This window comes from Sphingomonas ginsenosidivorax (assembly GCF_007995065.1).
GTDB classification, from domain to species: domain Bacteria; phylum Pseudomonadota; class Alphaproteobacteria; order Sphingomonadales; family Sphingomonadaceae; genus Sphingomonas; species Sphingomonas ginsenosidivorax.
This window is the reverse complement of sequence record NZ_VOQR01000001.1, coordinates 863,781-921,451: the sequence shown is the minus strand read 5'-3', so window position 1 is coordinate 921,451 and position 57,671 is coordinate 863,781. Positions and strand designations below refer to the sequence as shown.

49 protein-coding genes, 3 tRNA genes and 3 rRNA genes (1 of these 55 only partly in view) are annotated in these 57,671 nt (G+C 65.5%); 18 read left to right on the top strand and 37 right to left on the bottom strand.

Annotated elements, in window-relative coordinates:
• Positions 1 to 175, bottom strand: partial view of an acetate--CoA ligase gene (locus FSB78_RS04120; protein ID WP_147080210.1) — the start only. The gene continues 1,388 nt to the left of window position 1, outside the view; the window shows 175 of its 1,563 coding nt (coding positions 1–175); its start codon is at positions 173 to 175; its stop codon lies beyond the left edge, outside the window.
• Positions 176 to 326: 151 nt separating this feature from the next.
• Between FSB78_RS04120 and FSB78_RS04115 the strand changes: the two genes are divergently transcribed.
• The 9 genes from FSB78_RS04115 to FSB78_RS04075 all read left to right on the top strand — a co-directional run bounded on the left by FSB78_RS04115 (position 327) and on the right by FSB78_RS04075 (position 9,290).
• On the top strand, positions 327 to 1,109 hold the full coding sequence (locus tag FSB78_RS04115; protein ID WP_147080208.1) for an IclR family transcriptional regulator: 783 nt from the start codon (positions 327 to 329) through the stop codon (positions 1,107 to 1,109).
• Positions 1,110 to 1,312: 203 nt separating this feature from the next.
• Entirely contained in the window at positions 1,313 to 2,581 is a 1,269-nt protein-coding gene (locus tag FSB78_RS04110; protein WP_147080206.1) for an amidohydrolase family protein, read from the top strand.
• Positions 2,582 to 2,646: 65 nt separating this feature from the next.
• Positions 2,647 to 2,913 carry a hypothetical protein gene (locus FSB78_RS04105; RefSeq protein WP_147080204.1) on the top strand — a complete coding sequence of 89 codons (267 nt, stop codon included), beginning with the start codon at positions 2,647 to 2,649 and terminating at the stop codon, positions 2,911 to 2,913.
• Between the two features lie 28 nt (positions 2,914 to 2,941).
• Complete coding sequence (locus FSB78_RS04100) at positions 2,942 to 4,069, top strand: acyl-CoA dehydrogenase family protein (protein ID WP_147080202.1); 1,128 nt, start codon at positions 2,942 to 2,944, stop codon at positions 4,067 to 4,069.
• A 19-nt stretch (positions 4,070 to 4,088) separates the two neighbouring features.
• Entirely contained in the window at positions 4,089 to 5,279 is a 1,191-nt protein-coding gene (locus tag FSB78_RS04095) for an acetyl-CoA C-acyltransferase (RefSeq protein WP_147080200.1), read from the top strand.
• The gene (locus tag FSB78_RS04090) at positions 5,276 to 6,076 is read left to right on the top strand and encodes an enoyl-CoA hydratase/isomerase family protein (protein WP_147080197.1); all 801 of its coding nucleotides are present in this window, start codon (positions 5,276 to 5,278) and stop codon (positions 6,074 to 6,076) included. The genes FSB78_RS04095 and FSB78_RS04090 overlap by 4 nt, the downstream gene beginning before the upstream one ends.
• Positions 6,076 to 7,224, top strand: a complete 1,149-nt coding sequence (locus tag FSB78_RS04085) for an acetyl-CoA C-acetyltransferase (RefSeq protein ID WP_147080195.1) — start codon at positions 6,076 to 6,078, stop codon at positions 7,222 to 7,224. Before FSB78_RS04090 ends, FSB78_RS04085 begins: the two co-directional genes overlap by 1 nt.
• 18 nt (positions 7,225 to 7,242) lie before the next feature.
• Positions 7,243 to 8,217: an NAD(P)H-dependent flavin oxidoreductase gene (locus FSB78_RS04080; RefSeq protein WP_147080193.1), complete on the top strand. Its 975-nt coding sequence runs from the start codon at positions 7,243 to 7,245 to the stop codon at positions 8,215 to 8,217.
• On the top strand, positions 8,214 to 9,290 hold the full coding sequence (locus tag FSB78_RS04075; protein WP_147080191.1) for a CaiB/BaiF CoA transferase family protein: 1,077 nt from the start codon (positions 8,214 to 8,216) through the stop codon (positions 9,288 to 9,290). Before FSB78_RS04080 ends, FSB78_RS04075 begins: the two co-directional genes overlap by 4 nt.
• Before the next feature lie 201 nt (positions 9,291 to 9,491).
• Here the strand turns inward: FSB78_RS04075 and FSB78_RS04070 are convergent, their stop codons facing one another.
• The 6 genes from FSB78_RS04070 to FSB78_RS04045 all read right to left on the bottom strand — a co-directional run bounded on the left by FSB78_RS04070 (position 9,492) and on the right by FSB78_RS04045 (position 16,696).
• Positions 9,492 to 11,996: a TonB-dependent receptor gene (locus FSB78_RS04070; protein WP_242007987.1), complete on the bottom strand. Its 2,505-nt coding sequence runs from the start codon at positions 11,994 to 11,996 to the stop codon at positions 9,492 to 9,494.
• 281 nt (positions 11,997 to 12,277) lie between these two features.
• The gene (locus FSB78_RS04065) at positions 12,278 to 13,027 is read right to left on the bottom strand and encodes an SDR family NAD(P)-dependent oxidoreductase (protein WP_147080189.1); all 750 of its coding nucleotides are present in this window, start codon (positions 13,025 to 13,027) and stop codon (positions 12,278 to 12,280) included.
• Positions 13,028 to 13,162: 135 nt separating this feature from the next.
• Positions 13,163 to 14,239 carry an NAD(P)H-dependent amine dehydrogenase family protein gene (locus FSB78_RS04060; protein WP_242007985.1) on the bottom strand — a complete coding sequence of 359 codons (1,077 nt, stop codon included), beginning with the start codon at positions 14,237 to 14,239 and terminating at the stop codon, positions 13,163 to 13,165.
• 19 nt (positions 14,240 to 14,258) lie between these two features.
• A complete protein-coding gene (locus FSB78_RS04055; protein WP_147080187.1) occupies positions 14,259 to 15,854 on the bottom strand; it encodes a cytochrome P450 in 1,596 nt (531 codons plus the stop codon).
• 2 nt (positions 15,855 to 15,856) lie between these two features.
• Entirely contained in the window at positions 15,857 to 16,174 is a 318-nt protein-coding gene (locus FSB78_RS04050; protein WP_147080185.1) for a 2Fe-2S iron-sulfur cluster-binding protein, read from the bottom strand.
• Between the two features lie 321 nt (positions 16,175 to 16,495).
• Positions 16,496 to 16,696 carry a hypothetical protein gene (locus FSB78_RS04045; RefSeq protein ID WP_147080183.1) on the bottom strand — a complete coding sequence of 67 codons (201 nt, stop codon included), beginning with the start codon at positions 16,694 to 16,696 and terminating at the stop codon, positions 16,496 to 16,498.
• A gap of 142 nt (positions 16,697 to 16,838) precedes the next feature.
• Here FSB78_RS04045 and FSB78_RS04040 point away from each other — a divergent pair, with 142 nt between their 5' ends.
• Entirely contained in the window at positions 16,839 to 18,191 is a 1,353-nt protein-coding gene (locus FSB78_RS04040; RefSeq protein WP_158637966.1) for a SagB/ThcOx family dehydrogenase, read from the top strand.
• A 190-nt stretch (positions 18,192 to 18,381) separates the two neighbouring features.
• Here the strand turns inward: FSB78_RS04040 and FSB78_RS04035 are convergent, their stop codons facing one another.
• The 12 genes from FSB78_RS04035 to FSB78_RS03980 all read right to left on the bottom strand — a co-directional run bounded on the left by FSB78_RS04035 (position 18,382) and on the right by FSB78_RS03980 (position 32,546).
• Complete coding sequence (locus FSB78_RS04035; protein ID WP_147080180.1) at positions 18,382 to 18,795, bottom strand: VOC family protein; 414 nt, start codon at positions 18,793 to 18,795, stop codon at positions 18,382 to 18,384.
• A gap of 74 nt (positions 18,796 to 18,869) precedes the next feature.
• A complete protein-coding gene (locus FSB78_RS04030; RefSeq protein ID WP_147080178.1) occupies positions 18,870 to 19,103 on the bottom strand; it encodes a hypothetical protein in 234 nt (77 codons plus the stop codon).
• 63 nt (positions 19,104 to 19,166) lie between these two features.
• Positions 19,167 to 22,139 carry a TonB-dependent receptor domain-containing protein gene (locus FSB78_RS04025; protein ID WP_147080176.1) on the bottom strand — a complete coding sequence of 991 codons (2,973 nt, stop codon included), beginning with the start codon at positions 22,137 to 22,139 and terminating at the stop codon, positions 19,167 to 19,169.
• Positions 22,140 to 22,329: 190 nt separating this feature from the next.
• Complete coding sequence (locus FSB78_RS04020; protein WP_147080174.1) at positions 22,330 to 23,193, bottom strand: ABC transporter permease; 864 nt, start codon at positions 23,191 to 23,193, stop codon at positions 22,330 to 22,332.
• A complete protein-coding gene (locus FSB78_RS04015) occupies positions 23,186 to 24,139 on the bottom strand; it encodes an ABC transporter permease (protein ID WP_147080172.1) in 954 nt (317 codons plus the stop codon). The genes FSB78_RS04020 and FSB78_RS04015 overlap by 8 nt, the downstream gene beginning before the upstream one ends.
• The gene (locus tag FSB78_RS04010; protein ID WP_199743112.1) at positions 24,136 to 25,731 is read right to left on the bottom strand and encodes a peptide ABC transporter substrate-binding protein; all 1,596 of its coding nucleotides are present in this window, start codon (positions 25,729 to 25,731) and stop codon (positions 24,136 to 24,138) included. The genes FSB78_RS04015 and FSB78_RS04010 overlap by 4 nt, the downstream gene beginning before the upstream one ends.
• A 4-nt stretch (positions 25,732 to 25,735) precedes the next feature.
• Positions 25,736 to 26,662, bottom strand: coding sequence for a 2-hydroxyacid dehydrogenase (locus FSB78_RS04005; protein ID WP_158637965.1), 927 nt, complete (start codon positions 26,660 to 26,662; stop codon positions 25,736 to 25,738).
• Between the two features lie 14 nt (positions 26,663 to 26,676).
• On the bottom strand, positions 26,677 to 27,654 hold the full coding sequence (locus FSB78_RS04000; RefSeq protein ID WP_147080168.1) for an ABC transporter ATP-binding protein: 978 nt from the start codon (positions 27,652 to 27,654) through the stop codon (positions 26,677 to 26,679).
• Positions 27,651 to 28,640: an ABC transporter ATP-binding protein gene (locus tag FSB78_RS03995; RefSeq protein ID WP_147080166.1), complete on the bottom strand. Its 990-nt coding sequence runs from the start codon at positions 28,638 to 28,640 to the stop codon at positions 27,651 to 27,653. Before FSB78_RS03995 ends, FSB78_RS04000 begins: the two co-directional genes overlap by 4 nt.
• Positions 28,637 to 30,247 (bottom strand): DUF885 family protein, encoded by a 1,611-nt coding sequence (locus tag FSB78_RS03990; protein WP_199743111.1) that lies wholly within the window; start codon positions 30,245 to 30,247, stop codon positions 28,637 to 28,639. The genes FSB78_RS03995 and FSB78_RS03990 overlap by 4 nt, the downstream gene beginning before the upstream one ends.
• Positions 30,244 to 31,353, bottom strand: coding sequence for a Gfo/Idh/MocA family protein (locus FSB78_RS03985; protein ID WP_199743110.1), 1,110 nt, complete (start codon positions 31,351 to 31,353; stop codon positions 30,244 to 30,246). Before FSB78_RS03985 ends, FSB78_RS03990 begins: the two co-directional genes overlap by 4 nt.
• Positions 31,350 to 32,546, bottom strand: coding sequence for a hypothetical protein (locus FSB78_RS03980; protein ID WP_147080159.1), 1,197 nt, complete (start codon positions 32,544 to 32,546; stop codon positions 31,350 to 31,352). Before FSB78_RS03980 ends, FSB78_RS03985 begins: the two co-directional genes overlap by 4 nt.
• A gap of 153 nt (positions 32,547 to 32,699) precedes the next feature.
• Here FSB78_RS03980 and FSB78_RS03975 point away from each other — a divergent pair, with 153 nt between their 5' ends.
• Positions 32,700 to 34,385 carry a gamma-glutamyltransferase family protein gene (locus tag FSB78_RS03975; protein ID WP_147080157.1) on the top strand — a complete coding sequence of 562 codons (1,686 nt, stop codon included), beginning with the start codon at positions 32,700 to 32,702 and terminating at the stop codon, positions 34,383 to 34,385.
• A 37-nt stretch (positions 34,386 to 34,422) separates the two neighbouring features.
• Here FSB78_RS03975 and gcvA read toward each other — a convergent pair whose 3' ends face one another.
• Positions 34,423 to 35,337 carry a transcriptional regulator GcvA gene (gcvA, locus tag FSB78_RS03970; RefSeq protein ID WP_147080155.1) on the bottom strand — a complete coding sequence of 305 codons (915 nt, stop codon included), beginning with the start codon at positions 35,335 to 35,337 and terminating at the stop codon, positions 34,423 to 34,425.
• Between the two features lie 99 nt (positions 35,338 to 35,436).
• Between gcvA and FSB78_RS03965 the strand changes: the two genes are divergently transcribed.
• The gene (locus FSB78_RS03965) at positions 35,437 to 35,871 is read left to right on the top strand and encodes a VOC family protein (RefSeq protein ID WP_147080153.1); all 435 of its coding nucleotides are present in this window, start codon (positions 35,437 to 35,439) and stop codon (positions 35,869 to 35,871) included.
• The gene (locus FSB78_RS03960; RefSeq protein WP_147080151.1) at positions 35,868 to 36,947 is read left to right on the top strand and encodes a ketopantoate reductase family protein; all 1,080 of its coding nucleotides are present in this window, start codon (positions 35,868 to 35,870) and stop codon (positions 36,945 to 36,947) included. The genes FSB78_RS03965 and FSB78_RS03960 overlap by 4 nt, the downstream gene beginning before the upstream one ends.
• Positions 36,948 to 37,841: 894 nt before the next feature.
• On the opposite strand, the gene FSB78_RS03955 is transcribed toward FSB78_RS03960, so the two are convergent.
• The 5 genes from FSB78_RS03955 to FSB78_RS03940 form a co-directional block, all read right to left on the bottom strand.
• The gene (locus FSB78_RS03955) at positions 37,842 to 38,225 is read right to left on the bottom strand and encodes a hypothetical protein (RefSeq protein ID WP_147080149.1); all 384 of its coding nucleotides are present in this window, start codon (positions 38,223 to 38,225) and stop codon (positions 37,842 to 37,844) included.
• Between the two features lie 235 nt (positions 38,226 to 38,460).
• Positions 38,461 to 39,420, bottom strand: a complete 960-nt coding sequence (locus FSB78_RS03950; protein ID WP_158637964.1) for a lysozyme inhibitor LprI family protein — start codon at positions 39,418 to 39,420, stop codon at positions 38,461 to 38,463.
• A gap of 10 nt (positions 39,421 to 39,430) precedes the next feature.
• The gene (locus FSB78_RS19075; protein WP_158637963.1) at positions 39,431 to 40,189 is read right to left on the bottom strand and encodes a hypothetical protein; all 759 of its coding nucleotides are present in this window, start codon (positions 40,187 to 40,189) and stop codon (positions 39,431 to 39,433) included.
• Positions 40,186 to 41,082, bottom strand: a complete 897-nt coding sequence (locus tag FSB78_RS03945; RefSeq protein ID WP_147080145.1) for a CsgG/HfaB family protein — start codon at positions 41,080 to 41,082, stop codon at positions 40,186 to 40,188. Before FSB78_RS03945 ends, FSB78_RS19075 begins: the two co-directional genes overlap by 4 nt.
• 210 nt (positions 41,083 to 41,292) lie before the next feature.
• Positions 41,293 to 41,463, bottom strand: coding sequence for a hypothetical protein (locus FSB78_RS03940; RefSeq protein ID WP_158637962.1), 171 nt, complete (start codon positions 41,461 to 41,463; stop codon positions 41,293 to 41,295).
• A 149-nt stretch (positions 41,464 to 41,612) separates the two neighbouring features.
• Here FSB78_RS03940 and FSB78_RS03935 point away from each other — a divergent pair, with 149 nt between their 5' ends.
• The 4 genes from FSB78_RS03935 (at position 41,613) to FSB78_RS03920 (ending at position 46,182) form a co-directional block, all read left to right on the top strand.
• Positions 41,613 to 43,208 carry a sensor histidine kinase gene (locus tag FSB78_RS03935; protein WP_242007982.1) on the top strand — a complete coding sequence of 532 codons (1,596 nt, stop codon included), beginning with the start codon at positions 41,613 to 41,615 and terminating at the stop codon, positions 43,206 to 43,208.
• Positions 43,205 to 43,783, top strand: coding sequence for a response regulator transcription factor (locus tag FSB78_RS03930; RefSeq protein ID WP_147080142.1), 579 nt, complete (start codon positions 43,205 to 43,207; stop codon positions 43,781 to 43,783). Before FSB78_RS03935 ends, FSB78_RS03930 begins: the two co-directional genes overlap by 4 nt.
• Positions 43,784 to 44,710: 927 nt before the next feature.
• Complete coding sequence (locus FSB78_RS03925; protein WP_147080140.1) at positions 44,711 to 45,382, top strand: hydrolase; 672 nt, start codon at positions 44,711 to 44,713, stop codon at positions 45,380 to 45,382.
• Positions 45,383 to 45,441: 59 nt separating this feature from the next.
• Entirely contained in the window at positions 45,442 to 46,182 is a 741-nt protein-coding gene (locus tag FSB78_RS03920) for an SDR family NAD(P)-dependent oxidoreductase (protein WP_147080138.1), read from the top strand.
• 13 nt (positions 46,183 to 46,195) lie between these two features.
• Here the strand turns inward: FSB78_RS03920 and FSB78_RS03915 are convergent, their stop codons facing one another.
• On the bottom strand, positions 46,196 to 46,519 hold the full coding sequence (locus FSB78_RS03915) for a winged helix-turn-helix transcriptional regulator (protein ID WP_242007981.1): 324 nt from the start codon (positions 46,517 to 46,519) through the stop codon (positions 46,196 to 46,198).
• Between the two features lie 142 nt (positions 46,520 to 46,661).
• Here FSB78_RS03915 and FSB78_RS03910 point away from each other — a divergent pair, with 142 nt between their 5' ends.
• Complete coding sequence (locus FSB78_RS03910; RefSeq protein WP_147080135.1) at positions 46,662 to 47,774, top strand: NADH:flavin oxidoreductase; 1,113 nt, start codon at positions 46,662 to 46,664, stop codon at positions 47,772 to 47,774.
• Positions 47,775 to 47,820: 46 nt separating this feature from the next.
• Here the strand turns inward: FSB78_RS03910 and FSB78_RS19240 are convergent, their stop codons facing one another.
• The 11 genes from FSB78_RS19240 to FSB78_RS03860 all read right to left on the bottom strand — a co-directional run bounded on the left by FSB78_RS19240 (position 47,821) and on the right by FSB78_RS03860 (position 57,584).
• Entirely contained in the window at positions 47,821 to 47,964 is a 144-nt protein-coding gene (locus tag FSB78_RS19240; protein ID WP_199743109.1) for a hypothetical protein, read from the bottom strand.
• Between the two features lie 127 nt (positions 47,965 to 48,091).
• Positions 48,092 to 49,228 carry an aspartyl protease family protein gene (locus FSB78_RS03905; protein WP_147080133.1) on the bottom strand — a complete coding sequence of 379 codons (1,137 nt, stop codon included), beginning with the start codon at positions 49,226 to 49,228 and terminating at the stop codon, positions 48,092 to 48,094.
• Positions 49,229 to 49,271: 43 nt separating this feature from the next.
• Positions 49,272 to 50,471: an MFS transporter gene (locus FSB78_RS03900; RefSeq protein WP_147080131.1), complete on the bottom strand. Its 1,200-nt coding sequence runs from the start codon at positions 50,469 to 50,471 to the stop codon at positions 49,272 to 49,274.
• A gap of 62 nt (positions 50,472 to 50,533) precedes the next feature.
• On the bottom strand, positions 50,534 to 50,725 hold the full coding sequence (locus FSB78_RS03895; protein ID WP_147080129.1) for a hypothetical protein: 192 nt from the start codon (positions 50,723 to 50,725) through the stop codon (positions 50,534 to 50,536).
• A 226-nt stretch (positions 50,726 to 50,951) separates the two neighbouring features.
• Positions 50,952 to 51,028, bottom strand: a tRNA-Met gene (locus tag FSB78_RS03890).
• A gap of 80 nt (positions 51,029 to 51,108) precedes the next feature.
• Positions 51,109 to 51,223 (bottom strand): 5S ribosomal RNA (gene rrf, locus FSB78_RS03885).
• 250 nt (positions 51,224 to 51,473) lie between these two features.
• Positions 51,474 to 54,265, bottom strand: a 23S ribosomal RNA gene (locus tag FSB78_RS03880).
• Positions 54,266 to 54,745: 480 nt separating this feature from the next.
• Positions 54,746 to 54,821 (bottom strand) — tRNA-Ala (locus FSB78_RS03875).
• A 14-nt stretch (positions 54,822 to 54,835) separates the two neighbouring features.
• Positions 54,836 to 54,912 (bottom strand) — tRNA-Ile (locus tag FSB78_RS03870).
• 207 nt (positions 54,913 to 55,119) lie between these two features.
• Positions 55,120 to 56,608 (bottom strand): 16S ribosomal RNA (locus FSB78_RS03865).
• Together the 16S, 23S and 5S rRNA genes with 3 tRNA genes alongside form the textbook arrangement of a ribosomal RNA operon.
• A gap of 655 nt (positions 56,609 to 57,263) precedes the next feature.
• The gene (locus tag FSB78_RS03860; RefSeq protein ID WP_147080127.1) at positions 57,264 to 57,584 is read right to left on the bottom strand and encodes a PilZ domain-containing protein; all 321 of its coding nucleotides are present in this window, start codon (positions 57,582 to 57,584) and stop codon (positions 57,264 to 57,266) included.
• Positions 57,585 to 57,671: the final 87 nt, after the last annotated feature.

Sequence of the window (57,671 nt, the reverse complement as noted above, 5' to 3'; positions counted from 1 at the left end):
GACCATCGGCATGCGCGATGCGAACCGCGGCGCGACCGTCGCCGACGGCATGCCGGGTGATGCATTCGTGCGCGATGTTCAGATCGTCGCGATCCCCGTCGAACAGCGCCCAGGGTGCGTCCCGGTCGGCATGCGCCACGGCATCGGCATATCGCGTGAAATCGGTCAGCTTCATGGTCGCGCTCGCCACTCTCCGCCGCGGACGTCCTGCCATCGCGGTGACGAGCTTATGTCACGCCCGCAATTTTGTTGTATATATCGAACATTGTTCTCTATATTGAACGGCAGTGATATCGCATGGGCGATGCGGAACGGGACGGGCGGTCATGGGCACGGCAGACACGACGGCCAGCAGGGCGCCCGCGATCGCGCGTGCCGCGGCGATCCTGCGGCTGCTCGGCAAGAGCGACGCTCCGCTCGGCGTGCATGCGATCGCGCGGGAACTGACCCTGGTGCCGAGCACCTGCCTGTACGTGCTCCGCGCGCTGGTGGCCGAGGAGCTCGTCCTGTTCGACGCGGCGACCAAGCGTTACGCGCTCGACGCCGGCGTGCTGACGCTCGCGCGACAATGGCTGCGCCGCAGTCGCTTCGCCGATCTCGCGCAACCGATGCTCGACAGGCTCTGCGACCAGTTCGAGGTCACGATGATCGGCGTGCAGGTCGTCGGTCTCGACCATATGGTGGTCGTTGGCGTCGCGCAGTCCGGGCACAGTTTCCAGCTGAGCACCCAGGTGGGCAGCCGCTTTCCGGTGCTGATCAGCGCCACCGGCCGCTGCAACGCGGCATTCGCCGACTTTGCGCCAGCCGAGCTCGAACGCCGCTTCCACACGCTGCGCTGGGACGATCCGCCGCCGTTCGACCGCTGGCTGGCCGAGGTCGAGCAGACGCGCGTACGTGGCTATGCGATCGACGAGGGGAACTACATCGCGGGGGTCACGGTGGTCGCCGCGCCTGTGTGGCAGGCGCCCGGCGCGCCGACGCATGCGCTCGTCGCGACCGGTCTCGGCAACGCCCTGCACCGTCGCGGACTGCCGGCATTGTGCAACGCGGTTCTTGCCGGCGCGCGTGCGCTGACGCGCCAGTTGAGCGACGGCCCCGCGACCGACTGACGACCCCGTCGCGTCATCGCGTCGCAAGGCCCGCGACGCGGGTCCGGCGGCGTGGGTATCGCCGGGGCGGACTTTGCCCCTCGCCCCTCCGCCCGGGGTGGATACCCGCCGTTCAAACCGCGTATGCCGATCGCCGATGCATTGCCGTGACCGCGTGCCGAGGTGCCGCGGGAACCCGGGCAAGCGATTGGATGGAGGAAGCCATGGCGGACAACGATACCAAGGATCTCGCGAGCGATGCGCGGAAATACTGGTCGGCGGAAGGCTATACACGCGGCGGCGTGATCCGCCAGGTGGACTATGCGTCGCAGTCCGGCGGACTCGACGAAGCATTGGCCGGAATCAAGATCGTCGACACCGACACGCACCTGACCGAAGCGCCCGATCTGTTCACGTCGCAGGCGCCCGCGAAGTTCAAGGACCGGGTGCCGGTGGTGCGCCGCGTCAACGACGTCGACCGCTGGTTCGTCGGCGACCGCGACTTCGGTTCGATGGGCGGCAACGTCATCGGCAAGGACAACAACAAGCTGCTCGGCCGCCTCGCCTTCCCGACGCTGGATGAATCGCATCCCGGCGGCCACGAGGTGAAGCCGCGGCTGCAGGCGATGGACGACATGGGCGTCTATGCGCAGATCTGCTACCATAATTCGGGCGTGACCCAGGCCGGTTCGCTGATGTCGCTGGGCGACAACGAACTCGCCGTCGAGATCATCAAGATGTACAACGATGCCGCGGTCGAGCGGCAGCGTGTCTCGGGCGACCGCCTGTTCACGATGGCGCATCTGCCCCTGTGGGACAAGGACGCGCTCGACAAGGAAGCGCGCCGGTGCATCGACATGGGGCTGAAGGGCTTCGTGCTGCCCGACACGCCCGAGCGCGTCGGCGTGCCGTCGTACATGCGGAGCTACTGGGACGACTTCCTCGACCTGTGCAGCCAGACCAAGACGCCGATCAACTTCCATTTGAACGCTGCGATGGACCCGACGACGCTGACCTGGGACGGCTTCGCGTTCGAACAGACGCTGTCGGTGGTGGCGACGATGTTCTCGATCGGCAACGTCGCGACGCTCGGCAACTGGATGGTCAGCGGACGCCTCGACAAGCATCCCGGACTGAAGATCGGGCTGATCGAGAGCGGCATGGGCTGGATTCCGTTCGCCGTCGAAGCGCTCGAACACCAGTTCCAGGAGATGCTTCCCAACCGCGCCGGCGGCGTGCTGCAGAAGACTCCGTGGGAGTATTTCCACGATCACTTCTTCGGCACCTTCTGGTTCGAGACGATCGGCCCGAAGCTGCTGCTGGAAACGATCGGCTACGACAACATGATGTTCGAGACCGATTTTCCGCACCCGACCTCGCTCTATCCCGGCGTCCAGAAGCATATCGAGAAGTCGCTCGGCAGCTATAGCTACGACATCAAGAAGAAGGTGCTCGAGACCAACGCGGTGCGCATGTACAATTTGCCGTTCTGATCCACGACTATTCGGCGGGCGGTCCGTTCGTGCCGCCCGCCATACGGACTTGCGAAGGGACGACCATGACCGAAGCCACCGACGACACGTTGCGCGCCGTCACCGACCGCGTGATCGAGCTCGAGGAGGAACTCGAGGCATCGGGGGTCGCGACGATCGACGGCAGCGAACTCGAATGGAGCCGGGCGGCGCTGCACAAATGGGTCGACGAGATGATCGGCGTGGTCGTCTCGCCGGGCCTCGGCCGCGTGACCGTGGTCCATCCGGGCGGACGACGGTCGTCGATCGCCTCCTCCACCCTGCCCTACGCGATGAGCAGGCCGCTGCGCTGACGCGCCGCGCCGTGACGGAACCCCCACCATGCTGCTGACCGAAACCCAGAGCGCGATCCGCGACACCGTGCGCGCGTTCGCACAGGACCGGATCAGACCGCACAGCGCCGCGTTCGAGGCCGCCGCCGGCTTCCCCGACGGGCTGTTCGGCGAACTCGCCGGGCTGGGCCTGATGGGCATGACCGCGCCGGAAGCGGCAGGCGGGGCGGGCGCGGATTACGTGTCCTATGCGCTCGCGCTGATCGAACTCGCCGCGGCCGACGGCGCGCTGTCGACGATCGTGTCGATCCAGAACAGCCTGCTCGTCTCCGGCATCCTCCGCTACGGCAGCGACGTACAGAAAGCGCGCTTCCTTCCCGACCTGATCGCGGGTCGCATGATCGGCGCGTTCGCGCTGACCGAGACCGATGCAGGGTCGGATGCCGCCGCGATGCGCACGCGGGCGACGCGGGTCGATGGCGGCTGGGTGCTGAACGGTGCCAAGCAGTTCATCACCTCGGGCAATATCGCGGGCGTGGCGATGGTGTTCGCGGTAACCGATCCGGCGGCAGGCAAGCGCGGCATCTCGGGGTTCCTGGTGCCGACCGATCGTGCCGGCTATCGCGTCGACAAGGTCGAGCACAAGCTGGGCCAGGCGGCGTCCGACACCTGCGCGATCCGCTTCGACGATCTGTTCGTCGAGGACGCGTTGCTGTTCGGCGAGGAAGGTGCCGGCTACCGGCTGGCCCTGTCCAACCTGGAAGCCGGTCGGATCGGCATCGCGGCGCAGTGCGTCGGCATGGCGCAGGCCGCGCTGGAAATCGCGGTCGCCTACGCCAAGGATCGCAGCTCGATGGGCAAGCCGATCATCGAGCACCAGGCCGTCGGATTCCGCCTCGCCGACCTGGCCGCCAGGCTGGAGGCGAGCCGTCAGCTCGTCCTGCATGCCGCGAGCCTCAAGGACGGCGGCCTGCCCTGCCTGACCGAGGCATCGATGGCCAAGCTCGTCGCGTCGGAGATCGCCGAAACGGTGTGCTCGGGCGCGATCCAGACGCTCGGCGGCTATGGCTATCTCGAGGAATACGGGCTCGCCAAGATCTACCGCGATGTCCGCGTCTGCCAGATCTACGAGGGCACGTCCGACATCCAGCGGATGGTCATCGCCCGCGCGCTCTAACCGTCCCGAAGGACTCTTCATGACCGACGATCCCGTCATTATCGCCAGCTATGCCCGCACGCCGATGGGCGGCTTCCAGGGGGCGCTGTCCGGCGTCACCGCGGTGCAGCTGGGCGCCACCGCCGTCCGGGCCGCGGTCGAGCGTTCCGGGGTCGATCCGGCGATCATCGACCGCATCTACATGGGATGCGTGCTCCCTGCCGGGCTGGGTCAGGCGCCGGCACGACAGGCGGCACTCGGCGCCGGCCTCCCCATTTCGGTCGAGGCGACCACGGTCAACAAGATGTGCGGCTCCGGCATGCAGGCGACGATCATGGCGGCCGAGGCGCTGATGGCCGGGACCGTCGACGTCGTGGTCGCAGGGGGCATGGAAAGCATGACCAACGCGCCGTTCCTGCTCGCCAAGCATCGCGCGGGGGCGCGGATCGGCCATGACGTCGTGTCGGATTCGATGATGATGGACGGGCTCGAGGACGCCTATGACAAGGGCAAGCCGATGGGCGCCTTTGCCGAGGATACCGCGGGCGAGTACCAGTTCACGCGGGAGGACCAGGACGCCTTCGCGATCGAGAGCCTGACGCGCGCGAATGCCGCGGTGACGGGCGGCGGGTTTGCCGACGAGGTCGTGCCCGTGACCGTGACGACGCGCGGCGGCGACGTCATCGTCTCCGATGACGAACAGCCGGGGAAGGCCAGGCCCGGGAAGATTCCCGGCCTGAAACCCGCCTTCGCCAAGGACGGCACGATCACCGCGGCCACCTCGGCGTCGATCTCCGATGGCGCGGCAGCGCTGGTGCTGACCCGTGCGAGCGTGGCTTCGCGGCTGGGCCTCGCGCAGGAGGCGCGGATCGTCGCGACGGCGGCGCATGCGCACGAACCGGCGAAATTCACGACCGCGCCGGTCGCGGCGATCCGCAAGGTCCTCGACCGCGCCGGGTGGCGCGTCGACGACGTCGACCTGTTCGAGGTGAACGAGGCGTTCGCGACCGTCGCGATGATCGCGATGCGGGAGCTGGCCATCCCGCACGAGAAGCTGAACGTGAACGGGGGTGCGACCGCGCTCGGCCATCCGATCGGCGCGAGCGGCGCGCGGATCATCGCCACATTGGTCGCCGCGCTGAAGCGGCGCGGGCTTACCAGGGGCGTTGCCGCGCTGTGCATCGGCGGGGGAGAAGCGACCGCCGTCGCGGTCGAGCTGATCGGCGCATGACGGGCCTGCGCGTCGAGCGTAACGGCGCGGTCGCAGTCCTGACGCTGGACCGTCCGCAGGCAGCCAATGCGATCGACGTCACGCTGGCGCGCGCGCTGATGGAGGCGGCGATCCGGTGCGACGAGGATCCGGGGGTGCGCTGCGTGCTGCTGACCGGCAGCGGGCGGTTCTTCTGCGCCGGCGGTGACGTCGGTTCGTTCGGCGACGCGGGCGAGCGGCTGCCGGCGTTGCTCAAAGAGATCACCGCCTATCTCCACGCCGCGATCGCGCGCCTGGCGCGAATGGACAAGCCGCTGGTCACCGCGGTCAACGGTCCGGCCGCAGGCGCGGGGATCGGCCTTGCCCTGCTCGGCGACATCGCGCTTGCCGACCCGACGGCCCATTTCACCCTGGCCTATACCGCGATCGGCATGTCGCCCGATGGCGGGACGAGCTGGCTGTTGCCGCGCTTGATCGGCCTGCGCCGCGCGCAGGAGCTGTGCCTGCGCAACACCCGCGTCGGGGCAGACGAGGCGGCAACGATCGGGATGGTCACGCGCGTGACCGCGCCGGACGCGCTGGCGACCGAATCGATCGCCCTCGCGCATGCGCTCGTGGCCTCCGCGACCTCGGCGATCGGCGCGACGCGACGCTTGCTGCTCGACGCCCAGACGACGCCGTTCGAGGCGCACCTGGATGCCGAGGCGCGCAGCATCGCCACGCAGGCGCGCACCGCGGAGGGACGAGAGGGGATCGCCGCCTATCTCGCCAAGCGCAAACCCGATTTCCCCAACGCCAGTATTCCGGGAGCCCGCTGATGGCCGAAGCCTATATCGTCGAAGCCGTCCGAACCCCCGGCGGTCGTCGCAAGGGGGCGCTGGCCGGGGTCCACCCGGCCGATCTGGGTGCGACGATCCTCGATGCGCTGGTCACGCGAACCGGGATCGATCCGGCCGTGGTCGAAGACGTCATCGTCGGGTGCGTCAGCCAGGCGGGCGAACAGGCGTTCGCGTTCGGCCGGAACATGGTCCTCGCCTCGACGCTGCCGGACAGCGTGCCGGCGGTCACGATCGATCGACAGTGCGGATCGTCGCAGCAGGCGCTGCACTTTGCCGCGCAGGCGGTGATGTCGGGGACGCAGGATGTCGTCATCGCCGCCGGCGCGGAAAGCATGACCCGCGTCCCGATGGGCTCCAATTTCCGCCTCCATGCCGAGGCCGGACTGGGCGAAGGGCCGTGGAGCAAGGCGATCCTGAACCGTTACGACGTCGCCGAGTTCAGCCAGTTCGTCGGCGCGCAGATGGTGGCCGACAAATACGGCCTGACGCGCGACGCGATGGATGCCTATGCGCTCCAGAGCCACCAGCGCGCCGCCGCGGCAACGCAGGCGGGCGCGTTCGACGCGGAGATCGTCCCGGTCGGTACGCTCCGCCATGACGAGGGCATCCGCTACGACGCGACGCTCGAGAGCATCGGCGCGGTCAAGCCGATCACCGAAGGCGGCACGATCACTGCGGCCAATGCCAGCCAGATCACCGATGGCGCATCGGGTACGCTGATCGTCAGCGAAGCCGCACTCAAGACGTTCGGGCTCACCCCCCTCGCCCGTATTCACACGCTGACCGTGACGGCCGGGGACCCGGTCATCATGCTGGAGGAACCCATTCCTGCGACCGCCAGGGCGCTCGCGCGCGCGGGCCTGTCGATCGACGATATCGACCTGTTCGAGGTGAACGAGGCGTTCGCCTCAATCCCGATGGCGTGGCTGCAGGCGACGGGCGCCGATCCGGCGAAGCTCAACGTCCATGGCGGCGCGATCGCGCTCGGCCATCCGCTGGGCGCCAGCGGCACCAAGCTGATGACCACGCTGGTCCATGCGCTGAAGCGTCGCGGCGGACGCTACGGACTGCAGACGATGTGCGAGGGCGGCGGGATCGCCAACGTGACCATCGTCGAGATGCTTTGATTCGAGCGGGAGACTGGCGTGCCGATCACCAACCGATTCACCAGGCTGCTCGGGATCGAGCATCCCATCGTCCAGGGGGGGATGATGTGGGTCGGCCGCGCCGAACTCGCCGCCGCGGTGTCCGAGGCGGGCGGGCTCGGCATCCTGACAGCGCTGACGCAACCGACCCCCGACGACCTGCGCCGCGAGATCGACCGGTGCCGGACGATGACCGACAAGCCGTTCGGCGTGAACCTGACGATCCTGCCCTCGGTCAATCCGCCGCCCTATGCCGAATATCGCCGCGCCATCATCGATTCCGGCGTCCGGATCGTCGAGACCGCAGGGCACAAGCCGCAGGAGCATGTCGACGACTTCAAGGCGCACGGGGTCACCGTGCTCCACAAATGCACCGCAGTCCGCCACGCGCTGTCGGCGGAGCGGATGGGCGTCGACGTCATCTCGATCGACGGGTTCGAGTGCGCCGGGCATCCGGGCGAGGACGACATCCCCGGCCTGATCCTGATCCCCGCCGCGGTCGACCGCCTGACCATCCCGGTCATCGCCAGTGGCGGGTTCGCCGACGGCCGCGGACTGGTCGCTGCATTGGCGCTGGGCGCGGAGGGCATCAACATGGGCACCCGCTTCTGCGCGACGCGCGAGGCACCGATCCACGACCGCGTGAAGCAGTTCATCGTCGACAACGACGAACGCGCGACCAATCTGATCTTCCGCAGCCTGCACAATACCGCCCGGGTCGGCAAGACGAGCGTGTCCGACCGGGTGGTCGAGATCCTCCGGCGTCCCGGTGCGCAGTTCGGCGATGTCGCCGACATGGTGAAGGGCGCGCAGGGCCGGGTCGCGCTGGAGCAGGGCGACCTCGATGCCGGGCTCGTCTGGACCGGACAGGTGCAGGGCCTGATCCACGATATCCCGAGCGTCGCCGACCTGATCACGCGGATCATCGACGACGCCCATGCCATCGTCCGCGACCGGCTGGCGTTCGCGGCGTGACCGACGGCGCCACGCCGCTCTCCGGCCTGCGCGTCGTCGAGTTCGGCAGCATCGGCCCCGGTCCCCATGCCGCGATGCTGCTGTCCGACATGGGCGCGGAAATACTGCGGATCGAGCGCGAGGGTGGCAATGGCTGGCCCAACCCGGTGATGGACCGCGGCCGCGCCACGCTGTCGCTCGACATCCGCACCGCCGCCGGCCGCGAACGCGCCCTTACCATCATCGACGCGGCCGACGTGCTGATCGAGGGGTCGCGCCCGGGCGTGATGGAACGGCTGGGGCTCGGGCCGGACGTCGCGCTCGCGCGCAACCCGCGGCTGGTATACGGGCGCATGACCGGCTGGGGGCAGACCGGGCCGCTGGCCTGCGTCGCCGGCCACGACCTCAACTATATCGCGCTGACCGGCGCGCTGGCCGCGATCGGTCCGCCCGGGACACCGCCGCCGCCGCCGCTCAACCTGATCGGCGATTTCGGTGGCGGCTCGCTGTTCCTCGTTACCGGCATCCTCGCCGCGCTGCTCGAACGCGCACGGTCGGGCCTGGGACAGGTCGTCAACGCCGCGATCGTCGACGGCGTCCAGTCGATGATGGCGATGTTCGCCGGACTGGTGCCGTCGGGACAGGTGGATATCGCGCGCGACCGCAACATCCTGGGCGGCACTGCGCCCTTCTATCGCTGCTATGAATGCGCGGATGGCCGCTATGTCTCGGTCGGTTCGCTCGAGGCGAAATTCTACGCCGAACTGCTCGACCGCCTGGGCCTGCCGTCTACGCTCGCGGCCGAGCAGATGGACGTCGCGGGCTGGCCGGACATGGCGGCACGGTTCGCGGCGATCTTCGCGACGCGCCCACGCGACGCGTGGTGCGCAGTGCTGGAGGGCACCGACGTGTGCTTCGCGCCGGTCCTCGACCTCGACGAGGTCGCCACGCATCCGCATATGGCGGACCGCGGCGTCACGATCGACGGAGTCCGGCACGCGGCTCCTGCCCCGCGACTGTCGCGAACTCCGGGGCGTATCGGCGCAGACGTCGATCCTGCACGCCGCCTCGCCGACTGGGGCATCGCCTCCTGATCCCGTCGAGGCTCTACTGGGTTAGCGAGCGTCGCCGCTAGGTAGGGCATCCGGCTTGCGCTCGGTGGCGGATCGTCAGCGAACTGCTCGCCTGTTCTATCAAACGGTGCCGCCGTCTGCATCCCGCAATAGAAAGGGGGCCAGGCATCGCGCGATGCCCGGCCCCTTACTCGTCCCGCACGAGGATCCGATCTGCCGCGATCAATGCGATCCGAAGCGGAACTTCGCGTTCAGGCCGAACTCGCGCATCGGCGTCGTCGAGATGATGTTGTAGGTCCCCGTCTGCACCGCGCCGGTCGGCCCGGTCAGGATCGGGCCGGCCGGGCCGATGCCCCCGAACCCGAGCTGCTGGTACGACGTATCGACCGGGTTCGACCGGCTCAGGACCTTGATCGTATTGGTCAGGTTCTTGGCGAACGCCGTGAGTTCCCATTGCCCCTTCGGATCGCGGATGCCGACGAAGAGGTTGAGCGTGCCATAGGATTTCACGTCGTCGAACGCGTTCGAGGGATCGGTCTGCGACTTGCCGGCGAAGTTGGCGAGGCCGCGGAGGAAACCGTCGACCCCGTTGGTGATCGGCAGATGATATTCCGACTGCAACGTCACGCTGAGCGGCGGCAGGAACGCGGACCGCTGGTTGGTCGTGCACGCGCCCAGATTGTTGGCGCCGACCGCAGCCTGCAACTGCGCCAGCGTCGGCGTCGCGGTGACAGTGTCGGGCCGTCCGTCGCCGTTCAGGTCGTTGCAGGGGATGATCCCCTTCTTGATCTTGCCGAGCGCATAGCTCGCGACCAGTCCGACGTTCCACTGCGACGAGATGTCGCCGGCGAACTCGGCCTCGACGCCGTTCACTTCCAGAGGAACCGCCGCGACGAAGTTGAACTGGTTGACCTGCTGCGCCAGCGAGGTGACGGCACCCGCCGCGTTACGGACCGCCACGGTGTTGACGTAGAAGACGCCGCTGCCCGCCCGGTACGGGTAGTTCTTGAAGGTCTGGTGATAGGCGCTGACGTTGGCGCGAAGCCCGCCGAACAACGTGCTCTTGAACCCGACCTCGTACGATTTCGACGATTCGGACCCGAGATTGAGGAAGCTCAGTTCGCGTGGCGACGGCGTGATGTTGAAATCGCCGACGGTGTTGATCCCGGGCCGATACGAACTGCCGGTGCTGGCATAGACCATCAGGCTCGGCGAGAAGGAGTGCTTGATCGACCCGGTATAGATGAACTTGTTGTCGTCGGCCGTATTGACGGAGATGACGGCACCGTTGACCGACAGCGACCCGTTGTCCTTGAAGTTGATGTAGCGAAGCCCGCCGGAAATCTCGGTAGCCTCGCCGATATGCGCGGTGAGATTACCGAACAGCGATCGTTCGTGGGACCGTCCCCGCCGGCTGATCGGCGTCTGCACGACGGTGGCGACCCCACCGCCGAACGCCAGCGGCAACCGCACCACGGTCGGCGAGGTCAGGTTGGTCGGCGATACGTTGACGTTGTCGAACCCGCCGACGACGTAGTCGAACACGCCCAGGACGCGCTCCTGGTTCTGCAGTCGCACTTCGTGCGAGGTCGACCGGATCCGGGCAGCGGTGACCTGGGTCACCGGCGTGGTCGGAAACACCGCGGCGTAATCGAAGTTGAACTGGCTATCGATCTTCTGCGTATAATGCTGGAACTGATAGATCAGCTGCTGTCCGGCAAAGGTCGCTTCGGCGCGACCATTATAGATATCGAATATCTGCCGCGTGATATTGGGCCGCGGCAGGTTCGACTTATAGTCCTTCGCGCGGATCAGCGTGGGACTGGCCGGCGCCGAGCCGTTGACCTGGTTGAACGATCCGAGCTGCTCCCACTGCCGCGAATAGCGGTCGACGTGCTGATACATCCCCTCGAACCGAAGCCAGTCGATCGGTGCGACGACGGCGCTCACGCGACCGCTTCTCGTCTGCGAATACGGGTCGCGCAGGTCGCCCGTCGCGCTGATCGTACGGACGTTGTTGCCGTTGTCCTGGTTGATGACGCCGGCGACACGGACCGCCGCGATACCTTCGACGATCGGGAGATTGAACCCGGCCTGCGCGTTCTGCGTCCCGATGTCGTTGGCGGTCAGGTCGGCAAATCCGCCGACGCGGTAGAGATCGGGTTTCTTCGTCGTGATCGTGATGGCGCCCGAGGGCGATGCGCGGCCGCGCAGCGTGCCCTGCGGCCCGCGCAGCACTTCGATCTGGCCGATATCGTAGATCTGCTGGAGGATGACGCCCGCCGTGATCGGCGCGTCGTTGAGGTAGAATTCGACGGTCGGGTTGAACCCGCTCGCGTTGATGTTGAAGTTCACCCCGCGCAGCTGCGCGTTGCCGCCGATACCGTTCGCGCTGCTGGTGAGCTGAAGACCCGGGACGAGCGTCTGCACCTCGTTGAATTCGCGCAGGTTGAGCTTGGCGATGTCCGCCGAGGTCACCGCGTTCACGACCGCCGGGACGTCCTGCACGCTCTCGTCGCGGCGACGGGCGGTAACGACGATCTCGCTGTCGGCGCTGCTCCCTTCCTGCACGACGGTTGCCGGAGCGGCGGCAGGGGCAGCCGGGGTGACCGGAGCCGGGGCGGCCGGCCCTGGGGCGACCGGAGCAGTCTGGGCAAAGCCTTGCGCGGAGATCCCGATCGCAAGCAGGCTCGCGCCACGGAGTGCGAATTGCAGAGCAGATTTCACGCGTCTTCCTCCCCTAACAGCCCTGTGTCCACTTCGTTGCGAAGTGCCCCGGCTTGATCGTTACAGTGTCGCCTCACTCTTAATCGTGCGCATCCGTTCTAATAGACGGAATCGGCGCAATCCGTATCGCCATGGCGGTATCGCTACTCACGCGACCGTTACGCCTGACCTTGCCGACGTCGGCATTGATCAAGAACAAGTCGGCGACGATCCTGCATCATGCGCCGGTACGCGCCGAGCCTTGGCATCCGCCCCGAGCGCCCCCGGGACGGTACCCCGTCTCACATCCAGGAGCCGCCGTTGACGTTGAGTTCCTGTCCGGTGATGTAGCTCGCCTTGTCCGAGCACAGGAACTCGCAGGCATTGGCGATGTCCTCGGGCGTGCCGGGGCGCGCAATGGGGATGTGTTGCGCGATGATCTCGAGCGGCGGCACCTGCCCCGCCTCGACCGCCTTGCGCGCGAGCGGCGTATCGACCAGCGACGGCGGGATCGTGTTGACGGTGATACCGCGACCCGCGAACTCGCGCGCCAACGAGCGCGTCAGGCCGATCACGCCTCCCTTCGACGCACCGTAATGCGCACGATCCTGTGCGCCGGACTGCGCTGCCTGCGACGAGATGGTGACGACGCGTCCCCAACCCGCCGCGATCATATCGGGCAGCGCCTGCTGCACGGTGTGGAACACGCCGTTCAGGTTGACGTCGATCATCCGGTTCCAGGCTTCGACGCTGACCGTCAGGAAATCCTCGGGCGAGGAGATACCGGCATTGGCGATGACGATGCTGATCGGGCCCAGATCCCGGCGGATCGCATCATAGGCGGCGATGACCGCCGCTCGGTCGGTGACGTCGACCCGGCGCGCGAGCACCTTCGCGCCGGTGGCCGCGAGCGCGCGGCTCTCCTGCTCGAGCAGGGCCCCATCCATATCGAGCATCGCGACGGGATGGCCGTTGCCGGCGAACAGCGTGCTGATGGCGAGGCCCATGCCCGATGCACCACCCGTGACGACGACGACGCGATCCTTGCTCATGCGCTTCAACTCCCGTGATGATGGAACCGCGATCGGTTCCTGATGGTAAGCGACTAGCCGGTCGGTCGATGGCCACCCCGGCCCGACCTCCGGGTCTTGGGGGCGCATCGATCGCCGCCGCTGACGGCGTACGGGTCATGCGAGTCGCGCGATCACTTGCGGCAGGTCGGCGCTGGTGCGGATGCCCGGCGACGCTTCGCACACGACCGCGACGGCATTGACCGGGCGGTTTGCGGTCAGCCCGGGCGTCATTTCGGCATAGTCCTCTGGCGCGACCGGATAGGTGATCGAGACGTCGAGCGGACAATCGCCCTCGACCAGCAGCCGCCAGCCGGACTCCCGCAGGTCCCAATCCTCGCCGTCGCTCGTCTCGATGTCGCGCGAGACGTACCAGTTGAGCAGCATCCGCATCAGCGGCTTGCCGTCGCGCACGCCGGTGATCACCGCACGGGTCGCGGCGACCGTCCCGGCCGGGATCAGACCTGCGGCGATCCGAACGTCGTGCCGCGCGAAGCCGAGGCCGCCCGATATCTCGAGGCTGTCGAACCCGACGCCCATCGCATCGGCGACCACCGCCAGCGTGCCCCCGAACGTCTCGCGCAAATGGTGCAGCATGCCCGGATCGGCTGCGGCCCGCGGGGGCGAGCCGAAGCCCATTACCTGGAACAGCAGTTCGGGCGAATTGCGCGACGATACGTCCGCGAACTCGGAGATCGACAGACAGTCGAGCCGGCGCTGCAGCGACCCCAGCACGATCGGCAATGCCTCCGTGACGAAGCCCGGGCTGGATCCGGTACCGTGAAGCGAGCTGTTGCCCTGTACGCACGCCTGTTCGATCCGTGCCCTGAGTGCCGGATCGAGCCGCGCCGGGTTCTGGAACTCGGTCCGCGTGGTGACGACGTTGATGCCGGCCGCGAGCAACGCCGTCAGCTCGTCGTGGTTCGCCTGATGCGGCATGTAGAGCACGCAGTCGGGCGCGAGGGCGACGACCGCCTCGAGCGTCCCGACCGCCGCGATCCCGACCGGGTCGATGCCGCACAGCGTGCCGGCGTCGCGCCCGACCTTGTCAGGTGAATGCACCCACACCCCGGCAAGGTCGAGATAGGGGTGCTGGATCACGTTGCGAAGCGCGCGCGAACCGACATTGCCCGTCGCCCACTGCACGACTCTGTAGCGCTTCGGCACAGCGTGGCCGGTCGCGGGATCGCTCATGCCAGGTCTCCGCGCACGGTCAGCATTTGGGCAGTTTCGCGAACTCGGCATCAATCGCGTCGAGGCCCTCGTCCGTGAAATTGCCCGGCGCGATCTTCTGCATCATGCGCAGCGGCATCCCCTTGGCCATGCCGATCCGCTTGTCGGTCGTGACGCCGGGGAAATGCCGGTCGATGATCGTGCAGGCCGCGGGATCGCCCAGCAGCACGCCCATCTTGGTCTCCGCCGTGGTGTAGTGCCGGGGGGCCGCCGCAACCGGCGTGTCGCGGTGGAGGAACCCGAAGATGCCCTTCTTCTTCGGCGCGTCCGCCGCGGGTTCGGGCTTGGTTTCGGGGGGTACGAACCCTTCCGCCGGGGTGAGTTCCAGGTGGAGCTCGGCAAGTCCGCGGATGATGAAGCTGGGTTCGTATTCGAGCGTCCGCGCGCCCCTGGGACCATGCTTCGCCTCGACCAGGTCTATATGCGCGGTATGCTCCAGGAACTTCTCCAGCAGCACGCGGACCTCGGCCCGCGCGAGCGGCGCCCCGGCGCAGACGTGCCCGCCGCGTCCGAAGGCGAGATGCTCCTTGATCTTCGGCCGGTCGAGGATGAACGCCTCCGGCTCGGTCCAGCGCCGCGGATCGCGGTTGGCGGCGGCCAGCGCGAGCATGACCTTGGTCCCCGCCGGCACCGCCAGATCGCCGATCCGCGTATCCTTGCGCGCGAGCCTGGCGGTCATCTTGGTCGACCCTTCGAGCCGCAGCACCTCTTCCATCAGCGCAGGGATCAGCGACGGGTCGTCGCGCAGCTGTTGCTGCAGCCCCGGTTGCTCGACGATGAAGCGCATCGCGTTGCCGATCAGCTTCGCGCTGGTATCCTGGCCCGCGCCGAACAGGAACGTGGTCAGCCGGACGATCTCCATCGCGTCGGGCTTGCTGCCATCGGGGTAGAGGCCGTTGGCGAGTTCCGACAGAATGTCGTCGCGGGGGGTCTCGCGCCGGTCAGTCACGTAATTGATGAAATAGCCCGCCATCACCACCAGCGGCTGGTTCTGGTTCAGTTGGTCCTGCGCATCCAGGCTGCCCGGCGGCGGCCCGTTCTCGATCGCGTCCATGAACAACTGGCGATCGTCGGCCGGCACCCCGAGCAGGTCCGCGATCACCATCGTCACGAACGGCGTGGCGATCTCCTTGACCAGATCGCAGCTGCCCCTTGCGACCGCGGCACGGACCAGTTCGTCGGAATAGGCGGAAATGAACGCATCGTTCGCGCGCAATCGCGACGGCGTGAACAGCGGATTGAGCAGCGACCGCGAATATTTGTGCGGACGATCGTCGAGCGAGACCATCAGGTCGCCGCCGAGAAACTCGGTGCGATGCGCCTCGATCTGCGGCGTGATGTCCGGTCCCTCGGGAGTGAACGGCAACGCCATCGCCGGCCCCTGCGGCGCGATCACCGACGAGAAATCCTCGGTATTGCGGATCACGTCGAGGATCTGGTCGAACCCGGTGACCACCACGATCCCGTTGGCGAGGCGGTGGATCGGCCCCTTCGCGCGTACCGCCTCGAAATAGGCATACGGGTCCTTGAGGATCGAATGGTCGCTGAAATAATCGAGCTCGGCGAGATCGGTCATGATCAATCCTCCTGGGCAATGGTGACGGCAAGCCGCGGCAGGTCCGCGGTCGCGCGGATCTGGCATGACAGGCGCGACGTCGCATCGCGGTGCCCCGACGAGTCGAGCAGGTCGTCCTCGTTCGCGCTCATCGGCGGCAGTGCGTCGGCATGGGCGGGATCGACATGCACGTGGCAGGTCGCACACGACAACGCGCCGCCGCACAGCGCGAGCAGCTCGTCGATCCCGGCCTCGCGGATCGCCTCCATCACGCTCGCGCCGTCCGCCGCATCGATCGTGCGCACGTCGCCCTCTCTCGTCGTGACGATCAACTCGGTCATCCGCATTCACCCGCCCGGCTTCGATTTATGCTACGCAGTGTCGCATAGGTCGAAGATCTGCACTAGGCGGGGACGCACGGCATCGCCGGGGCGAAGACGGTGTTTGGCGTGTCGTGATCTGGAACGGGAGATCTCATCGGCACGCTCGACTAGCGTGCCATTCGCCGCCGCCTTGGTCCGCCACGGACAACAAAGCTCCGCCATCCTCGGCCGGTGAGATAACGCATGGCGCGGCGGACGCGGTGTGCGGCCACGCCCGGTCGATTACGCGTTCAACCGTGATGAACGGAATGTCTGAAGTCGGCAGAAGTCACGATCTGGTCAGCCATCGCCAATTCGGCCGGCCCCGCCGCGTTCGGCGAGCGCGCGACGCAGCATGGTCAAGGTTACGACAAGGGCCAGACGGCCGCCATACATCGCCTTCCAGATCAGCACTGCAGCGACCCCCTCCTGGCGCACACCGAATGTCTCGACTTCTACGAAATGAATCCCGACGCTCACCCCTGCGGCAAGCAATGCCACGAGAAGCGCCCGGACTGCCAAAGGCTGTTCGTTCCGCGGAAATGAACGTGTGACGCCCATTACCTTGCCAGTGCGCAGTCCTCGGCGGTAATCAGGGTCGGCACCAATGTGCTCATCATTCCGGTTGCCCCTCGACCGTAGGGTGGAGATACATGTCCATGATCCCGTCGCCGACCGAGCGCTTTTCTGGGACCTGCTCGGCCGCGCGCCGGTGAAAGCCGTGACTGTCGGCTTGGTTCGTGGGCGCCCGGCCGATGATCCTGCGCTTGGCGACACGTTGGACGATATCCGCGCAAAGCTGTCCGAGTCCCGCACGTCTACTCTCGCTCGGACCGCCCACGAACCGCGTGCGTGTGCTCCCGCCGCGCTTGCCGACGAACCCCGCTTCGTCATCGCTCCGCAGATAGCCATCACGTTACGCGACGGCGGCATAAAGGTGACGGGTGGCTCGACCAATATCGGCATCGATATTGAACCCGAGATCCTCCGCGTTCTCCGATGTTTTGTCCCACCCGCGCCGGTCAGCGCGCTTCTTGACGCCGACGATGCCGAAACCGGGGGCGATCCGTCATGGCTTGCTGCCGTGGTTCGTGACCTGTTGGCACTCGGCGTGATCGTAAAGGCTGACGCGGCCTGTGGCGCGCATGGGGCTGCGCTGTGGACGAAGTGGGACAGCGCACTGGACTTTTATCTGGCGACCCGCACGACGCACACGACACGTTTTGCATCGGCAGAAGAAACCAATGAGAAGTTGGTTGCGAAAGTCGGTGTTTCGCCCGCGCCGGCGGCGTTCAAGGACTACCCGGTCCATCCCTTTTACCCGCTTCCTGACCCTTTACGCGACGACCGGCAGCGGGTCGACGAGCGCGCGTATCTGGACGTCTTGTTGCGCCGGCGCTCGATGCGATCCTTCTCACCCGAGCCGGTCACAGGCGCGGAACTATCACAAATCCTGTATTATGTGTGGGGCGTAGTCGCCGCCTACCCCAATCCGATCGGGGATCCCTTCATTCGCAGGACCTCGCCAGGCGGCGGGTCGCTGCACGGTACTGAAGTGTACCCGATCCTGCGCAACGTCGAGGGGCTGCATTCCGGCGTGTATCATTATTCGGTGCGCCGCCACGGGCTCGAGTTGTTGTCGCGGGAAGACCCTGGCGAATGGATCGGCGACGCGTGCGGCGGGCAGGAGTGGGTCGCCGACGCCGCCGCCGTGTTCATCATGACCAACAAGATCGAGCGGCTCGCGTGGAAGTATGAGTTCAGCCGCGCGCTCCGCGTTGCGTTTCTCGATGCCGGTCACCTGGGGCAAAGCTTCGCGCTGACGAGCACCTGGCTCGGCCTCGCTCCATTCACGGTTGGCGCCGTCCACGATGCCATGCTCGAGGAAAAGCTCGGCCTCGATTACCTGACCGAGCCAATCATGCTGGCCACCGGTGTCGGCCGCCCGGCCAAGGTGCTCCTCATTCCAGATCGGCCGAATATGGGCCCGGCATAGCGGGAGCGGTGTGCGTGCTCCTTGGCAGGACATCCTCGCCCTTCGTCGCCCCAGGCCCTTGATAGACCATTCAGAAGCACCAACTCCGGCCAGAGCCCCCGCCGAAGCGGCCCGTACTGCTCGCGGGTCGCGCCTCCGCGCAGATTGCCCCCCGCCGAAAGACATCCCGCTTTATCGCTATGGCGATCTGTTACCAACTGCCGGTATTTGCCATCGAAGACCAGGGTTCCGCTGGATCCAGGCGGCCGTCCTGCAACAATTCGATCGAAATGCCATCCGGCGTTCGGACAAAGGCCATATAGCCATCGCGCGGCGGGCGGTTGATCGTGACACCGGCGTCCATCAACCGCTGGCACGTCTCGTAGATATTCTCGACGCGGTAGGCGAGGTGGCCGAAATTACGGCCGCCGGCATAGTCCTCCGGGTCCCAATTATGCGTCAGCTCGACCTCAACCTGCTCGTCGCCGGGCGCCGCGAGATAGATCAGCGTGAACAGCCCCTTCTCGCTCGTCATCCGCCGGGTTTCTTTGAGCCCGAGCAGTTCGAAGAAACGGATCGTCGCGTCGGGGTCGGTCACCCGGACCATGGCATGGAGATATTTCATGCGACTCTCCTAGGCCGGTCCGGCATCACGACGCACGACCAAAAAAGTCACGTGCCCATGCACAGGAAGGCCACTCAATTGTTGGCGGGCGGGGAGACGCCCGGCCGTTGCATCTCCGCCGTCGTGTCGCGACCATTGCCATCGATCCGCCGCCAGTCCTGCACGGTGTGGCAGACCTTGCGCACCCGCGCGAGCGTACCGGTCTCGACGCTGCGGCGGCATTTCGTCGCGGGGACCGGCACCGGGGCGGCGGCCTGCACCGGGGGCGACACCGCCTGCAGCATCATCGTCGCGATCGTCACGAGCATCGATACGCCTCCTGTTCCTACGCCGGGGAAAGCCGGGCGGCGCATCATAGCGCCGCCCTGCCCTCAGAACGTCAGTCGCGCCCCGAACGAGAAGCGGCGGCCGAGCGCATCATAAGTCGAAGGATAGGTGTTGCCGCTGTTGAACTGCACCACGCCGATGCTGCCGCCGACGAACGGGGGCTGCTTGTCGAACACGTTGTTCACGGTGACGGTGAACTCGAACTGCGGCTGGACGCGGAACCGGACCGAGGTGTCAAAATAATCATAGGCCGGGATCCTGCCATAGTTGCCGAACGCCTTGCCGTTGGCGATCACGTCGAGCGGCTCCTGCTTCACGTCGTCGAGATGCCGCCACTGTACCGACAGATCGGCCGCGCCCAGCGTCAGCGTCGTCCGCTGGTTCCAGTAGAATTCCGGCTGGATCGATCCGCTATACCCGCAATTGGCGCTGTAGAAGCCTACGCATTCGCGGTTCACCGAACTAGGCGTCGCCTGGAACAGCTGCGAATGCGTCCAGTTGCCCTGGAACGACAGGTTGAGCATCGCCGCGCCGATCGCATGGCGATAATTGACGCCCAGGTCGATGCCGTCGGTCTTGAGACGCCCGAGGTTCGACAGGCCGAGATACAGGCCGCCCGTCGTCCCCGCATCGCCGTCGAGCGCGCCGGTATCGGGGTTGCGCCGGATCTGCGTGCAGACCGGGCTTGCTGCACTGCTGCCGCTGAGGGCCGCGAAGCAGTTGTCGATCGCGTCCTGTGCGGTCGGCGACGTGATCGCGTCGCGGATCTTAATGTTGTAATAATCGACCGTGACCGTCAGCGACGGGATCATCGGCGGCTGCAGCACGACGCCCAGCGTATAGGTGGTCGCCTTCTCCGGCTGGAGCTGCAGATTGCCGCCCGTGGTGGTGTTCGGCTGGCCCGACGACGGATCTTGAATACTGCCGATGGTGAATGCGGGCGCCCCCTGCCCGACGCAGACCGCGGTCAGGGTTGCGTTGCCGACCGGCTTCCGTCCCGAACAGGGATCGATCGCGAGCGACCCCAGCCCGGTCGTGTTGGGCTGGAACAATTCGTTGATGTTCGGTGCGCGGATCGCCCTCTGATACACACCGCGCAGCTTGATCGCGTCGACGGGCGTCCAGCTGCCGCCGACCTTCCAGGAGGTCGTGTTGTACGACGGCTTGCCCGCCGCATCGATCGAGTAATGCGACTGGCGGATGCCGGTTTCCAGCGTCAGGTCCTGGAAGCCCGGCCGATTCTGGATCAGCGGCGCGATCAGCTCGCCAAAGCCTTCGATGACGCTGTAGCCGCCCTCGAACGGGGTGATTGCGCCACCCGCGCCACCCAATTCGCTCGGGTTCTGCGCAAGTGCATCGGCCTCCTGCGCCGCTTTGTACTTGCGATACTCCGCACCCGCCGCAAAGCTGACCGGCTTGGCTGCCATCGGGATGGCAAAGCCGAGATCGCCGTTGATCTGGCCGCGCGCCTGCGCCAGCGAGCTGGTAATGCGGCTGGTCGCGGGCACACGCAGATACGCCGCCTGCGCCTCACTGATCGCGCCGGCCGAGCCGAAGACGTTGAGTGGAACGCACCCGGTCGCGCCACTGATGCAGCTGTTGGGGTTGGTGGCGAGCAGAGCATCCCGAACGCGTGAAAGGCTGACGTAATTCTGCTGAGCGTGGTAATTCTCGCTCTCGCCATAGCTGCCGGCGACGTCGTAGCTCAGATGGTCGGTAAGATCGCCGCGTACCCCGCCGCGGAAGTCGAACACCTGCGTCTCGTAGCGGTCGATGCGGGGCCCGACATCGGTGGTGCGGATCCGCAGCTGCGTGGTAAAGGTACGATAGTTCGCGTCGCTCGGGCTGGTCGCGAGCGCCCCGGCGGCGCACTGTGCCGCGGTGATCGTCTGGATCCCCGCGACCGCCGCGTTGAAGTCGTTGTTGGCGCAGAAGCTGGCGCGCGCGGCGGCGGGCAGATACGGGTTGGACAACGGGATCGCCACATTCGCCGCGAACACGCCCGACGGGGCGACGATCGTCTGGACGACGTTCTTCGAATACATCGCGCGGCCATAGACCTCGATATCGTCGGCGACGTCGTAATGCGCCGCGGCATAGGCGTTGTAGCGCTCGAACGGCGTCTGGAAGATGTTGTACGGGTTATAGTTAAAGGGCTGATAGGGCGCGACGAGCGAGCCGGTGGTGGGCTGCAGTTGCCGCGTGCCGAGCGACCCGACGCTGAACGACGAAGGCAGCGACGTGCCTGAACCACCCTGTGCGCCGCTGTACGAATCGATCTGGGTGCTCGAAAAGTCGCGCGCGCCCTGGTAAACCGGGTCGGCCTTCTGATAGCCGAACGAGATCACGGCATTTCCCTTGTCGTCGGCGAAATTGCCGCCGAGGGTCACGTCACCGCGGAAATAGCGGCCGTCGCCGCGATCGTTAAGCTGGTAGGATGCTGCCGCTTCCAGTCCCGAAAAGTCGGAGCGCGTCACGAAGTTGACGACGCCGGTGATCGCATCGGCGCCATAGGTGGTCGATGCGCCCCCCGTGAGCGTGTCGACGCGCTCGATCAGCGCGAGCGGAATGTTGTTGAGATCGACCCGCCCGAGCAGATCGGCGGGCGCGATCCGGTTGCCGTCGAGCAGCACGACGTTGCGGAAGTTGCCGAGGCCTCGAAGGTCGACATAGAAGGATCCTGCGCCGCCGTTGTTGACCGCCGACCCGATGCTGGGGACCGCCCCGGGCAGCGTCCGCAGGACTTCTTCGGCGGTGTTGGCCTGCCGAAGCCGGATCTCATCCTTGCCAACGATCTGGACGGGTGCGGAACTGGCGATGCTGGGGTCGCGGATCAGCGTGCCCGTCACGACGATGTCGCCGGTGTTCGTGGGCTCGTTCGGCGTGCTTTCCGGCGCCTGTATCCCGGGTGCGGGCTCGGTGGTTACCGGCGCGGTCTGTGCCAGGACGGGCATGGTCGTCCCGATGAGGCCGACGAGGCTGGTGGCGAGTAGATGACGACGGATACGAGAAGACATGCGAACCCCCTTTGGTGGTTTTGCGAAGCAACGATCTCAGCTTGCCCTCCCGGGGCGGTCATCCGATCTCCGTCGGAATGTGACGTGAGCGTAACGTCAATGTACTGGATCTGGAAGGATTCACTCGGCATCGGCCGATCAAAAGAATCCGTGTATCATGACTTTTACGCACCAAACCTGATGCGGGTTCTTAGCCGCTCTGGCGTGCGCGGAGTCCTTCGCCGAGCAGGTTGACCGCGATCATCGTCAGGAAGATCAGGACGCCGGGCGGGATCGACATCCACGGTGCGCTGACCAGCCAGGGTGCGGCCTGGTTGAGCAGATTGCCCCAGGTCGGCATTGGCGGCTGGATTCCGAAGCCAAGGAACGACAGCGCGGATTCGAGCATGATAGCCCCGCCTACCGCAATCGTCGCCGACACCGCGATCGCGCCAACTGCATTCGGCAAGACATGGCGAACGATGATACGCGCGGGCCCGGCGCCCAGCGTCCGCGCCGCGGCGATGTAATCGGCGGTACGGATCGCCCGGACATGCCCGCGCACCAGCCGCGCGGCACTGGTCCAGATCAGCGTCGCGATCAGCAAGACGAGCAGGAGCGGGCTTGGCCGGATCAACCCCGCAACGACCAGGACCAGCGGCAGCGCCGGAATGGAGAGCATGACATCCGTGAAGCGCATCAGAACCTGATCGACCCATCCGCCGAAATAGCCTGACAGTGCGCCGAATAGCGTACCGATCCCGGTCGCAACCGCCGCGCCGGCCAGTCCGACCGCCAGCGAGATACGCCCGCCGAACAGCAACCGCGTCAACACGTCGCGCCCCAGTTCGTCCGTCCCCAGCCAATGCGCGAGCGACGGCGCGCGTGGTTCGCCGAGCAACGCCAGCGACTGTTCGTCATACGCATAAGGCGACAGCCACGGGCCGAGCACGACCGCCACGGCGATCAGCGCGAGCAGCACCAGCCCCGTCGCCAGCGCGCCCGGGCGGGCAAACCGCAGCCCCCTACGGGTTGCGCGCAACTCCTCAACGGCGAGAACCGCGCCCTCAACCATTGCGCAACCTCGGATCCAGCGCCGCCTGCAACAGATCGCCGACGATGTTGGCGAGGATCACTGCGGCGGATCCCATCATCAATACCCCCATCAGGACCGGATAATCGCGCCCGTCCATGCTTTGCACGAACAGGCTGCCGATGCCCGGCCACGCGAACACCGCCTCGGTGATCACCGCACCCGAAATCAGGCTGGCAAGATCGAGCGCGATGATGCTGATCGCGGGAACGATCGCGTTGCGCAGCGCGTGGCGGACCAGCACCTCGCGCTCGCTCAGCCCCTTGGCATAGGCGGTGCGGATATAGTCGCGCGACAGCACGTCGATCATCCCCGCGCGGATGTAGCGCGTCCACCCCGCGGTGGTGACGATCGCCAGCACCGTCGCCGGCATGACGAGATGCGCGAGGCTGTCGACGAACGAGGTTTCCCCGATCGTCTCCATCCCCGCCGACGGCAGCCAGCCGAGCCGCACCGAGAACAGATATTGCAGCACGAGCGCGAGCCAGAAGGCCGGCATCGACAGCCCGCTGAGCGTCGCTGCATCGACTACACGGTCGATCCAGCTGCCCGCGCGCGCCGCGGCAAGCGTGCCCAGCGCGAGCGACGCGACCAGCGCTACCGCCATCGCCGCCGCACCAAGCTGCAACGTCGGCCCGAGCCGCTCAACCAACTCGGTCAGCACCGGGCGACCGGTTCGGATCGAGAAACCCCAGTCGCCCGTCAGCATCGCCTTGAGCCATAGGCCATATTGCACCGGAAGCGGCTGATCGAGCCCGTACGCCGCGGAGAGCCTTTCGAGCGCGGCGGGCGTCACCGACGGGTTGTCGGCATAGACGTCGAGCGGCCCGCCCGGCGCCAGATGGACCACGAGGAACAGCAGCAGCGATATGCCGAGCAACAGCGGGATCGCCGAGGCGAGCCGGGTCAGCAGCACCCGCGCGCTCACGCCGACCACCGCCAGAACGCGCTACCGACGAACGGCGTCATGTTGGTCGGGTTGGGCGTGAAGCCGACCAGCGCGCTGCGCTTGGTCACGACCGCGACGTTGCTCGTCAGCGGTACGCTCGGCAGGTCGTGGAGCAATATCTTTTGCATCGCGAACGCCGCGCGGCGACGTTCGGCGGGGTCGAGCGTGCCCTCCATCTGCACCAGCACACGGTCGAGCAAGCGGTTGCTGTAGCCCTGCCCGTTGTTCGACCCCTTGGTCGCGTAGAACCGGCTGTAGATCGGATCCGCGCCCGTTACCCAGGTCGCGTAGTTGATGTCATATTGCCCGGTGTAGCGCGCCTGACGGTACGAAACGCCGGTCTTGTTGTCGGCATAGGCATCGATCCCGATCGCCTTCAGCTGCGCGATGATGACCTGCTGGGCGAGCTCGTCATTGCCCTTGCCGGCCTGCGCGAGGAAGCGGAAACGCAGCGGCTTTCCCGCGCGACGACGCACCCCCTTGCCGACATAACCCGCGGCATCGAGCAGCGCGCGCGCCTTGTCCGGATCATAGGCGATCGGCGGCAGATCGGGGTCGTAGAAATCGAACACCGGCACCACCGGCGACTTGATCGGCACGGGAAAATCGCCTTGCGCCCGCACCAGCGGTGCGCGGTCGATCGCATGCGCGATGGCGAGGCGCACCTGTCGGTCAGCCAGCATCGGATTGCGGAAATTGAAGTCCAGATGCTGCCACGAAAGCAACGGCGCACGCATCATCTCCACCCCCGCCAGCCCGCGCATCTGCTTAGCCTGGTCGTACGGCGTCTGCGTGACGAGATCGAGCTCGCCCGACCGGATCTGCGTCAGCAGCGTGTTGGAGTTGGGAATGATCTTGAAGATCAGCTTGTCGAGATAGGGCAGCCGCCGCCCGCTGGCATCATGCCGCCAATAGCCCGGGAACCGCTCGGTCAGGACATATTGCCCGCGCTTGAACGCGGTGACCATGAACGGCCCGGTGCCTATCGGCCGCTCGTTGTACGACGCGGTGTTGAGGTCGACGCCCTCCAGCAGATGCTGCGGCAGGATGCCGAAGGTGAAAAGCGTAGTCGCAAAGGTCGGGCTGACCGCGGCGTAGCGGCAGATCACGGTCAGCGGGTCGGGCGTCTCGATGGCAACAATCTCTTCGGTGCCGTCCTTCGACTCCGCAATGAACGCCGGGTTCTTGACCGCGCGCCAGGTGAAGGCGACGTCGGCCGAGGTGAAGGGATGGCCGTCATGCCACAGCACATCGGGCCTGAGCTTATAGGTGATCGTCATGCCCGCGCCGTCGCGGACGATCCCGCCATTCTCGAGCGTCGGCACTTCGGTCGCGAGCACGGGGACGTAGCGAGCATGCTCGTCGGGGGCGAGCAACCCCTCCACCACCGCGGCCTCCACGTCGCCCAGGAACCCGGTCGAATAGACGTTCAGCGTGTCGAGATCATAGGTGAGACCGACCACCAGTGTGTTCGAGGCGCGGCCGCTGCGCACCCGGCCACAGCCGGCGAGCGCCGAGGCCCCCGCCCCCGCCAGCAATGCTCGGCGCGTCCAGACAGCGGGGTCGCTCACGCGGTCAATAGCCCCGGTCGAGATCGACGACGTGCGCCGGGGTCTCGCCGCGCTCCCAGGCGCGAACGCTGTCGGCCATCACCGACACAGCGGTCGCGACATGCGTCGGTGCCGCGACGTGCGGCGACACCAGCACGTCGTCGCGCTGCCAATAGGGATCGTCCGCCGGCAGCGGCTCGGTGCGGAACACATCGAGCGCGGCACCGCTGAGTTGGCCATCGTCGAGCGCTGCGATCAGATCGGCATCGACGATCGCCGCCCCGCGCCCGCCATTGACCACGAACGCCCCGCGCGCGAGCCGGTCGAGCAGCGCGCGGTCGATTAGGTCGGTGGTTCCCGCGGTCGCGGGCAACAGGCTGACGAGCACGTCCGCACCCGTCACCGCTTTGACCAACGCATTGGTGCCGGCAAAGGTGGCAATACCGGGCAGATCGCGCGGCGTTCGGCTCCAGCCGCGCACGTTGAAACCGAGCGTCGCGAGCATCGTTGCCACCGGACCGCCCAACGCGCCCGCGCCGAGCACGGTGACGGTCCGCTCGTGCGCTAGCTTTTCCCCCGCCGGCTCCCAGGCTGTGCGCTGCTGCTTCTCGCGATAAGTGAACAGGTTGCGGTGCCAAGCAAGCACCTGCGCGGCGACCCATTCTACCATGCCGTCGACCAGGCCGGGATCGACCATGCGGACGATCGGCACGCCGGCGGGCACTTCGCCCGACGCGATCAGATGCTCGACCCCGGCGTTCAGGCTGAGCACGAGTTCCAATCCCGGCAGCGATGCGAGCAACCCCGGCAGCAGGCGACCGACCACCGCATAGGCGATCGACGACCCGTCCTCGGGAATCTCGGTTACGATCCGGTGATCAGGCAATTCTTCGCGAAACCGGTCTGCAAAGGCATCGGCATTGGCGCGCGCGGCGACCAGCATGGTTTTCATCGTCGAGTCCCTGGTCATGAGAGGGTCAGCTCGTGCTGGCGGATACAGGCAGTGCGATGGCCCACGACCGGCCCCTCCAGCGGCGGTATCGTTTCGGCGCAGGCAGCGATGGCATGCGGGCAGCGCGTCCGGAACACGCAACCCGACGGCGGCGCCATCGGGCTCGGCAGCTCGCCCGCCAGGATCGTCGCACCGCGCCGCTGCGCCGGATCGACCGCGGGCGCCGCGTCGAGCAGCGCACGCGTATAGGGGTGGCGCGGCGCGGCGTAGATGTCGGCGACGCGGCCGACTTCCATCACCCGGCCGAGATACAGGACCATCACCCGATCGCAGAAATAGCCGACCAGCGCGAGATCGTGCGACACGAACAGCATCGCGAGCCTTAGCTCCGCGCGCAGGTCGGATAACAGGTTGATGATCCCCGCCTGCACCGAAACGTCTAGCGCCGAGACCGCCTCGTCCGCGACGATCAGCTCGGGCCCGACCGCCAGCGCGCGCGCGATGCCGACGCGCTGGCGCTGTCCGCCCGACAGCGCGCGCGGATATTTCACCGCCGCCGATGCGGGCAACCCGACGCGGTCGAGCAATGCCGCGACGCGGTCCGCGCGATCGGCGCGGGTCCCGATCGCATGGAGCTGCAGCGCCTCGCCGATCGCCGTGCCGATCGTCATCGCCGGGTTGAGGCTGGAAGTCGGATCCTGGAACACCGCCTGCAGCCGGCGGCGCATGGCGCGCATCCGCGTCGGTGTTGCACCGACCAAAGATTCGCCGTCGAAATGAATCGTCCCCGCAGTCGGCGGCGTCAGCCCCAGGATCGCACGCCCCAGCGTCGTCTTGCCCGATCCGGACTCGCCGACGACGCCGAGCACTTCGCCTGAATCGAGATGGAGTGATACGTCGTTCAGCGCCTGAACCACCGGCGTCCGCCGCCAGCCACGCCGCGCCCCCGAGAAATGCACCGACAGATCGGCGATATCGAGCAACCGGGTCACAGCGCGTCCCAGCGCAGGCAGCGCGATGCGCGATCGGGCGGCACGGGGAAGAACGGCACCGGTCCGGCGCCGCACTCGTCGATCCGCAGCGCACAGCGCGGTTCGAACGCGCAGCCGGGCGGCGGGTGGCCGGGATCGATCACCTGCCCCGGTATCGCGCGCAACCGCCCGCCGCGCGACGGCTGCGGCAGGCTGTCGAGCAGACCTCGCGCATAGGGGTGCCTTGGTCGTGCGAACAGCTCGCTCGCGCGCGCCTGTTCGACGATCCGGCCGCCATACATTACGCCGACGCGGTCAGCGATCTCGGCGACCACCGCCAGGCTGTGCGTGATGAACAGCACCGCCATCCCGCGTTCGCGCTGCAGCTTCGCCAGCAGCCGCAGGATCTGCGCCTGCACCGTCACGTCTAGCGCGGTGGTCGGCTCGTCGGCGATCAGCAGCCGTGGGCGGCAGGCGAGCGCCATCGCGATCAGCACACGCTGTCGCATGCCCCCAGACAACTCGTGCGGATACGCCGCGGCACGCGCGCGCGGATCGGGAATCTCGACCTCAGCCAGCGCAGCGATCACCGCCGCATCCACCTCCGCGCGCGTCCCACCAACGTGCCGGCGCAGCGCTTCGGCGATCTGCGCGCCGACGGTCTGCACCGGATTAAGGCAGCTCATCGGCTCCTGGAAAATCATCGCGATCTCGCGCCCGCGGATCGCCCCCAGCGCCTTGACCGGCAGCGCCAGCAGGTCCCCCGCGCCGTCGAGCGTCACCGACCCCGCGACCCGCGCGCGCCGCGCGTCGAGCAGCCGCATGATCGCCAGGCTGGTCACCGACTTGCCCGACCCGCTCTCGCCGACCAGCGCATAGGTTTCGCCCGCGGCGATCGTCAGGTCGATGCCGTGCAACGCGCGGATCGTCCGGCCGTCGCCCGCGACGAAATCCACCGTCAGCCCGCGAACGTCGAGGATCGGCGTGTCGCAGGCGCGCTCGGTCACGCCAGCAGCCCAGCGCGCGCCATCTCCTCGCCGGCCCAGGCGACGGGGATATGGCCATAGCGGATCAGCGTGTCGTGGAAGCCGCGCGTCTCGCCCGTCCAGCGGCGGCGCAAATCGAGGATCTGCTCGGTCCCCAGCCAGTACATCAGCCGCGTCCCCGGCAGCATGACGTTGCGCGTGATCTCGCCCGCGACCCGGCCCGGCGCGAACCCGGCGCGGTCGCGGTAGAAGGCGCCCGCCTCCTCCGGAGTCCACTCGCCGGTGTGCAGCCGGATATCGACCAGCACGCTGGCGGCGTTGCGCCGCTGCTGCTGCAACAGGAACAGCCGTTCGGCACGGGAATAGAAGAGCGGCGTCTCGTCGAGCAGGTCCTGGACATAGCAGGCCCAGCCCTCGACCATCGTCCCCGACGACAGGAAGGCAAGGCCCAGCGCACAATCGGTCCCAGCGACGCGCGCCAGCGTCGATTGCGCCGCCCGCGCGCGCGCATTCTGCGTGTGATGGCCGATACTACCGTGATGTACCGCGTGTATCAGCTTGACGTTGATCGTCGAATTGGCGCGCAGATAGGCAACTTTGTCGTCACCCGACGGCGCGATCCAATAGGTGCTGCCACCCCCGGCCGCGAACGCCGGCGGCGAACGATAGGGCAGGAAATACAGCGCGCCGGCGACCTCGCGCCACTGCGGCGCCAGCCAGCGATACGCCAGCGCATAGTCGCGCGCCGGCGTGACCAGCGCGGCGCCGTCGTCCATCGCGCGCGCATCGAGTGCACGGACCAGTTCGAGGACCGCGTCGGGCGATCCCGGCCCTATCTCCGCCAGCGCGGCGACCTGCTCCTCCCAGCTTCGCGACGGATCGATCTGCGCCGCCAGCTCGACGAGTTGCATGCCGAGATCGTCGAACGCCGCCTCGGCACGCCGCACCGCCTCGTCCGCGCCGAAGTCGAACCCATGCGCCTCGCGCATCAGCGTCTCGATATAATTGCGGCCGGCGGCGGCGGGGCGGTCCGCGACGCCGTCGAGCGTGGCGGCGAAGGCGTCGAGCGCGAACGCCGCAGCCGCCGCAAATCCCTGCCACGACGGATCATAATCCGGATGCAGCGGCAGGCCGTCGCGCAGGAACCGCGCGGTCGCGGTCGCCTCCGCCCTGGCGCGCGCCGTGACCGCCGCCGGTGCCGCCGCTCCGGCGAGCCGCGCGCGCGCGTCGGACAGGAAATCGGGCAGCGCCGCCAGCCGCGCCTGCACCGCGAACCGCGGCGTCGGAAGGCCGCTCGGCAGCAACAGCCCGATGATCGCGAACGCCGCCTCGCCAGTGTACCAGGCGGGGTTCGCGAACCGCGGCAGATGATCGAGCCCCGCCCCCGTCACGCGCAGCTGCGCGGTCGCCAGCCGCCGGTCGAGCCGCTCGCCCAGACCTTCGGCCTCCGTCGGCGTCGCGCCGATCAGCGCATAGAGCTTCGCGATCCCCGCGCGCTCGGCATCCGCAGCGCCCACCGACGCATCGGGCAACCGATCGTCATGCCTGGCCAGCCCCATGAAACTGGCATCGACGGGGCGGAACTGCGCATGATGCGCGAGATAGGCGTCGGCGATCGTGGCCGTCACGCCGCGCCCACCTTCACCCAGCGGCGCTCGGCATGCGCACGGACGATCGCGTCGACGATCTCCTGGCTCTTGGCGCCGTCGTAAAAGGTGCATTCCTCCGGGCGCCCCTCGAGGATCTCGTCGGTGAAATAGCGGATGAGGTTGCGGTAATAGAGCTCGGGCCACGGCGTCGCGAGCGTCGTGCCCGGCGGCAGCACGTCGTCGCCCAGCTCGACCTTGGCGAACTCGACCGAATCCGCCGCCGCCCGGTGCAGCGTCTCGGCGACGCCATATTCGGAGATCAGCCGCGCGACCGCGGCGCCCTTCGATCCATAGACGCGGATCTCGACGCCGGGATAGTTGCCGACCGCGACATAGCTGGTCTGCAGCATCCCCTGCGTGCCCCCGGCATATTCGACCAGTGCGACGGTGCCGTCCTCGACTTGGAACCGCTGCCGCCCCTCGAGCCCACGGATCAGGCGTTCGGGCACATAGTTGCTCATCGTGCTGACGACCGAATCGAACTCGCCGCCGATCCAGCGCATCAGGTCGATCAGGTGCGAGCCATAGCCGACGATCGACGCCGGGATCAGCCGATCACGCGGCGACGTGACGTCGAACTGGCGCAGCTCGAAATCGGGGTCGAGGAACTGCGAATTCTGCTCGAACCCGTGGATATGGAAGATCTCGCCCAGCTCGCCGCTCGCGACCCATTCCTGCAGCCGCCGGATCGCGGGCGAATAGCGAAAGGTGAAGCCGAGCTTCGTCCGCACGCCGTTCGCCTTGGCGCGCGCCGCCGCCTCGAACGCGGGCGCGGCCTGCGTGTGGAGCGGCTTTTCCGACAGCACGTGCTTGCGTGCGTCGATCGCGGCGAGGCTCAACGGCAGATGCGTCGCGGTCGGCGTGCAGACGTCGATCATCTCGATCGACGGATCGGCGAGCATCTCGCGGCAATCGGTATAGACCGCGCCTGCGCCGAACTTCGCGGCCGCCGCTTCGGCCCGTGCACGATCGGTGTCGCAGATCGCAACCAGGTCGACACCGGGATGCGCGACCAGCCCCGGCAGATGCGCCTTGTCGGCCCAGGCATGCGCACCGATCAGCCCGACCTTGAGCTTCCGCGTCACGCCGCCGATCCTTGCGTCTCGAACATTTCCAGGCTCTCGGGGCTATGGACCTGGCCATAGAGATAGGCGTGGAACGCGGTGCGATCGCCGGTGCCGACGCGTTCGCGGACGCGGCGGACGCTTTCGTTGCCCGCGAAATAGGACGGCACGAACGGTCCGCGAAACGGGTGGCTCGCCATCCGCAGCCGACCCTGGACCCAGGCCTCCTGCCCGCAGCCGACGGTGCGCATATAGTCGGCAACGCTCTCGGCCGCCTCGCCCTCCTCCATCAGCCGCCAGGCGGCGGTGGTCTGCACCGCGCTTTTCAGCGAGCGCAGCGCAAGGTGGATCTCGTCGTCGCGATCCTCGATCCAGTCGATCAGCTCGACCGCTTGGTCGCCGATCCCTTCCTGCACGCACCCCGTCACGCCGTTGGTGGTACACAGCAACGCATCCGCCGGCGACCGCCCGGCGTCCACTTCGGCGCGGGTATAGAGCAGCTGCGTCGAATGACCGGGGAACACCTCGTGCGCGACGAGATGCTTCAGCGCGGCGCGCGTGAACGCGTTGTCGACGTTCAGGTCCATGCGCTTGTCGACGAAGCCGCAGCGCGCGGTGAACGGCACGTTGCGCAGCGGGTTGAGCTGCATGTCGTAATCGCCGGTATCGAAGATCATCGTCGCGGTGCGAGCTTTGGCGATCACCATCAGCTCGCGGAACGTGGATTCCAGCTGCGCGGATGGGATCGCGCGCGCCTCTTCCCACGCCTCAACGCGTTGGCGCAGATCGCCGCGAACGAAGCCAGATTCGGTCAGCGCGCGATCAAGTTGCTCGGACAGTTCGGCGACGCGCACCTCGGCAGTCGGTGCGGCCTCGGCGCCGACCAGATCGCGGACCTTTTCGGCGTAGCTCATCGTCTCGCCCGAGAAGAGCCGCGCGGCGGTCTTCACCGATTTGACCATGCTGGTGAGGAACAAGCCACGCGCATCGGACGCGGTCACATCGGGCCGCACGGCTAGTGTGTCGAGGTCGGCGAACACGTCCTCCCAGGCGGCGTACGCACGCGGCGGCACGATGTCGTCGCCGATATAGATGGGCACCAACCCCTCGCCGTCGAGCAGACTGTCGCCCATCGCCCGTTCGCGCTCGAATTGATCGATTCCCATAGTCACGGCGGTCAGTTCGATGCCAGTGTCGTTGTCGGTGGCGGTCATGCGCAAGATTCCGAATAGATGCTGTTGGCCAGAGTCTATGGTGCGTCGCGGCAATCGAACAGCGGTAATTGCAGTTTGGTAGCGGCCTAAAAATCATGCCCCGGCGATATTTGCGCGCTGGCATGGCTCGCGTTGCGGGCCGCATGATGCCGCATGACCAGCATTGATCCGCTCGCCCGCTATCTGCGCGACCCAGGCCCCAAGGCGAGCGTCCGCGGCGTCTCCGCGGCGTGCAGCACCGACAATGCGATCGTGACGGAGACCATCTTGGACACGATGCGCGCCGGTGGCAACGCCATCGATGCCGCGATCGCTGGCTGCATGGTGCAGGCCACGGTCGAGCCGTTCATGACCAACCACACCGGCACCGTCAGCCTGTTGTACCGCGAAGCCGCGACCGGGCAGTTCCACCAGCTCCACAGCGCCGGCACCTTCCCTGAAGGCCTCGCGCCGTTCCGCCCGATCCCGAAGATGGCGAGCGGCTATGCGCGGCTGCCACCCTCCGCGTGTATCCCCGGATTCATGCCCGCGATGAAGGCGATGCACGCGCGGTTCGGGACGCGCGACTGGGCCAGCCTCATCGAACCCGCGATCCGCTGGGCCGAGGACGGCCATGTCGTCTCGTCGTTCGAATATGCGGTGACCGTGTCCGAACAGGACTTCATCACCTATTTCCCCGAAGGCCGGCGCTTCTACCTTCCCGACGGCTATTATCCCGCGGTCGGCGAACGCGTCCGCAATGCCGCCCTCGCCAGGACGCTGCGCGGCGTCGCCGCTGACGGCCCCGACCACATGATCAGCGGTGAATGGGGCGCGGCCTTCGTCGCGCACGCCAACGCGATGGGCTGGCCGATCACGCTCGGGCATATGACCCAGAACCCGCCGCGCTGGATCGAGCCGCTGCGCCTGACCCACGGCGCGCACGAGATTGTCACGCTCGCCCCGCCCGAACAGCAGGGCGTGTTCCTGTCGATGGTCCTCGGCATCCTCGCCGACCTCGGCATCGCAAACATGACGCCGGGGTCCGTGGAACATCTGTTCGCGATGGCGCATGCCTTGCGTCTCGGCCTCTATTTCTGCGGCTTCACGGGCGATCCGATCGTCGCGCGCTACGACATGGCGCAGCTGCTCGACGGCGATTTCCACCGCTCGCTCGCGCGACTCGTCCGCGGCATGCGGCCGAGCGTCGACCTGACCGAGCATCTTCGGTTGGTGCGCGCACCGGGCCTGCGCGCGGACGAGCACGGCCTCGCCGGCATCCCCTCGCACGACGCGCAGACCAAGCAGCCTTCGGGCAGCTGCGAACTCAGCATCGTCGATGCGCAGGGCAATTGGGTGCAGATGATGAACACGCTGCAATCGGGCGGCATCCCCGGCGCGGTGGTCGGCGGGGTCCCGATGGTAGGTTCGCACGTCACCTTTGCGGGCGTCACCGGGCATTTCGACATCAAGCTGGTTCCCGGCGCGCGGCTGCGGACGATCGTCGGCAACACCTTCGTCACCAGGAACGGCGAGCCGGTGTTCGGGCTCGGTACGCCCGGCAACGTGTTCTGCACGGTGCCGCAGGTGCTGACCAACCTGCTCGATTTCGGGATGGACCCGTACGACGCGATCGCCGCGCCGCGGATGCTGCAGCTCGGCGAGGATGGCGGGCTGGTGATCGAGGACCGGATCGCGCCCGATGCGCTCGACGGTCTCGCGCGGATGGGCGTGCCGGTGTCGGCGATGCCGCCCTATGACTGGCACATGGGGTCGTTCCAGATGTGCTACCGCGACGCCGACGGCGCGCTCTGCGCGACGGTCGACCCGCGGCGGTGCGGCGAAGCGGGCGGGTTCTGATCTTACATCCTCCCCCGCGAGGGGGAGGATCCCGGGCTCAGGGCAACTCCACCGCGCTCGGAGACAGGCTCTCCTCCAGCAACCAGTCGCGGAACGCGCGGATCTTGCTGAGGTCGCGGCGCGCGGTCGGGCAGATCAGGTAATAGCCGCCGTCATAGATCGTGTTGCGCGCGAACGGCACCATCAGCGCACCGGTGCGCAGCTCGTCGTCGATCAGGAACCGCGGCAGCAGCGCGACGCCCAGTCCCGCCACCGCGGCCTGGATCAGCATGAAGAAATGCTCGAAACTAGGCCCGTTGGGATCGAGATCGCCGAGCCCCGCGTCGCGCAGCCACTGGGCCCAAGCCAGCGGCCGTGTGGTATGCTGCAGCAGCACGTGATCGCGCAGGCTTGCCGGATCCTCGGGATCGATCCCGCGCGTGAGCAGCTCGGGCGCGCATACCACGACCATGTCCTCGCGCAGCCCCAGCCTGTACGACACCGCATCGGGCCAGTGGCCGTCCCCGAATCGGATCGCCAAGTCGATCCCCTGCGCGCTGAAATCCACGTCGCCGTCGCCCGCATTTAGGTTCAACGTGATCTTGGGATGCGCTTTGGCGAAGCGCGACAGCCGGGGGATCAGCCAGCGCGTCCCGAACGTCGGCAGCACGCCGATCCGCAGCACGCCGCCGCCGCGCTCGAACGCCATCGCCTGCAGCGTCGCCAGTTCCATGCGGTCGAGCGCCTCCTTCAGCTCGGCGGCATAGACCCGGCCTTCCTCGGTCAGCTCCAGCCGCCCGCGCGTCCGCATGAACAGCGGCCCGCCGACATACTCCTCGAGGATGCGGACCTGCCGGCTCGCCGCGCTCTGCGTAACGTTCAGTTCGCCCGCGGCCTCAGTGAAGCTCATGCACCGCGCGACCGCCTCGAACGTGCGCAGCGCGGTAAGGGACGGAAGCAGCCGCCGGCGCATATCAGTGCGAATAACTCATGACCTGCCTACTTTAGAGCGACTGTTTCGCGTCTGGCAATCGGTTAAACCGGGCCATCACGATTTCTTCTCAAGGTCCCCATGACGCCCTTCCATCTCGCCTTTCGCATCGACGATATCGAATCGACGCGTGCCTTCTACGCAGGACTGCTGGAATGCCCGACCGGGCGAGAAACCGACAACTGGATCGACTTCGATTTCTTCGGGCACCAGATTTCCGCGCATATCGGTCCCCGCCCCGACACGGTCCTCCAGACGTCGGTCGGCGGCATCGACGTCCCGCTCGCGCATTTCGGCGCGGTGCTGCCCTGGGAGATCTGGCAGTCGCTCGCGGACCGGTTGAAATCCGGCGACGCGGAGTTCGTGATCGCACCGCAGGTCCGCTTCGCCGGCGAACCCGGCGAACAGGGCACCTTCTTCGTCCGCGACCCCTCGGGCAACGCGCTCGAGTTCAAGGCTTTCCGCGACGCGGCCGGCATGTTTGACGCAACGACGACGGCAGGAGCGCAATCATGAAGGTCACGATTATCGGCGCCGGCGCGATCGGCGGGCTTGCGGGCGCATTCATGGCGAAGGCCGGGTACGACGTCGTGCTGGTCGATCGCTGGGCAGAGCATATCGACGCAATCAAGCGCGACGGCCTGTTCATCGACGGCATACGCGGCGAGATGCGCATCCCCGTCCCCGCCGCGCACCCGAACGAACTGACCGGTCCGCTCGACGCCGTGCTGATCGCGACCAAGTCGCAGCACACGATCGAGGCGCTGCAGCAACTGTTCCCGCTGTTCGGCCCCGACACCTTCGTGGTGTCGTTCCAGAACGGCTTCAACGAGCCCGGCATCGCCGACGCGCTGACCGCGGCGGGCCTTGGTGGTCGCGAACGCGTGATCGGGTCGATCCCCAATTACGGCGGCGCGCTGGTCGATCCGGGGCATCTGGAATTCGTCCACGAAGGCCCGATCCAGCTCGGCGAGATGGACGGCAGCGACAGCGCGCGGCTGAAGACGCTCGCGGGCATGCTGTCCGCGCTGACCGACGTTCAGCTCTCGTCGAACATCTGGGGCCAGATCTGGGCGAAGGAGGTGTATTCGGCGCAGGTCGTGTTCTCGGCACTCGCCGACGCGCGCATCCACGAGACGCTCGGCAACCCGCGCTATGCCCGCATCGCAGGCGCGGTGGTGCGCGAGGCGCTCGAGATCGCGGACGCCAACGGCATCACCGTCGAGGCGTTCGATTTTTTCGATCCCGCCAACTACCGCCCGACCACCGCCGCCGACACGCAGAAGCTGCTCGACAATATCGACCACGCTATCTGGCTGCTGAAGAAGGACCAGAAGCCCGGCAGCCACGCCTTCCGCAAAAAGGGGTCGGGCATTTGGTGGGACATCGTCTATCGCAAGCGCCAGTCCGAGGTCCGCTCGTCGAACGGCAAGCTGATCGACTTCGGCAAGGCGGTCGGCGCCGACACGCGGCTGAACGAACGCCTCTGCACGATGATCTACGAGATCGAGGACGACGCGCGCCCGCTCGGCTTCCAGAATTTCGACGAGCTCGAAACTTATGTAGCGAGCATCGGCAAAACCCTCCCTTGACCGGAATGCAGCTTCGATAGCTTGCGAAGGGGCCGAGTGCTTGAAGCGGCTCTCCTCATTAAGACCTGCACTTCGTCGCAAGATGAAGCGGTCCGTCATACGGAATGCTGCGACGCACGGAACACAGACGGTCTTTCAACTTCGCGTACGCATCGGAGAGTGGCCGCTATCGTGTCGTGCCGAAGGATAATACCTGTCGCTCGAATATCTCTACGATGATCGTGCGATCACTGCGGCCTGATCATAACGGATACAGAAACGTGAATTAAACAAGGCGCCGGCATGCGCGTCACTTGCGGATGGTACCGAACATGAGCAACTAAGGTTTTGTTGCAAGGTATCCGACCGGAGACAACCGACGACATCTCGCTGCCTGACGATAGAAGCAAGGCCTGTATCTGGTGGTATATCGACCCGATCGACAGCCGCGTCATCGTTTTGGTACTACGTCAACATTGTTTTGCGGGGCTACTTGGTTCGCCGGTGGAACACTATGCCACTGCAACGCGATAACGAGAGATTGCGCGTAGCCGACGATGGCAAGTGTCGTGCCCAGTGACATCATCGAACCTTCTTAAAAGGTATCGGCGGCCATGGCAGGCTTCTGTTCGAGCCTGGGTAAGATCCGGATACGACGGAAAGTGCGCTATGCAGCGTGCCAGGCTGGCTAAATGACCCGCACCTCGTCGCGATGGCCGAACGGATCCAGTCGCGCTTGGCCGTCGGTTGCAATCGATCATCGTTCTTAGCGGAGGTCGCCTCGTCACTCGTCACCGAATGAAGGAGCGTGGTCGCGCTCCGGACTTACCCGGACCGCTCCTGTAAAGGAGACCGTAAATCGTCGTTCGCGACGGCTGGTCGATGTGCCGACTTCTGCCGTCCATTGATATGACCTCAGCCTGCGCAAACCTCCGTGATGGCAAAGGCCTTGGCATTTGCGACCTTGCCTTGGAGCATCGTCTTCCAAAGGTATTGCTGTCGCTCGGAAGGAAGTGCCTCCCACGACAGAAGGTGGATCCCTGCAGCTGCATAGTCACCCTTCGCGAGGCGAGCGTCGACATTTTCTCGCTGGACGACGATGTGGACGCGCTCGACGTCGAGGATCATCCGAACAAACTCCTCCGGTGCGAACCGATCTTCCACGAGGTGGTTCTTGATGAGGTCCGAGATGGACGCATGCATTCGTCCGTAATGCTCGAGGATGAGAGGCTCGCCGGCCAGCGCACTGGCTGCCTTTGCGGACACCATGCCCGAAAACTGCCTGATCCGGCGCTTCAATGGCTCTGCTCTAATCCCGGCATACCAAGCCCGCGCCATCCCAACCGTTACGCCAGGACGCGACGCGAGCCACCGTATCTCCTCATAGATCGCGAACAGGGTCGCTTCATCGGCCGGTGAAAGGATTTCGGGCAGAGAATGGGTCCTTCCTTTCTACCGCGCTCCACCGGCTGCGCCATGCTTGAGCGTGGACGATGGAGCGCGTTCACGTCACGCCGTGAGTATCAGCTGATGGTTAGAGGTCGTTTGGCCGTTCGTCGCCGGACGACGGTAGAGGTTCGGCACCCGCCGAAGTCGAGACACCTCCCTCTTCACGGAAGTTGGCCAGCCACGGCAGGCGTTCCTGGGTCAACCGCGTGTCGCAGTTGAGTCGGGCGATCTCCTTGTCGTTCGCGTCGATCGACGCGGACGCCGCTTCCACCTTGCAGTCAGCATTCTTCTTCGCGATCCACGCGCGCTGCTGCGGCAGGAGCCGTTGCCGCGTGGCACCGGCGAGCGCCTGCCAGGTGGCGCCGATCGTCTGGGCGGCGAGCTGGTTGTCGGTCTTGGCGGACGCGAGGTTCGCTGCGCGCTGCTCGCCGAGCGCGGCATTCTGCTCGGCGGTTTGCTGGGCCTCGGCCTGCGCCGCTGCGCGCTGGCTCTCCTCCGTCGATGCCCGCAACAGCCCCGAGGCCAGGACTTCGGCGGCAAAATCGAACATGTTGTTGCCGCTCTCCGTCTCGGCGAACACCTTGTCGCCATTGTCGGTCGGCTGCACGTTGAACTCGATTCCCGTCGTGAAGCTGTCGGCATGACGCTCGATATCGGCGGCATCGGCGAGCGCGGACACGCTGTTGAGGCCGGCGGTCTCGCGCGTATGGTCGGCATCAGCGAGCGCATCAGCGTCGAACCGGACTTTCAGCGTACCCGTGCAGAAGCGCTTGGTGCTGTTGGGATCCTCCTTCGAGGTGCGAATGTCGTCGATCGCGATCACCAGTTGCCCGATCGCAGCGCGGATCTTCGACAGCGACACCGATCGCGCGCCATCCTCGCCGCGAACCTTCGCCGAGATCGCCCTCTCGAGCTGATCCTTCACGATCCCGACGACCGGCGCCTGCGCGCTCTCGGCGGTGCAGCCGACGGCGGTTCCGCCATTGCCGCACGCCGCCGTGCCCAGCGCCAACGTGGCGGCTACGGCGAAATATATCCTGTTCATCACTGCCTCCTTACGGCAATTCGACTTTGTGAAAGCGGCGTGCATTGGCCTGCGGATCATCGGTTTCGATGAGGCGCGCGATTGCGCCGACCGCGACCGGTTCGGCCGCGCCGATCGGCGCGGCGCTGGCGCTGGCCGCGGTACTCGCCGTGATCCGGTAGCGTACCGGAGCACCGCCATTGGCCGCGACCTGGACGATCGCGCCGAGCGGCACCAGCGCCCCGCCGTGGTTCAGCACGATCTGCCCGCCCTCAAGCGCTGCGACCCGCATCGGCACCAGCGTGAAGGCGATGCGGCGTGCAGCAGCCAGGGCGAGCGCATTGCCGAGCCGGCGCATGCCGACATTGGCGGGCGTCATGCTCGAACAACCGCCCTCGCCGCCGACGACCTGTGAGCCTATTTCGGCACTGGCATCGACTACGCCGCCGAACACCATGCTGCCGCGCGCGTCGCGGACGCGGAGGTCGAAACTCGCCGAGAGGCGCGTGCCGCCGACGCAATAGTCCCCCGCCGTGCTGGTGCTGACCTCCATGTCCGGCGCGCCGACGCGCCCGGTCACGACATAGTCCGGCGTCGGCATGTCGCGCCCGCCGCTGTTCGTCGACAGCCGGACGACACCGAATTCGAGCAGCGTCGACTGCAGCCGATCGCGAAAGCCGCCAAGCGGACCTTCCTCGATCGCGGCCACCTTGACGGTCGCCCGCCCTTGCGCAAGCGCCGGCGCGGCACAGAGCAGCGGCACGAAGGCCGCCGCGAGCCGCATCGTCACTTTCTCTTGGCCGGCTTGGCGAGCGCGCGGATATCATCGGTGGAGGCGGGGCGGACGATCGCCCCCACCGGGATCGTGCTGGCGAACGCGGTCGCCGGTGCCGCTTTCGACATCCGGCCGACAATCTCGGTAATTCGCACCAGGCCGAGCTTGCTCTCGTTCGACCCGATCACCTCGCCCGTCGACGGATCGCGGATGACCGCACCTTTCGAATAGACCGCCATGATCGCGCCCGGCTGCACCGCGCCCTCGCCATAGTTGAGCATCAGCTGCCCGTCGCCCTGCACCGCGGCGACCTGGATCGGGTAGATCGAGGTGACGAGCCCGCTTGCCACCTTGGCCGCGGCCGACCGGATCAAAAGCGCGCTGTCGATGTTGGACTGTCCGCTGCAGCTTGACGCCGCCTTCTGCGTCTCGTCGATATGCGTGACATACTTGATCTCGCCGGTGTCGGTATCGGTGATCTTGATGTCGAGCGCCAATGTCGCGCTGGTGTTCGTGCAGCTCGCGCCTTTGTTGCCCATGAACCCGGCAAGCATGGTGGAACCGATATTGTCCGCCTTCTTCGCCGAGATCGACGTGATTGTCCCGTAGATGAGATAGTCGATCCCCTCGAACCCACCAACCCGCCCGGGGGTGTTGGTCGTGACCATCCCGCCCTTGGCCCGCGCCTGTTCTCCCACGAGCTTGCCCATCTGCTGGCGCTCGATCATCCGGAACTTGCCCGTGCCGGCGATCGCGCTTTCGATCATCGCCGAGAGGGTGTCGGCTTGGTTGCTGCGGGTCAGGTCGTCGATGCGCACCACCGCGACGGTCGGCTTGCCGGTTTGCGCCGATGCCAGCCCCGGCGTCAGCGCGGCCAGTCCGGCAGCCGCCATCATCACGATCTTCATGTTCAATCCCCCTGTTCGTCGCGGCGCGTACGTCGCGCGACGTCGTCAACGACGGCGATCTCGCGCCGCCGGCCGGCATGCCCCATGCCGACCGCCGCTTACTGCCGCAGCCCTGCCCGTTGCTCCCATCCGGAAAAAACCCGGACCGGAAAGTAATGAATTCGCAATGTATTTTGGCCTGCGCACTGCCGCCCGGACGACTTCAAGTCGCTAGGCCCGCTGCGTGGCTCGCCGATCGTCCGCGCGCTCCCCCATCGTCGAGAACACGGCCGCCCGGTCGAGATGGATCCTGCGCCGGTCGAGCGAGTCCGCCCGCGCCGCCAGGCATAGTTCCTGTTCCGCCTGCTGCTCGTAGTACGCGCGGTCCCTGCCCATCGTCATCCCCCCGAAATACCCCGCGGCGTGTGTGGACGATGGCGCCACGCCGGTCAGTCCGGGAAAAACCCGCATGGGCATGCCGCACAAGTCCCGACGACCTCGGGGTATTTCCCCACTTCAGCAACGCCGTGGACCCGGCCATGGAAGGCGGCATGAACGGTTCAAGCGAATGGGGTCGATCCCGGCTGGCAGCATGGCGCCCGCGGCGCGGCGAATGGCTCGTCCTGCTCGGCTATGGTGCCGCGTTCTGGGCTCTTCACCATCTGGCCGCCCTGTGGAGCGGCACCGGCTATTACTCGCTGTGGTTTCCGGCGGCTGGCGTTCGGCTGGCGCTGTTCTGGCGGTTCGGCGCGCGGCTGACCGCCGCGGCGGTCGCGACCGAGATCCTGGTGCAGATACTCGGCGGCGTGATCGCGTTCGACCGGCCGGACTGGCCGACGGAGATGATGCGGGTCGCCAACCCCGTGATCGCCTATGGCGTGGCGGTCGCGCTGGTGCGTGCGCTGGCCCGCCGGTCGCGGAGCAGCCTGGCGACCGCGCCCATGCCGCTCGGCCTCGCATCGGTCGCCGCCCCCCTCAACGCCGTGCTGGTCGCTGTGCCATGGGCGCTCCTGCGTCCGGAGATCACGAACGTCAGAAGCGCGCGCGAGATCATCGCGTCTCTGACGGCGTTCGGCGTCGGCGACCTGCTCGGCGTGCTGCTGGTCGCCCCGCCCCTTCTCTACGCCGCCGACCTGATCAAGGGCCGGGCGAGCCTGCCCCGGCACAGCCCTCGTCCCGCCGCCGTCGCGGAAGCCGTCTGCGTCCTGGCCGCGTCGCTCGGCCTCGTCGCGACGCTGGCGGCGATCGATCTTGGCCTGCCGGCGACGCCCGTGTTGCTCGCGATCGCCTGGATCGGACTGCGCTTCGGCCGTGCCGCGGCGTGGGGATCCATCGTCGTGACCGCGGTCCTCGTGCTGCCGGAGACGGCGGGCGCGATGGCGCTGGACGCACGCCTGGCGCTGCACATGAGCCTGGCGGCGGTTGCCGTGGTCGGATATCTCGCGGGCAGCTTTGCCGACGCGGAGGCCCGGGCGGTCGCCGCCGTCGCCCGACGGGACAGGATGTTGTTCCAGGCAGAACGGTTGAAGACGCTGCGCGCGATGTCCGTCGCGGTGATCCACGAGATCAGCCAACCGTTGTCGACGCTGTCGATCGAGGCGCGGCATCTCGCCGATATCAGCCGCGACGCGGACCCGGAGATTCGCGACACCGCCGTCCTTATCGAGCGCAAGGCGGACACGCTGGCGACGCTGGTCCGGCGTCTTCGTCGCTTCGGTGGCCGCGCCGTCGACGAGCCGTCCGTGTTGCCGGTGGCCGTGTTGCTCGACAGCGTCGTGGCGCTGGCAAGACCCGAAGCCGCGGTCGCCGGCGTCTCGATCGACATTGCCCCCGTCGATCCCGATCTCGCGGTGATGGCGCAGGAAGTCGAGCTGGCGCAGGCCCTGTTCAATCTCGTGCGCAACGCGATACAGGCCTGCGACGATCATCGCGTGGGGATCAGCGTGACCTGTCAGGACGATAGCGTGGCGATCGCGATCGCGAACCACTGCGTCGATCATCCCCTCGCGTACCAAGGCATGGGCGTCGGCTCGCTGATCGCGCGGACGATCGTCGGGGCGCATGGGGGGCGACTGTCGCGCGTACGGACCGGGCCCGCCGATATCGCGCACATCGTGACGCTCCCGCGAGCAGGAGACCCGGCATGACCGAGACCGCGACCATCTACGTCGTCGACGACGACGCCGATCTGGGCGCCAGCGTAGCCCGTCTGCTGACGCGTCACGGCCACATGGCGAGCGCCTTTGTCGAGACGCGCGCGCTGCTCGACGCGCATCGCCGCGAGCCGGCGGCCTGCGTGATCTCGGACATCATGATGGGCGAGACGGACGGGTTCACCTTCGCCGACAAGCTGCGCGAACTCGATCCGAACGTGGCCTTGGTCTTCATGACCGCCTGGCCGACCACCGCCAACGCCGTGGACAGCATCCGCCGCTATGGCGGTCTCGACTATCTCGAAAAGCCGATCGACGAGGCGCGTCTCCTGTCGGCGATCGGTGAAGGCGTCGCCTGGTCGACCAACCGCCGCGCGCTCGCGCGCCGCACGGAGGCACTGACCACGCGCGAGCGCGAAGTCTTCGACCTGCTCGTGCGGGGCTACAGCAACAAGGCCATCGCCGGCGAACTGGGCCTCAGCGCGAAGACGGTCGAGAGCCACCGCGCGGCAATCGTCGCGAAGACCGGGGCCAATGGCCTCGCGCAGCTCATGAAGCTGGCAGAATAAATACTTGGACCGACCGGCTGACCGTAAATCTATTGGTTTTCCTGGAGGATGCTCAGCGGTAAGCGCGCGAAGATGCAAGTATCTTGAACAACGCAGCCGAGGATCCGCGCTCGGTCTCGCGGCAGGTCGTGGAAAGTCTCGTCCGACTGGTATCCGGGCTGAAGTCCGTTCGGCAGTCTTCGACGCCGTGTTCCTGCGCGGGTTCATCAGTCGCTAATCCGTGACGCGGTCCGCAGCGTCGCGCTCTGGCCGGACACTCGGACAGCGTGTCGAAGGGCCAGTTCTTGTCGAAGAAGCGGAACGCTGTGGTCGACGAAAGCGCACAGCGCGCCCTTTCTGTGCGGTCTGCGCTTGAGAAAAAAGGGACGGGCGTCGGTAGCGGCTCGAAGCCGGTGAGCAGGTGGAGCAGGCGGTCGGCCCGTGCCCGCGCGAGGCAGCGTCGATGGCAGCGTCCGCCCCGTCGGGACTCAGCCGCGTGCCGCCTCGCATCGACGTTGGCGCTTGGGGAAAAGCACGACGCGTTGTTCCTCCACCGGGTACGCAGGCCTATCGCCGCGACAATCCCGATGCGGCCATCCTTCTGCTCGACGCCGGTCATCGCGCATCCGAGACGCATTATCGCGAGATGACAGGCCTGATGCGCGCGTTCCTGGATCGCACGCGGCGTTAGCTGGATCGGGCGGGCAGTACGGCCGACGCCATGTTGCGGCAATGTTGTACTGCTTAAGCCGCTCGGGGGCGGAACGGTCGAGATCGACGCCTGCAGCAAGGGCCGATACCGGCCACCGCCCTCACGACCCGTCGCCACACCCGGCGACGCGGATCTCAACGGTTCGGAGCGGTGTCCCTGCCAGCGCTGCTTCTGCCTGCAAGCACGGCTTTGCTTGCCGCGATCGATCCTGGCCCCTGCAATCAAGGATACCTTCCATGCCCAGCGAACCACGTCGCAACCCCAAGACCGATCAGCTCCTGACAGCGGAGAATGCCGCTTTCCTGGTTATCGACTACCAGCCTGCGCAGGTGAATTCGATCGGGTCGATGGACCGCCAGGTGTTGATCAACAACGTCGTCGGCGCCGCGAAGGCGGCCATTCTCTATGGGCTGCCGATCGTCCACACCACGGTGAATGTCGAAAGCGGGCTGAACAAGCCGCCGCTGCCGCAGGTCCAGGACGTTCTGGGCGGGTACCCGACCTATGATCGCACCAACATCAACAGCTGGGAGGATGCCGCGTTCGTCGAGGCGGTCGAGAAGACCGGGCGCAAGAAACTGGTCATGGCGGGACTGTGGAGCGATGCCTGCCTGTTGTTCCCGGCGCTCGACGCGCTGGCGGCGGGGTACGAGGTCTATGCGCTTGCCGACGCATCGGGCGCGACCTCGGTTGCCGGCAACGACGCCGCGCTGCGCCGGATCGAGCAGGCGGGCGGCAAGATCCTGTCGACGATGGGGCTGTTCTGCGAGCTCCAGCGCGACTGGAACCGGACGGCTACGGTCCCCGGCTTCCTCGACCTGTTCATTCAGACCGGCGGCACCGCGGGGATCCAGTTCACGCTCGACAAGGCGGACGCCGATCGGCTGGCCTTCGCCAAGGCCGCTTGAATACAGGGGCCGCAGCGATGCGGCCCCTGCCCTATCTGATTCCATGAGGAAGACACGTGATGATCGATCTGACTGGCAAGCGAGCATTGGTCACCGGCGGGTCACGCGGCATCGGCGCTGCGATTGCGCTGGTGCTGGCGGAAAACGGCGCGGACGTCGCCTTCACCTATCAGCATGCGGCCGAACGCGCGGCATCGGTCGTCGACGCGATCGAGAAGACGGGCCGTCGCGGCGTCGCGATCCAGGCGGACAGCGCCGACCCAGACGCGATCACGCGCTCCGTCGCGGACGCCGTATCGGCGCTCGGTGGGCTCGACATCCTCGTCAACAGCGCAGCGATCGGGCTGTACGGCACGATCGCGGAGATCGACGTGGACGCCTATCAGACGATGATGGACATCAACGTGCGCGCGCCGGTGCTGTTCGCGAAAGCCGCCATCCCGCATCTGTCCGCGGGCGGGCGGATCATTTCGATCGGTTCGGGCCTTGGGGAACGCGTCCCGTTCGCCGGGATAACCGCCTACGCGATGTCCAAGGCGGCGCTGACCTCGTTCACGCGCGGGCTGGCACGCGAACTCGGCCCCGACGGCATTACGGTGAACCTGGTGCAACCGGGATCGGTCGACACCGAGTCGAACCCGGCGGACGGCGCAGCAGCCGAATTCCAGCGCGGTGTGACCGCGCTCGGCCGCTATGCCGAACCGCGCGAGATCGCGAACGCCGTCGTCTTCCTGGCCAGTCCGGCAGCGAGCGTGATCACGGGCGCGATCCTGACCGCGGACGCGGGGGCGATCGCCTGATGCTGGTTAGCCGTCAGGGAACGGCGCGTGCGTCGAAGATGTGCCGCGCGCCCTCGACATCGTCGAGATGCTCCATCGTCCAGTCGTACAGAGCCCGGAACGGGATCTGGAGCGACCGCCCGAGCGGCGTGATCTCATATTCGACCGCGACCGGAGACATCGGCAGGACGCGGCGCAGGACGAGGCCATTGCGCTCGAGCCGGCGAAGGCATTGCGTCAGCGCCTTTTGCGTGATCCCTTCGAGCCGGCGCCTTATCGCATTGAACCGCATCGGCCCGGCATCGAGCACGACCAGCACCATCATCGACCATTTGTCGGCGATCTGATCGATAAGCATCCGACTCGGACAATCGACCGAGAAATGCCGGGGGTCGCAGGCGATCATGGTATCCTCCGATATACCTAGGCAACTTCAGGTGCGTTATTGATCCCTAGTTTACAAGGTATACTTGGCCAGCATCGTTACAGGAGCCCTGCCCATGCCCGCTACAGACATCCTCTTCCGCCCGTTCAAGATCGGATCCCTGTCGGTCCCCAACCGGATCGTCATGGCCCCGATGACGCGGACTTTCGCCCCGGACGGCATCGTCGGCGAGGCGAACGCCGCCTATTACCGCCGGCGCGCGGCAGGCGGAGTCGGTCTTATCCTGTCAGAAGGCACGGTGATCGACCGCCCAACCTCGCGCAACGAACCCGGTATCCCGTTCTTTCACGGCGAAACGCCGCTGGAAGGCTGGAAGGCCGTGATCGATGCCGTCCATGGCGCCGGCGGCAAGATGGGGCCTCAGATCTGGCATACCGGATCAGCCGTTGGCCTGAGCGGCTGGGAGCCGGAGACGGCTGTCGAAAGCCCATCCGGCCTGCTCGCGCCCGGCACGCCCCGCGGGTCGGACATGAGCGAGGAGGCGATCGCCGATACCGTCGCCGCCTTCGCGCGCGCAGCCGCCGACGCCGAACGGCTGGGCTTCGACATGGTCGAGCTGCACGGCGCGCACGGCTATCTCATCGACCAGTTCTTCTGGAACGGCACCAACGAACGCCCGGACCGCTATGGCGGCGCGACGATCCGCGAGCGGTCGCGCTTCGCTGCCGAGATCGTGACCGCGGTCAAGGCCGCGGTCGGGCCCGGCTTCCCGCTCGCGCTCCGCGTCAGCCAGTGGAAGCAGCAGGACTTCGCGGCGCGTCTCGCCGAGACGCCGGCGCTGATGGAGGACTGGCTGCAGCCGCTGGTCGATGCCGGGGTGGACATCCTCCATTGCTCGCAGCGTCGCTTCTGGGAGCCCGAGTTCCCCGAAATCGATGGCGAGGAAGGCCTGAACTTCGCCGGCTGGGCCAAGAAGCTGACGGGCGCCGCAACGATCAGCGTAGGATCGGTCGGCCTGTCGGGCGACTTCATGGCCGCGTTCAGCGGCGAAAGCTCGACCACCAGCGGGCTCGACCGCCTGGTGGCACGGATGGAGCGCGACGAGTTCGACCTGATCGCGGTCGGACGCGCGCTCATCAGCGATCCGAACTGGGTCGAGAAGGTTCGGATCGGCGACTCCGCGAACCTGAAGGGGTTCGAGGTGTCCTCGCTCGCGGAGCTGGTCTGAGCGGGACGGCGGGCGATGGCCGATGGTCTCGCCCGCCCCACCCCTCTTATTCCCGCGGCCGCTTGAAGAAATAGTGCAGCACGAAATGCCCCGGGGAAACGACCGCGACCAGTTCCCAGCGGTCTGCGCCCAATCTTCCAAGGTCCTCGGCGGTCATTGTCGTCTCGACGACCAGATAGTCCCAATGCATGTTTCGATCTCCTTGGGGTTGCTGCTTGTTCTGGATTGCCGGCGCGCATGGCCGGGATCGATGTCCATCCGGATGGTCGCCTGGGCCGGTAGGACTGCACGGTCGATGCCGTATCGGTAGCAGGGACTTACCCCTGCCCGGACTTCGCGATGCAGAGCTGTCGTGCCGGGTAGTCGAAGGTGATGACGCCATCCTCCCACAACGGCACGCCCAGCGTCCCGTCGACGATACCCGCCTCGAACGCGGGGACATTGGGCGACAGACCGACATCCATAGCGCCAAACGCGGCCTGTCCGAGCTGCATCTCGCTCACGCGCGCTACGCTACCTTGGACCTTGCCACCGATCCCGTGACCGATCTGGCGCGCTACCCCGGACCGGAGCAGAGCCTGGCCGGTCTCGGTGCGCAGGAAAGGTCCGCCTATCATCACGGCCTTATGCCGGGTGCCCAGATCGACCAGCATCTTCAGGCGGACCGCCGGCGCCGTCGGCGTCGGTCGAAAACTGACCATGACGACGGGTGCATCGTTCAGGATCTCGAGCGGGATCGGATCGGCGCATCGTCCGGCGCTGCCTGACGGCCCGAAGGTGATGCGTCGACGCGGGTAGTCCACCGTCACCGCGCCATATTTGAACGCGGGCGCGCCGACGAGCATGTCGACGGGAAACCGGGCGGATTGCGACAGGTGCGACAGGTCGCCCGCATAGCTCGGGACAGTCCTGAACCGGAGCGGACCGAAGCGCAGGTCCGCCAGCGAAACCGGGTGCAGCGATTGTGCCGCGGCGCCGGCACCCGCTGCGTAGACGGCCGCGGTCGCTTCCTTGAGCCCAAGTCTGCGGATGGCCGCCTGGTCCGTGATGATGGCCCCTGCCCCGCTATCGAGCACGGCGCTGATCCGCTCGCCGTTCACGCGCGCGTCGATGCGGACAAGGTTGTCCTGTAGCGTGAACGGCATGGTCGTTGGCGTCGATGGCGCGCGTACGGGCCGATCGGGTACCGCGCCGGCGCCTGGGGGAGTCGTTGCCGGAGCCTCCTGCGCGACGGCAGGGCCACCCAGGAGGAGCAATGCTCCCAGGACTGTCGAACGAACCATAGGTCTGTTGACCATTTGTTGCAGGACGGCGTGCGGGGTCAGGCGCCGATGGTCGTTACCCTGGTTTCGACGCCCATCGTAGAGTTGCTGGCCATAGCCGAAGGGATTGTGAAATGACGGATTCTGCATGCGATTTTCCCTTCTGAGGGCCGAGGCGATTTCGTGAGTCATGGCCGGGCCCGTGTCGGAAGGTCCGGTCTTCGGCTGGCGGCTGTCATAGTCCCGCCACAGGCGCCGGCATCTTGGCCGCCACGAGCACTCGTGCGTCCCTGCGTCCGAGCCAACCCGACATCAGCGCCAGCAGGAGCGCGCCGACCGATAGCACAGCCCCGGCCCAATTGGGGGCGGCATACCCGAACCCCAGGGCGATGACGGTTCCGCCGGCCCATGCGCCGATCGCGTTGCCAAGGTTGAAGAGGCCGATATTGACCGCAGAGGCCAGATTTGGTGCCCCCGCCGCCCGGGCGTTGTCCGTCACCAGCTTTTGTATCGGCGCGACGGTGGCGAACCCGAAGGCCGACATGAGGAAGATGCAGAACACCGAGGCAAGCTGGCTGTCCGCGACGAAATAGAAGGCGAAGAGCACGACCGCCTGCGCGGCGAGCGTCACGTATAGCAGCGGCATCAAGGCCCGGTCGGCGAGCTTGCCGCCCAGGATATTGCCGACGAACAGGCCCAGTCCGAACACGGCGAGCAGCCACGTCACGGCCCCCTCGCCATACCCGGCGACGCGCGTCATCATCGGCGCGATATAGGTGATCGACGTGAAGAACGCGGCCGGCCCCAATATTGTGATCCCCATCGCCAGCAGGACCCTGATGTCGGTGAAGGCCGCGAGTTCCCTGCGCAGGTGCGGCGGCTCCCGAGGCTCGGCGCGGGGCACGAGCAGCAGGACGCCGAGGATGGCGACGAGGCCGATGACGGCGATCGCGAGGAACGTGGCACGCCAGGAGACCGCGTGCGCCAGCCAGGTTCCCACGGGTGCTCCGATCAGCGTGGCCAGGGTCAGGCCGGTGAACATGAAGGCAATCGCGCTCGTGCGCCGACCGGGAGCGACGAGATCCGCCGCCATGATCGAGCCGATGCCGAAGAACGCGCCGTGCGTGAGCGACGTGATGACCCGGCCGACGAGCGCGATCGTATAGGTCGGCGCGGTCGCCGTGACGATGCTGCCGACGATGAACAGGACCAGCAGCCATGCGAGCATCGTCTTCTGGGGAAGCCGCGCGCCGAGGATGATGGTGATCGGCGCGCCGAAGAAGACACCGAGCGCATAGCTGGTCGCCATGTTGCCGGCCATCGGGATCGAGATCCCGAACTCCGCTGCGATGCCGGGTAGCAGGCCGGCGATGACGAACTCGGTCGTGCCGATCCCGAACGCCGCGATCGCGAGCGCCCAGAGCGCCGCGGGCATGGCTTGGCTTTCAGAAGCGCCGGTCGCGGTATTGCGCGTGTCGGTTGCGTCTTGTGCGTTAGTCATGTCGCGAACTCCGGCAGGACGTGGTTGGCGAGCTCGTCGATGGCGTCCTCGAACGGGCGTTGCAGCGGCTTCATGTGCAGCATGACGTGGTTCACGCCTTCGTCGCGCTGGCGTTTCCAATGCTCGATCAGCGCCCTGCGGCCGCCGCGCAACGTCGCGTCGCGGATCTCGACCGGTCTTGGCAACACACATCGCCAGATGGTTGGACGATTGACCGATGCGTTCCAAGATATGCTGAAGGCCAAGGCGTTCGAGCGCATCCGTGCGCTTATCACACAGTAGTGTTGAAGTCGGAAGACGACGTGCTTGCGATCCATTTGCGTGGCGAGCTGGCGTCGATGCTGGAGCGATGAGTGTGCGGCGAACGAGAAAAAGCCTCGGAGCCGTTGGCTGCCGAGGCGTTGAAAATAGTGTTGGTTGCGGGGACAGGATTTGAACCTGTGACCTTCAGGTTATGAGCCTGACGAGCTACCGGGCTGCTCCACCCCGCGACACTTCGCTGATGCGAAGGAGGGTAGATGAGATTGTGAATGGGTTCAGATGACGTGATGCATGTCGCACGGGCTTCAATGCCTGGCGACGACCTACTCTTCCATCGCTTGAGCGATAGTACCATTGGCGCAGGCGGGTTTCACGGCCGAGTTCGGGATGGGATCGGGTGGGACACCGACGCTATAGCCACCAGGCAATGGAGCCGGTGCGACATGCGTGCACGTTATCTGTGGGGTACCCCGTCGTGGCTTGTGGCCGTGACGGGGCTCTTAAAATCGAGACCGTGCTTTTGGTTGCCAGCCTCTCGGAACACCGAGTGCTGGTTGTAGTGGTATTCGAACCAATCCCTCGACGGCGAGGGGATTGGCAATCTGGCGTCGGCTGAATCATCCGCACCGTGCAATGGCTGACTGGTTGCCCAGTGTTGTCATTGATGGTGGAACTCTCAAGCGCGAATAGAGCAATTAGTATCGGTTAGCTCCATGCGTTACCGCACTTCTACATCCGATCTATCAACGTCGTGGTCTCCGACGGCTCTATGAAATCTTATCTCGAGGGAGGCTTCCCGCTTAGATGCTTTCAGCGGTTATCCCGTCCATACATAGCTACCCAGCTGCGCTCCTGGCGGAACGACTGGTACACCAGAGGTATGTTCAACCCGGTCCTCTCGTACTAGGGTCAACTCCTCTCAAATTTCGACGCCCACGGCAGATAGGGACCAAACTGTCTCGCGACGTTCTGAACCCAGCTCACGTACCACTTTAATTGGCGAACAGCCAAACCCTTGGGACCTGCTCCAGCCCCAGGATGTGATGAGCCGACATCGAGGTGCCAAACAACCCCGTCGATATGAGCTCTTGGGGGTTATCAGCCTGTTATCCCCGGCGTACCTTTTATCCGTTGAGCGATGGCCCTTCCACGAGGGACCACCGGATCACTATGACCGACTTTCGTCTCTGCTCGACTTGTCAGTCTCGCAGTCAGGCGGGCTTATGCCATTGCACTCTAACAGACGGTTTCCGACCGTCCTGAGCCCACCATTGCGCGCCTCCGTTACTCTTTAGGAGGCGACCGCCCCAGTCAAACTACCCGCCACAGAGGGTCCCTGTTCCGGCTTACGGAACGAGGTTAGACATCAGAAACAAACAGGGTGGTATTTCACCTATGGCTCCACATCAGCTGGCGCCGATGCTTCAAAGCCTCCCACCTATGCTACACAGTTTCTTCCTAATGCCACTCTGAAGCTGCAGTAAAGGTGCACGGGGTCTTTCCGTCTAACCGCGGGTACTCCGCATCTTCACGGAGAATTCAATTTCGCTGAGCATGTCCTGGAGACAGTGGGGAAGTCGTTACGCCATTCGTGCAGGTCGGAACTTACCCGACAAGGAATTTCGCTACCTTAGGACCGTTATAGTTACGGCCGCCGTTTACCTGGGCTTCATTTCAGAGCTTGCACCCCTCCACTTAACCTTCAGGCACCGGGCAGGCGTCAGGCCCTATACGTCGTCTTGAAGCCGACTTAGCAGAGCCCTGTGTTTTTGCTAAACAGTCGCTACCCCCTGGCCTGTGCCCCCCATAAGAGCTTGCGCTTATATGGGGCCTCCTTCTTCCGAAGGTACGGAGGCAATTTGCCGAGTTCCTTCAGGACACTTCTCTCAAGCGCCTTGGTATACTCTACCTGACCACCTGTGTCGGTTTCGGGTACGGTCTATACGGTGGGGCTATTTCCTGGAACCATTTCGAAGCCTGACCAATCCGATAAGGTCAGACAACACACATGATCCGTCACACACCACCAGGCCCACGAATATTAACGTGGTTCCCATCGACTACCCCCTTCGGGCTCGTCTTAGGGGCCGGCTCACCCTGCGCGGATTAGCCTTGCGCAGGAACCCTTGGTCTTTCGGCGAGAGGGCATCTCACCCTCTTTATCGCTACTCATGTCTGCATTCGCACTTCCGATACCTCCACGACCCATTACCAGATCGCTTCACAGGCTTACGGAACGCTCCGCTACCGCGTACCACATAAGTGGCACACCCTAAGCTTCGGCACGTATCTTGAGCCCCGTTACATCTTCGCCGCAGGACCTCTTGTTTAGACCAGTGAGCTGTTACGCTTTCTTTAAAGGATGGCTGCTTCTAAGCCAACCTCCTGGTTGTTTTGGAAGTCCCACATGCTTTCCCACTTAGATACGATTTGGGGGCCTTAGCTGTAGGTCAGGGCTGTTTCCCTTTTGACGACGGACCTTAGCACCCGCCGTCTGTCTCCCGCATATCACTCTTGGGTATTCGGAGTTTGGTTAGGTTTGGTAGATCTCGCGACCCCCTAGCCCATCCAGTGCTCTACCCCCCAAGGTGTTCGTGCGAGGCACTACCTCAATAGTTTTCGCGGAGAACCAGCTATTTCCCGGCTTGATTGGCCTTTCACCCCTAAACACAACTCATCCGGTAACTTTTCAACGTTAATCGGTTCGGACCTCCAGTGCGTGTTACCGCACCTTCATCCTGGTCATGCCTAGATCGCCGGGTTTCGGGTCTAATACATCAAACTCTGGCGCCCTATTCAGACTCGCTTTCGCTGCGCCTACACCTAACGGCTTAAGCTTGCTTGATACATTAAGTCACAGACCCATTATGCAAGAGGTACGCTGTCAGGCCATAAAAGCCCTCCAACTGCTTGTAGGCAATCCGTTTCAGGTACTGTTTCACTCCCCTCATCGGGGTGCTTTTCACCTTTCCCTCACGGTACTAGTTCGCTATCGGTCACATACGAGTATTTAGGCTTGGAGGGTGGTCCCCCCATGTTCAGACAGAATTTCACGTGTTCCGCCCTACTCGAGTCCTGAATTCTCACTTTCGCATACGGGGCTGTCACCCGCTATGGCCGAACTTTCCAGATCGTTCTGCTAGTTGAAATTCAGGCACTGGCCTGGTCCGCGTTCGCTCGCCACTACTAACGGAATCTCGGTTGATGTCTTTTCCTCCAGCTACTGAGATGTTTCAGTTCGCCGGGTTCGCTTCACGAAGCCTATGTATTCAGCTAAGTGATACCTGACCAATTAACTTTACCCCAGCCGAAGCTCAGGTAGAATTAATCGGATAGGTGGGTTTCCCCATTCGGAAATCATAGGGTCAAAGCTTGCTCACAGCTCACCTATGCTTATCGCAGCGTGCCACGTCCTTCATCGCCTGTATGTGCCAAGGCATCCACGAATTGCCCTTACCTCACGCTTGAGAGTCCACACCACCAACGACATCACTGGGTGCCTCCGAAGAGGTCACCAACTCGGCAGAGCAGTGCGCGTTGGCCTTTGTCAGGTGCGGATGATTATAATCTCAGCCAGATTATTTATATGATGACGCACGTCCTGGCCTTGCGAACCGCTTGTCGAATTCACCGCGCACCGAAGTGCTGAGCGAACCGCCGAAGCTGTCCTCAATGTCCAAAACCATACGCCTCACGGCATCGATTTTAAGAACCCATTCACAATGTCAAATACGACGGGCGTACCCGTCAATCACCGTGCTCTCGCACGGCGAACCGTTTCTCTTCATCAACCTGGATATGTGGTGATCAGCGTGCCCGCGAGCCGCGCGCCGTCAGTCGCACCCCGTACTTGATACGGGGTCTCGCCTTGTGGCGCGCTATGCAGCGCTGGCCGTGCTTGTCGAAGTGCGCGGCAGCTTCGCTGCCTCGTCTCTTCGTCTGCGCATTGGTGGAGCCTATCGGGATCGAACCGATGACCTGATGCTTGCAAAGCAACCGCTCTCCCAGCTGAGCTAAGGCCCCATTATGCTGCGAGATGGTGGGCCGAGTAAGAGTTGAACTTACGACCTCACGCTTATCAGGCGTGCGCTCTAACCACCTGAGCTACCGGCCCCATTCTCGTCCAAGCTGGTCCAAAGGACCGCTAGGCGGGAGGTGCCAGCTCAGATTACCCAAGCCGCTAGGCTTGGGATCCAGTTGATGAAGGGACATGAGGACGGCGGCTAATGTTCTTTGGAATGGAGGAAGCTCTTCCGACCGCGTGGCATCCGAACCGAGGTCCGAGTGCGAGGCTGTCAGCGCTTTCCGCCGATATCCTTAGAAAGGAGGTGATCCAGCCGCAGGTTCCCCTACGGCTACCTTGTTACGACTTCACCCCAGTCGCTAAACCCACCGTGGTCGCCTGCCTCTCTTACGAGTTAGCGCAACGCCTTCGGGTGAATCCAACTCCCATGGTGTGACGGGCGGTGTGTACAAGGCCTGGGAACGTATTCACCGCGGCATGCTGATCCGCGATTACTAGCGATTCCGCCTTCATGCTCTCGAGTTGCAGAGAACAATCCGAACTGAGACGGCTTTTGGAGATTAGCTCACCCTTGCGAGTTTGCTGCCCACTGTCACCGCCATTGTAGCACGTGTGTAGCCCAGCGCGTAAGGGCCATGAGGACTTGACGTCATCCCCACCTTCCTCCGGCTTATCACCGGCGGTTACCTTAAAGTGCCCAACTAAATGATGGCAACTAAGGTCGAGGGTTGCGCTCGTTGCGGGACTTAACCCAACATCTCACGACACGAGCTGACGACAGCCATGCAGCACCTGTGTGCAGGTCCCCGAAGGGAAGAAATCCATCTCTGGAAGTCGTCCTGCCATGTCAAACGCTGGTAAGGTTCTGCGCGTTGCTTCGAATTAAACCACATGCTCCACCGCTTGTGCAGGCCCCCGTCAATTCATTTGAGTTTTAACCTTGCGGCCGTACTCCCCAGGCGGATAACTTAATGCGTTAGCTGCGCCACCCAGGCACCAAGTGCCCGGACAGCTAGTTATCATCGTTTACGGCGTGGACTACCAGGGTATCTAATCCTGTTTGCTCCCCACGCTTTCGCACCTCAGCGTCAATACATGTCCAGTCAGCCGCCTTCGCCACTGGTGTTCTTCCGAATATCTACGAATTTCACCTCTACACTCGGAATTCCACTGACCTCTCCATGATTCAAGCGATGCAGTCTAAAAGGCAATTCCAGAGTTGAGCTCTGGGCTTTCACCTCTTACTTACAAAGCCGCCTACGTGCGCTTTACGCCCAGTAATTCCGAATAACGCTAGCTCCCTCCGTATTACCGCGGCTGCTGGCACGGAGTTAGCCGGAGCTTATTCTCCCGGTACTGTCATTATCATCCCGGGTAAAAGAGCTTTACAACCCTAAGGCCTTCATCACTCACGCGGCATTGCTGGATCAGGCTTTCGCCCATTGTCCAATATTCCCCACTGCTGCCTCCCGTAGGAGTCTGGGCCGTGTCTCAGTCCCAGTGTGGCTGATCATCCTCTCAGACCAGCTAAGGATCGTCGCCTTGGTGCGCCTTTACCACACCAACTAGCTAATCCTACGCGGGCTCATCCCCAGGCGATAAATCTTTGGACTTACGTCATCATCCGGTATTAGCTTCAGTTTCCCGAAGTTATTCCGAACCTGAGGGCAGATTCCCACGCGTTACGCACCCGTGCGCCACTAAGCCCCGAAGGACTTCGTTCGACTTGCATGTGTTAGGCATGCCGCCAGCGTTCATTCTGAGCCATGATCAAACTCTCAAGTTTATGTCACGATTAAGTCGCAGTGGAATTCCACGACCAAACCGCTCATCTCAAGGAGCCGCTCTACACAAAATCTTCCAGACGACCCGCGCAGTTCGAAAACCGCACGGACCGTCCATTACGTATGGATACGTGAAGGACATATGAGAACGACTTAAGCTTTGAACGAGTGTCCGATGCCTTGAAGCCATCAGAACCCGCAAGCCGCCGCCCACATGTCCCTTCATCTAAACCTACAATGTCAAAGAGCCGACAAAAATACCGACACACCAACATCCCCTCTTTCAAGAGGCTCGGTGCATCTGGTTGTTTGCGACTGCAGCGAAGAAGCCGTCGAGGCCGTCCGCTGCGGTGACACCCCTCTAGGCCCACCTCCCAAACCCGTCAAACACTTTTTGACACCCACATGACACTTTTTGCCAAATCAGCCGTTCTGCCCCACCTGCCGCCCTGTGGCGGCTTGGCGGAATGCCCACGCCCGCGCCTCTGCCGATACGATACGAGACCGGTGCCGATTTCGAATGGAAAGCCGTCGCGCGCCTGGTGCTGCGTCCCGGATCAAGCCTGAGATGACGGAATAGTCGCGCGGCGCCGGGTGTGTCGGGCAGCCGGGAGCGTCGCCCCCCTGCCCTATGATCGCTGATTCGGAAGTTGCGGATCAGCCCCCCAGGCGAATGTTGCCGGTTACGGCGCCGAACAGTTCGGGGGTCAGCGGTGTGTGAAATTGGCATCCAGCGACGAAATCGTCCGCCCACATCACGTCGGCGACGACCTGCCCGATATGGGGAAGTGTCAGCCAGATGCTGCTGCCGCGCTTGAGCGCCGAATAGGTCTGGAGCCGGGCGCCGTGGATCGAGAGATCGACGACCTTGCAAAGCGTACGCGCCGCCTTGCCGATATGCGCATCGAGCGAGACCGGCGCGCGGATCGAGCGGCGCCGGCCTTCGCTGATGGCGGGTTCGAATTCGGCGGCGAACATGGGTTTTTCCTCGATTGCTGGGAAAAACCTATGCCGCCCTTGGCTAATGCGTCGTTAACGCTGCCGCCGAATCAAACCATTTAGAGG

Coding starts and splice junctions, on each gene's coding strand:
- FSB78_RS04115 (WP_147080208.1), top strand. CDS start 327: ATGGGCACGGCAGACACGACGGCCAGCAGGGCGCCCGCGATCGCGCGT.
- FSB78_RS04110 (WP_147080206.1), top strand. CDS start 1,313: ATGGCGGACAACGATACCAAGGATCTCGCGAGCGATGCGCGGAAATAC.
- FSB78_RS04105 (WP_147080204.1), top strand. CDS start 2,647: ATGACCGAAGCCACCGACGACACGTTGCGCGCCGTCACCGACCGCGTG.
- FSB78_RS04100 (WP_147080202.1), top strand. CDS start 2,942: ATGCTGCTGACCGAAACCCAGAGCGCGATCCGCGACACCGTGCGCGCG.
- FSB78_RS04095 (WP_147080200.1), top strand. CDS start 4,089: ATGACCGACGATCCCGTCATTATCGCCAGCTATGCCCGCACGCCGATG.
- FSB78_RS04090 (WP_147080197.1), top strand. CDS start 5,276: ATGACGGGCCTGCGCGTCGAGCGTAACGGCGCGGTCGCAGTCCTGACG.
- FSB78_RS04085 (WP_147080195.1), top strand. CDS start 6,076: ATGGCCGAAGCCTATATCGTCGAAGCCGTCCGAACCCCCGGCGGTCGT.
- FSB78_RS04065 (WP_147080189.1), bottom strand. CDS start 13,027: ATGAGCAAGGATCGCGTCGTCGTCGTCACGGGTGGTGCATCGGGCATG.
- FSB78_RS04060 (WP_242007985.1), bottom strand. CDS start 14,239: ATGAGCGATCCCGCGACCGGCCACGCTGTGCCGAAGCGCTACAGAGTC.
- FSB78_RS04055 (WP_147080187.1), bottom strand. CDS start 15,854: ATGACCGATCTCGCCGAGCTCGATTATTTCAGCGACCATTCGATCCTC.
- FSB78_RS04050 (WP_147080185.1), bottom strand. CDS start 16,174: ATGACCGAGTTGATCGTCACGACGAGAGAGGGCGACGTGCGCACGATC.
- FSB78_RS04035 (WP_147080180.1), bottom strand. CDS start 18,795: ATGAAATATCTCCATGCCATGGTCCGGGTGACCGACCCCGACGCGACG.
- FSB78_RS04030 (WP_147080178.1), bottom strand. CDS start 19,103: ATGCTCGTGACGATCGCGACGATGATGCTGCAGGCGGTGTCGCCCCCG.
- FSB78_RS04025 (WP_147080176.1), bottom strand. CDS start 22,139: ATGTCTTCTCGTATCCGTCGTCATCTACTCGCCACCAGCCTCGTCGGC.
- FSB78_RS04020 (WP_147080174.1), bottom strand. CDS start 23,193: ATGGTTGAGGGCGCGGTTCTCGCCGTTGAGGAGTTGCGCGCAACCCGT.
- FSB78_RS04005 (WP_158637965.1), bottom strand. CDS start 26,662: ATGAAAACCATGCTGGTCGCCGCGCGCGCCAATGCCGATGCCTTTGCA.
- FSB78_RS03980 (WP_147080159.1), bottom strand. CDS start 32,546: ATGACCGCCACCGACAACGACACTGGCATCGAACTGACCGCCGTGACT.
- FSB78_RS03975 (WP_147080157.1), top strand. CDS start 32,700: ATGACCAGCATTGATCCGCTCGCCCGCTATCTGCGCGACCCAGGCCCC.
- gcvA (WP_147080155.1), bottom strand. CDS start 35,337: ATGCGCCGGCGGCTGCTTCCGTCCCTTACCGCGCTGCGCACGTTCGAG.
- FSB78_RS03965 (WP_147080153.1), top strand. CDS start 35,437: ATGACGCCCTTCCATCTCGCCTTTCGCATCGACGATATCGAATCGACG.
- FSB78_RS03960 (WP_147080151.1), top strand. CDS start 35,868: ATGAAGGTCACGATTATCGGCGCCGGCGCGATCGGCGGGCTTGCGGGC.
- FSB78_RS03950 (WP_158637964.1), bottom strand. CDS start 39,420: ATGAACAGGATATATTTCGCCGTAGCCGCCACGTTGGCGCTGGGCACG.
- FSB78_RS03945 (WP_147080145.1), bottom strand. CDS start 41,082: ATGAAGATCGTGATGATGGCGGCTGCCGGACTGGCCGCGCTGACGCCG.
- FSB78_RS03940 (WP_158637962.1), bottom strand. CDS start 41,463: ATGACGATGGGCAGGGACCGCGCGTACTACGAGCAGCAGGCGGAACAG.
- FSB78_RS03935 (WP_242007982.1), top strand. CDS start 41,613: ATGAACGGTTCAAGCGAATGGGGTCGATCCCGGCTGGCAGCATGGCGC.
- FSB78_RS03930 (WP_147080142.1), top strand. CDS start 43,205: ATGACCGAGACCGCGACCATCTACGTCGTCGACGACGACGCCGATCTG.
- FSB78_RS03925 (WP_147080140.1), top strand. CDS start 44,711: ATGCCCAGCGAACCACGTCGCAACCCCAAGACCGATCAGCTCCTGACA.
- FSB78_RS03920 (WP_147080138.1), top strand. CDS start 45,442: ATGATCGATCTGACTGGCAAGCGAGCATTGGTCACCGGCGGGTCACGC.
- FSB78_RS03915 (WP_242007981.1), bottom strand. CDS start 46,519: ATGCTTATCGATCAGATCGCCGACAAATGGTCGATGATGGTGCTGGTC.
- FSB78_RS03910 (WP_147080135.1), top strand. CDS start 46,662: ATGCCCGCTACAGACATCCTCTTCCGCCCGTTCAAGATCGGATCCCTG.
- FSB78_RS19240 (WP_199743109.1), bottom strand. CDS start 47,964: ATGCATTGGGACTATCTGGTCGTCGAGACGACAATGACCGCCGAGGAC.
- FSB78_RS03905 (WP_147080133.1), bottom strand. CDS start 49,228: ATGACTCACGAAATCGCCTCGGCCCTCAGAAGGGAAAATCGCATGCAG.
- FSB78_RS03900 (WP_147080131.1), bottom strand. CDS start 50,471: ATGCCCGCGGCGCTCTGGGCGCTCGCGATCGCGGCGTTCGGGATCGGC.
- FSB78_RS03860 (WP_147080127.1), bottom strand. CDS start 57,584: ATGTTCGCCGCCGAATTCGAACCCGCCATCAGCGAAGGCCGGCGCCGC.